Raw genomic sequence first — 57,671 nt, forward strand, 5'->3', positions numbered from 1 at the left:
CGACCAGCGGCGCGATGCCTATGCCGCCGACGTGGTCTACTGCACCAACAAGGAGCTGTTGTTCGATTACCTGCGCGACACCCAGCAGCTGGGGCGCGACCGCCACCCGCTGATGGCCCATGCCGCCAGGCTCGAAGGGCGCCTCGACCACCGTCGCCTGCTGCTGCGCGGCCTGCATTACGCCATCGTCGACGAGGCCGACAGCGTGATGCTCGACGAGGCGGGCACGCCGCTGATCCTGTCCGGTCCGGCGCCCCAGGATGCCCTCGACGTCGCGCTGCTCGATGAGCTCCTGGCGCTGGCCGGGGACTTCGAGGATGGGCGCGACTTCGTCCGCGAGCAGGGCGGTATTCACCTTACCGAAGACGGCCGTCGGCGCCTCGAGCAGCAGGCCGAGGCGCTTCTCGCCGGGCGCGGTGCCAGCAGCGGCTGGCTGGGGCAGTCACGCCGTGAATGGCTGCTGCAGCAGGCACTGGTGGCCCGCTACCATTTCCAGCGTGACCACCACTATCTGGTGCGCGAGGGCAAGGTGCAGATCATCGATGAGCATACCGGGCGGGTGATGGCCGACCGCAGCTGGGAGAAGGGGCTGCAGCAGATGATCGAGCGCCTCGAGGGCTGCGAGCCGAGTGACCCCAACGCCACCCTGGCGCGGCTTACCTACCAGCGCTTCTTTCGCCGCTACCAGCACCTCGCCGGGATGACCGGCACCGCCCACGAAGTCCGCCATGAGCTGTGGCGAACCTATCGCCTCAGGGTGGTGCCGATTCCCCCGCACCGGCCCAGCCGGCGGCGCTGGTTGGGGCACACCTGCGTCGACAGCGTAAGCGAGAAATGGCAGCGCGTCGCGGCTCACGCCCGGCGGCGTGCCGAGGCTGGACAGCCGGTGCTGATTGCCACCGTGACCCTCGGCGAGTCGGAGGCGCTGAGCAGCGAACTGCACCAGCAGGGGCTCGGGCATACCGTGCTCAACGCCCGCCAGGATGCCGAGGAGGCGGCGGTGGTGGCCAGCGCCGGCGTGTCCGGCGCGATCACCGTGGCGACCAGCATGGCGGGGCGCGGGACGGACATTGCCTTGGACGCCGCGGCCAAGGCGGCCGGCGGCCTGCACGTGATCATTGCCGGCCACCACGATGCCGCGCGGGTCGACCGCCAGATCGCCGGGCGTTGCGCTCGCCAAGGGGACCCGGGTAGCGTCGAGTTCATCGTGTGTGCTGAGGAGGCTCTGCTCGACGAGCTGGACGAGCGCTGGCAGCCGCGCTCGGGGCGGCTGGTGAGACGGCTACGACGTGCCCAGGCGCGCCGCGAAGCGCGCCACGCCAGGTCGCGGGCGCGCTTGACGCGCAATGACTGGCGCGAAGACGATCTGCTGGGATTCAGCGGAAAAGGCGAATGATGCGAGGAGCCGACCAGGTGAAAGCAACGCACAGCTATCTCAAATACTCGATCTTGTCATTGGCGGCGCTCGCCGCCGCGCCGGTGGCGCATGCCGAATCTCTGGGGGTGGAGGACGTCAGCTGCCTGGTAGAGCCCGGGCGCCTGGCCATCCTCTCCAGTCAGCTACCCGGCGTGATCGACGAGATTCAGGTCGCCCCCGGCGACAGCGTCAGCCGAGGCGATACGCTGTTCACCCTCAAGCGCGAGGTGGAACAGGCCAGCCGCAGCCTGGAAGTGGCGCGCGCCGAATATGCCGGGCGGCGCCTGCAGCGCAACCAGCGCATGATCGAGCAGGGCATGCTCAGCGACAGCGAGGCCGACGAACTCAACACCGACCTGCGCGTGGCTCGCCTGCAGGGCGAGCTGGCGGCGGCTCAGCTCGATCAGCGCACCAGCCAGGCCCCCTTCGATGGCGTCATCACCCAGCAGCACGCGGAGCAGGGGGAGTATATCGACGCCACCCCGGTGCTCGAGCTGGCACAGCTCGACCCGCTGAAGATCGAGGCAGTGCTGCCGCTGGTGGCCTACGGCTCGGTGGCGGTGGGGGACGTCTACGAGGTGGCGCTGGCAAGCCCAGTGGAGCGGCGGGTCAGCGCAGAAGTCTCGCGGGTCGACAGTATCATCGATGCGTCCAGCGGAACCTTTGTGATCGAGCTACGCCTCGACAACCCGGACGGCGAGATTCCTGCCGGCATCAACTGCCAGCTGTCGTAACCTTCTATTCAGTACTCAAGACGCCCGGGCAATGCTGATGCTTGGGGCGATGGTCCGAGCAACGGATTTCTGGGTCTAGGCGCTTGCGTGCCCGGCCTAACGCTCGATCTGGCCCAGCGTTGCGTATGTTGACCAACGCACAGAACGTCTGTTGCTTACCGTCTAGGCTCAGCCTACAAGTGGCCAGGCAATGCACCTCCCTCTATGGGAGTTTTTGCCAGGAAGAGGTCAGGCCAAGGTAAGTCATTGACGAAGGAGTTGAAAATGAAAAGGACAGCACTTTCTATTGCCATCGGTGCCCTGAGCATCGGGCTTTCCCAAGGCGTTCTGGCTCAGGATGACGACGCCAATCAGGACTCACAGGACCAGGCAGCCGAGGTTCGCGTCGAGGGCGAGCCGGCCGATGTCGAGGTCGAGCAGGCGCCGGCCGACATTCAAGTCGAGCAGCAGGCGCCGGATGTGACCGTCGAGCAGCAGGCCCCGGACGTCACCATCGAACAGGCCGATCCCGACGTAAGCGTCGAACAGGCGGATCCCAACGTCACCGTCGAGGAGACCGGCGAAGCCAACGTCGAGGTTGAGCGCGCCGAAGAGGCTGAGGCCGAAATGCGTGATCCTAATGACGAGGATCAAGCGCAGCAAGATTCCGACCAGGCTTCTCAGGATCAGGACGCTGAAAGCAGCGAGCTGATGAACAGAAGGGTCAGCGAGCTGGAAAGCTATACCGTCTATAGCCGGGAAGACGACGAAGAGATTGGTGACGTCAAGCGCGTGGTTCGCGACACCCAGAGTAACGATATCTACGTCGTGATTTCTAGGGGTGGTTTCCTGGGTTTCGGCGCCGATGAGATGGGTTACAGATTGGATGACTTAGCGCTGCGCGGCGATGAAGAACTTGAGGTTCGCTCGGCTGACGACGGTGTATCCGGCGACTATGGTAGCGACCAGTACGAGGATCTCGACGGCGACAGCACTGTCCTCGAGTCCAGGCAGCGCAATGACTGAACATGGCATTTAACGGTTCGATCCATCGCTAGATTTAGCGGTCCGGTGATGATTAACGCGGCTACGGCCGCGTTTTTTTTATGCGCTGTCGCCGATCAGCAGCGTGAAGCCGACATCCTTTTGCCGCGCCACGCGCTCGCCGGCCAGCTGCGCCAACAGTTGCTCTGCCGCCAGCTGCCCCATACGGTGCCGCGGCGAGCGGATGGTGGTGAGCCGCGGCGTGACGAACTGGCCCAGCGGCAGGCCGTTGAAGCCGACGATGGCGATGTCCTTGGGTACGCCGAGGCCGAGGCGCTGGGCATGGAGCAGAGCGCCGGTGGCCAGGTCATCGTTGGCGAAGTGGATGGCATCGGCGCGGGGATGCGACGCGAGTACCTGATCGAGGGCCGTGGCACCTACCTCCAGGTTTCCCAGACGCTCCAGGTCGAGTAGCGGCGCCGCCAGTCCCGCCTCCTCGAGCACCTCGCGGTGGCCTGAGTAGCGCATGCCGGCGCGGTAGTCCTCGGCCATTCGCCCCCCCACGTAGACGATCTCGCGATGACCGCGCGCCAGCAGGTGGTGGGCCATGCAGCGCCCGGCCGCGACGTGGTCCAGGCCGACATTGAGATCCAGCGCCTCGCCCAGCTCCATCATCTCCATGACCGGCTTGTCCCCCTGGCGCAGCAGGGCGCGGCAGGCGTCGCTGTGGCGCAGCCCGGCGGTGACCAGTGCCGAGCAGGACCAGCCCAGGAAGGTGCGCACCAGCTGGGCCTCGCGGTCGAGATCGTAGTCGGTGTTGCCGAGCAGGATCTGGTAGCCCTCGGCCTCGAAGGTCTCCTGCAGCCCCTGGATGACCTCGATGAACACCGCGTTGGACAGCGACGGCACGATCACCGCGATGAACCGCGAGCTGGCCGAGGCCAGACTGCCGGCCACCAGGTTGGGCACATAGCCGAGCCGCTCCACGGTGGCGAGGATATGCCGACGAGTCTCGGCATTGACGCGCTCCGGCGTATTCAGCGCCCTGGATACCGTGATCGCCGAGACGCCGGCCGCTGCGGCGACCTGGCTCAGGGTGGTGCGCGCCGAACCGCGTCGTCGGCGTGGGGGAGATGAGGTAGACATTGGTCGTGTCCTTGCAAACCCGTCTTGCTGATGGCGGTTGGCTCTACTAAAAAGGATGTTAGCGCTAACATGATAGCGCTAGCAGCAACGCTCGCTTGGCAGACCTAGAGCAGCAGCACCGCTCGGGACTGACCCGGCGGCAGGCCGAAGTGGAGTTGCCTCTTAGCGAGGAACGCCGGGGGCAGGTCGAAGAGGAGGTTTGCGCCATGGATGGCGCAAGGTAGCGCCCAGGGATGGGTTCACAGCGCCTCCTCGTAGGCCTGCCGACGGATAAGTTTCGAGCGGTGCTGCTATCAGCGACCTTACCGGGCATCCCAAGGAGATCAGAGTGAGCCACAGCAGCCCCCATATACATCCACACGTCGGCGTCGTCGGCGTCGTCGGCCTCGGCGCCATGGGCATGGGCACGGCGCGGGCGCTTCACGAGCGGGGCCTGACGGTGACCGGCTGCGACGTCTCGGCGGATGCCCGGGACGCCTTCGTGGCCCACGGCGGCAGCAGCGTGGCGTCACCGGCGGAGCTGGCCGGCTGTGACGTCGTGGTGCTGCTGGTGGTCAACGGCGAGCAGGTCGAGCAGGTGCTGTTCGGCGAGCAGGGTCTGGTCGGCCAACTGGCGCCGGGCAGCCTGGTCGTCCAGTGTGCCACCGTGGCGCCCAGCCAGGCCCGCGGCCTCGGCGAGCGGCTGGCCGGCGCCGGGCTTGCGATGCTTGATGCGCCGGTCAGCGGCGGGGCAGCCAAGGCGCGCAGCGGTGATCTCTCGGTGATGGCGTCTGGCGATGCCGTCGCCTTCGACAAGGCTCAGCCGGTGCTCGACGCCATGGCCGCTACCGTCTACCGGCTGGGCGACGAGCCCGGCGTCGGCTCGAGCATGAAGCTGGTCAACCAGCTGCTCGCCGGGGTGCATATCGCCACCGCCGCCGAGGCCATGGCACTGGGCATCCGCATGGGCCTCGACCCGGACACCGTATACGACGTCATCACCCACTCGGCGGGCAACTCCTGGATGTTCGAGAACCGCGTGCCGCATATTCTCGAGGGCGACTATACGCCGCTCTCCGCCGTGGACATCTTCGTCAAGGATCTCAATATCGTGCATCAGACCGGCCGCGAGCTGGCCATGCCCACCCCGGTGGCGGCCAGCGCCCTGCAGCAGTTCACCGCCGCCAAGGGCGCCGGCTTCGGCCGCGAGGATGACTCGGCGGTGATCAAGGTCTATCAGCGCCTGTCGGGCATTGACCTGCCCCAGGCGGCCAACGATGCCGACGCCGGAGGTGACCCATGAGCCTGGTACTGGGTGCCATCGCCGACGACTTCACCGGTGCCACCGATCTCGCCAACAACCTGGTGCGCGCCGGCATGCGCTGCGTGCAGCTGATCGGCGTGCCCGACGATGAGCTGGCGCTGGGCGAGGTCGATGCGGTGGTGGTAGCGCTCAAGTCGCGCTCCTGCCCGGCGCAGGACGCGGTGGCCGACTCCCTGGCGGCGCTGGAGTGGCTCGCGGCCCGCGGCGCGCGGCAGATCTTCTTCAAGTACTGTTCCACCTTCGACTCCACCGACGCCGGCAATATCGGCCCGGTGGCCGATGCACTGCTGGAGCGGTTGGGCGGTGGCCAGACCGTGATGGTGCCGGCCTTTCCCGTCAACGGCCGCAGCGTCTACCAGGGCCACCTGTTCGTCGGCGACCGGCTGCTCAACGACAGCGGCATGCAGCACCACCCGCTCAACCCCATGACCGATGCCGACCTGGTCAGGGTGCTGGGGCGCCAGACGCCTCACCCGGTGGGCCTGGCCGCCCGGCCGGTGCTGGCCCGCGGCGGTGACGCGACCCGTGCGCATCTCGACGCCCTGGCGGCGGATGGCATACGCCACGTGATCTGCGACAGCCTCGACGAGCACGACCTCGAGGTGCTGGCCGAGGCGGTGGTCGACTTGCCGCTGGTCACCGGCGGCTCCGGCCTCGGCCAGGCGCTGCCGGCCGAGTATCGGCGCCGCGGCTGGCTGGCCGAGGTGGCCGAGCCGGGTCGCCTTGCGCAGTCATCAGGCAGCGCCCTGGTGCTCTCGGGCAGCTGCTCGCGAGCGACGCTGGGCCAAGTGGCCGCGTTCCTCGCGCATCACCCCGGCATGGCCCTCGACCCGCTGCAGCTCGCCGAAGGCGGGGCGCATCTCGACGCCGCCCTGGCCTTTGCCCGTGAGCACCTCGCCAGCGGCGGCCCGGTACTGGTCTATGCCTCCGCCGACCCCGAACGGGTCAAGGCCGCCCAGCAGGCGCTGGGCGTGGCCCGCGCCGGCGAGCTGGTGGAGCAGGCCCTGGGCCAGCTGGCCGGCACCCTGGTCGAGGAAGGCGTCGGGCGCCTGGTGGTGGCCGGCGGCGAGAGCTCCGGGGCGGTGGTCTCGGCACTGGGCATTCGCCAGCTGCGCATCGGCGGCCAGATCGACCCCGGCGTGCCCTGGACCCAGGCGCCGCGTCAGGGTCAAGCGCCGCTGTCGCTGGCGCTCAAGTCGGGCAACTTCGGCGGCGAGGACTTCTTTACCCGCGCCTTCACGGTGCTGGATGAGCTGACCGGGGAGGGCAGAGCATGAGCAGTGGCAACGCCTCCCGCCAGGAAAACCAGCTGCGCGAGCAGATCGCCACCCTCGGCCAGTCGCTGTTCGACCGCGGCCTGACCATGGGTTCCAGCGGCAATATCAGCGTGCGTCTCGACGACGGCGGCTGGCTGATGACGCCGACCAACGCCTGCCTGGGACGCCTCGATCCGGCGTGTATCTCGCGCCTTGATGGCCAGGGGCAATGGCTCGACGGCGACAAGCCGACCAAGGAGCACTTCTTGCACATGGCGATGTACGCCGAACGCCCGCGCTCCGGGGCCATCGTGCACCTTCACTCGACTCACTCGGTGGCGGTCTCCTGCCTGCCGGACATCGACCCCTGCGACTGCATACCGCCGCTAACCGCCTACTATGTGATGAGGGTCGGCCGCCTGCCGCTGGTGCCCTACCACGTGCCCGGCGACCCGACCCTGGGCGACGCGGTGCGCGGCCTGGCCGGCCAGCACAGCGCGGTGCTGCTGGCCAACCACGGGCCGGTGGTGGCCGGCAAGAACCTCGAAGCGGCGGTCTACGCCACCGAGGAGCTGGAAGAGACCGCCAAGCTGTTCCTGCTGCTGCGCGGCGAAAATCCGCGGGCCCTGACGCCGGAGCAGGTCGCCGAGCTCGAGGCGCGCTTCCCGCGTGATTGATGTGAACCAAACTGGATACCCACGATGATTCGACTGGCCGCCAACCTCAGCATGCTGTTCAACGAGCACGACTTCCTCGACCGTTTTGCGGCGGCCGCCCAGGCGGGCTTCCGTGGGGTCGAGTACCTGTTCCCCTACGAGCATGCCCCCGACACTCTGCGCGGCTTGCTTGACGAGCATGGCCTCGAGCAGGTGCTGTTCAACCTGCCGCCGGGGGACTGGGCGGCCGGCGAGCGCGGCCTGGCGAGCCTGCCGGGGCGCGAAGGGGAGTTCCGCGACTCCGTTGGCGAGGCGCTGCGCTACGCCGAGGCGCTCGACTGCCCGCGGGTGCACGCCATGGCCGGGCTGCTGCCCGCCGATGCCGACGACGCGGCCCACGCCGCCCATCACGCCACCTATATCAGTAACCTGCGCTTCGCCGCCCGCGAGGCCGCCAAGTCAGGCCGCGAGCTGCTCATCGAGCCGATCAACACCCGCGACATGCCGGGCTTCTTCCTGTCCCGCCAGGCCCAGGCCATGGCGGTGCTGGAAGAGGTCGGCGAGCCCAACCTGCGACTGCAGTTCGACCTCTATCACTGCCAGATCATGGACGGCGACCTGACGCGCCATCTCGAGCGGCAGTTCGCCGCCATTGGCCACGTGCAGATCGCCGGCGTGCCGGAGCGCCATGAGCCCGACGTCGGCGAGGTGCACTACCCGTCGCTGTTCGAGCGCCTCGAGGCGCTGGGCTACGCTGGCTGGATCGGCTGCGAGTATCGTCCGGCCGGCGACACTCGCCGCGGCCTGGGCTGGGGGCGCGAGTACGGGCTGCTCCCCGGCTGAGGTAGTGCCGCGACACCACAACCACGGATTTCAAGAACAAGAGGACGCCACTCTCCATGCATATTCTGATCACCGGCGCCGCCGGCTTTCTCGGCCAGCGCCTGCTGCACCGCCTGATCGACCGCGGCGAGCTGTGCGGTCAAGCGATCAGCCGCTTCACGCTGGTCGACCAGGGTGAGGCCGCCGTGCCCCAGGCAGCGGGCATCGAATTCGACAACCGGGCGCTGGATATCACCGCCCCCGGCGCCTGGGACAGCGTGCTCGACGGCCGCCCCGACGTCATCTACCACCTGGCGGCGGTGGTGAGTTCCGCCGCCGAGGCAGATCTCGACCTCGGCATGGCGGTGAACTTCGACGCCACCCGGGCACTGCTGGAAGGCTGCCGCGCCCGTGAGCTGAGCGCCACGCGGCTGGTGATGGCAAGCTCAGTGGCCGCCTACGGCGGCGACCTGCCCGAGACCCTCGACGACATGACCGCGCTGCAGCCGCAGAACTCCTACGGCGCCCAGAAGGCGATGTGCGAGCTGCTGATCAACGACTATAGCCGCCGCGGCCTGGTCGACGGCCGCGTGCTGCGCCTGCCGACCATCGTGATCCGCCCCGGGCGGCCCAACGCCGCGGCGTCGAGCTTCGCCTCGAGCATCCTGCGCGAGCCGTTGAACGGCGAGGAGGCAATCTGCCCGGTGCCGCGCGAGCAGCCGCTGTTCGTGATGTCGCCAGGCAAGGTGATCGAGGCGCTGGTGCACGGCGCCGAGGTCGACGGCGACGCGCTGGGCAAGTTCCGCGCTTTCATGCTGCCGGGGATCACGGTCACGGTCGCCGAGATGCTCGAGGCGCTGGGCCAAGCCGCTGGCGACGAGGCCGTGGCCCGGGTGCGCCATGAGCCCGACCCGCGCATCGCGGCGATCATCGCCAGCTGGCCGGCGCGCTTCGATACCGCCAAGGCCGACCGCTTGGGCTTCGCCGGCGACGACGATTTCAAGCAGATCATCGATGCGTTCATATCGGAGCAGCAGTGAAGCAAAACTGCGAAAAATTCATGGCTGATAACGCCAGTAGAGCCATGGCACAGCGAGGAACGCCGGGGGCAGGCTTTCGAGGAGGTTTCGATGCCATGGGTGAGGAGCACTGCTCCGAACGGGTTGGCCATGGATGGCCAGCCCCGGTCCTGCAAGCGGAGCAGGATGCGAGAGCGCAGCAGGGCATCGGTAGCGCCCAGGGAGGGTTTACAGCGCCTCCTCGAGAGCCTGCCGACGGAACAGTTCCGAGCGCTGGCAGCCCAGCGCGTTAGTAGCCCAGAGCAAGCGACGCACCTGATGCGTCATCAATGGCACGGCGCCAAGCGCCGTATCGACAACAATAGAGGAATGCCACATGACAACACGCCTAGCTCGTCGTCCCCTGGTCACCGCCATCGGCGGTGCCGTTTCACTGACCCTGGCCGGCATGGCTCTGCAGGCCCAGGCCGCTACCGAGATCAGCCTCGGCCACACGCTCTCCTCCACCTCCCACTATGCGGTGGGCGCCCAGGCCTTCAAGGAGACCCTGGAGGAACTCTCCGACGGCGCCTTCACCGTCACCGAACACAGCTCCGGCTCACTGGGCGGTGAGCGCGAGATGATCGAGGGCTTGCAGATCGGCACCGTGGACATCGTCATCACCTCCACCGGGCCGCTCGGCAACTTCGTGCCCGAGACCTACGTGCTCGACCTGCCGTTCCTGTTCGAGGACTACGACCAGGCGCGCTGCGTGCTCGACAGCGAGCTCGGCGACGAGCTGCTGACCAAGATGAGCGACCATGACCTGGTCGGCCTGGCCTGGTCGGAGAACGGCTTCCGTCACATGACCAACAGCCGCCGCGAGATCAGCTCGCCGGCCGATGCCGACGGCCTGCGGGTGCGCACCATGGAGAACGAGGTCCACCAGGAAGCGTTCCGCCAGATGGGCGCCCGGCCCACCCCGATGGCCTTCCCCGAGCTGTTCACCGCCCTGCAGCAGGGCACCGTGGATGGCCAGGAGAACCCCATCACGGTGATCGTGGCCACCAACTTCTGGGAAGTGCAGGACTACCTGTCGCTGACCGGCCACGTCTATTCGCCCTCCGCGGTGCTCGGCTCGCCGATCCTGCTCGACGGCTTGAGCGACGAGGAGCGCGAGTGGTTCCACGAGGCTGCCCGCGCCTCCGCCGAGGCGACTCGCGGAGAAGTCTCGCGCCTCGAGGAGGAGGGTGTCGCGCTGCTCGAAGAGAACGGCATGACGGTCAAGACCGACATCGACATCGGCCCCTTCCAGGAAGCCGTGGCGCCGGCCTACGAGATCTTCACCGCCGAGCACGGTAGCGAGATGCTCGACCGGATCCAGGAAAAAGCTGCCAGCTGCTGATGGCCTTAGCCCCCGGCGCATGCCGGGGGTCTCTCTGCACAGGGTGACGTTATGCTCACTGCGTTTTTGCGCGTCGAGCACCAGTTGACGCGTCTGGCGATGGCCATCGCCATCGTCATGCTGGTGATCTCGGTGACGCTCAGTTTCTATCAGGTACTGACCCGCTTCGTGTTCAACGCCCCCTCGACCTGGACCGAGGTGGCCTCGCGGGCGTCGATGATCTGGTGCGTGTTCATGGCCGCCGCGGCCACTTTCCGCGGCGGCTACATGATGGCCGTGGAGGCGATCTACAAGGTCATACCCGAGCGCTTTGCGCTATGGCTGGAGACGGCCATCGTGCTGTGCTGCCTGCTGGTGCTGGGGGTGCTGATCTACTTCGGTATCCTGATGACCGGTCGCGTCGGCAACCAGACCATGTCAGGCATGAACATTCCCATGTCCTACGCCTACGCGGCGATTCCCACCGGGTCGGCGTTCGCCATCGTCGCGGTGCTGGCGCGGCTGTTCGCCCAGCTCAGCGGGCGCGAAGCGGTCGGCCCCGACAACAGCGAGGTCAGCCCCGAGGTCGAGCTGCAGCAGGTGCAGCAGGCCCAGCAGGATATCGCCAAGGATGACGCAAGCGGGGGGCCGCGCCCATGAACCTGGTCATCGGACTCTCGCTGCTGATTTTGTTCGCCTTCGGCGTGCCGATCGCCATCTCGATCATGCTGGCGTCGATCATCGGCATCGAATTCTTCACCCGGCTGCCGCTACTGCTGGTGCCGCAGCAGATGTTCATCGGCATCGACAAATTCCCGCTGATGGCCATCCCGTTCTTCATCCTGGCCGGCAACCTGATGGCCGCCGGGGGGATCTCCCAGCGTCTGGTCGACCTGGCCAAGTCGATCGTCGGCCAGGTCCAGGGCGGGCTGGCGATGTCCTGCGTGCTGACCTGCATGATGTTCGCCGCGGTGTCCGGCTCCAGCGTGGCGACCACCTTCGCCATCGGCGCGATCCTGATCCCGGCGATGGTCAAGCACGGCTACCCCAAGCCGCTGGCGGCCTCGATCCAGGCCTCCTCGGCGGAGCTCGGGGTGCTGATTCCGCCGTCGATCCCGCTGATCCTCTACGGGGTCAGCACCGATACCTCGATCGGCCAGCTGTTCCTGGCCGGCGTGGGGCCGGGCTTCCTGATCGGCGGGGCGCTGATTCTGTTCCTCTACCTGTTCTGCAAGGCGCGCGGCTTCGGCAAGGAGGATTACAAGGACAGCACCGGCTTCGTCACCTCCTTCCAGCGCGCCTGGGCGGCGATGTTGATGCCGGTGGTGGTGATCGGCGGCATCTACGGCGGCGTGTTCACGCCCACCGAGGCCTCGGCGGTGGCGGTGTTCTACGCGCTGATCGTGGGTGGCTTCTACTATCGCGAACTGAAGCTCGCCGATATGGTGCCGATCCTGCGCCAGAGCGTGATCTCCACCGCGGCGGTGATGCTGATCATCGCCGCCGCCTCGCTGTTCAGCTTCCTGCTCAGCCGCATCGGCCTGCCGGCGCAGATCGCCAATGCGGTGACCGCGGCCATCGACAACCCGCTGATGTTCCTGCTGGTGGTCAATGCGCTGCTGCTGGTGGTGGGCATGTTCATCGAGACCTCGGCGGCGATCCTGGTGCTGGCGCCGATCCTTACCCCGATCGCCATGCAGTTCGGCATCCACCCGGTGCACTTCGGGCTGGTGATGGTGGTCAACCTGGCGCTGGGCATGATCACCCCGCCGCTCGGCGTCAACCTGTTCGCCGCTTGCGCGGTGGCCAAGATCTCGATCGATCAGATGCTGCCGTGGCTGCTGCGTTTCGTGCTGGTGGTGCTGGCCTGCCTGATGCTGATCACCTACCTGCCGTGGATCTCCATGGGCCTGGTCAATCTGGTATATGGATAAAGGAGAAGAACCATGATGGAGAGCCCTGCAATGCCGCCCCAGGCGGCGCTGATCGGCGGCGAATGGCAGGCCACCGCCGCCACCCTGGATATGGAGGCCCCGGCCAGCGGCCGGGTCACCACCCGCATTGCGCGCTGCCAGGCGGCGGAAGTGGATGCGGCGGTGAGTGCCGCGCGCCGTGCCTTCGATGGGGAGCTCGGCGACTGGGCGCGCTGGAGTACCCGCGAGCGCGGCGCCTGGCTGCTGGCCATGGCCGCGGCCATCGAGGCCGACCACGCCCATCTGGCGGCGCTGGAGTGCCTCGACACCGGCAAGCCGCTGACCCAGGCGCGTGCCGACATCAGCGCCTGCGCGCGCTATTTCCGCTTCTACGGTGGCGGCGCCGACAAGCTCCACGGCGAGACCATCCCCTATGAGACCGGCTTCACGGTGATGACCCTGCGCGAGCCCTACGGCGTGTGTGCCCAGATCATCCCCTGGAACTACCCGGCGCAGATCTTCGGCCGCTGCGTAGCGGCGGCGCTGGCCACCGGCAACACGGTGGTGCTCAAGCCCGCCGAGGACGCTTGCCTGAGCGTGCTACGCCTGGCCGAGCTGGCCACCCAGCTCGGCCTGCCCGCCGGGGTGCTCAACGTGGTGCCGGGGCTGGGTCGCGAGGCCGGCGCCGCGCTGGCCGCGCATCCGGGCATCGATCATCTCTCCTTTACCGGCTCGCCGGAGACCGGCACCCAGGTGGCCCAGGCGGCGGCGGTGCACCATGTGCCGGTGACCCTGGAGCTGGGCGGCAAGTCGCCGCAGATCGTGTTCGCCGATGCCGACCTCGACGCCGCCTTCGATACCGTGGTGCGCGGCATCATCCAGAACGCCGGCCAGACCTGTTCGGCGGGTAGCCGGCTGCTGGTCCAGCGTGAGATCGCCGAGGCCTTCACCGGACGCCTGGTGGAGCGCTTCGCAGCGCTGCGCTGCGACGCCGGCGAAGCCGATGCCGACTGCGGGCCGCTGATCAACGCCCGCCAGAAGTCGCGGCTCGAGGCGCGCCTGGCCGCCGCCGAGGCCGACGGCATTCGCATCGCGGCACGTGGTAGGTTGGCCGAGGGCGCATCAGCGCAGGGCCACTTCGTGGTGCCGCAGCTGCTCACCGGGATCCCTGACGGCCACAGCGTGCTCAACGAGGAGCTGTTCGGCCCGGTGCTGGCGGTGCAGGTCTTCGACGACGAGGCTGAGGCGCTGCGCCTGGCCAACGCCACCGACTTCGGCCTGTGTGCCGGCGTCTGGACCCGCGACGGTGGGCGGCAGCTGCGCCTGGCGCGGGGCATCCGCAGCGGTCAGGTATTCGTCAACAACTACGGCGCCGGCGGCGGCATCGAGCTGCCCTTCGGCGGTGTGGGGCGCTCCGGCCACGGCCGCGAGAAGGGCTTCGAGGGCCTGCGCAGCTATACGCGCCTCAAGACGGTGGCGATCCAGCATGGCTGATATCCGTCGTTGTAATACGCCCCTTTTTATACCGTTATCTTACTGTGGAGGCCTGCAATGAACCACTCCCCTGAAGCGTCTGATCGAGTGTTGCGCATCGGCATGGTCGGCGTCGGGCTGATGGGCCACGGCATCGCCAGCAACCTGCTCAAGGCCGGGCATTCGCTGACCTTTCTCGACCACCCCGGCAACCAGCCGGTGGACGACCTGCGTGCGGCCGGCGCCGAGTCCCGCGCCAGCGCCCGCGAGGTGGCCGAAGGCGCCGAGCTGGTGCTGCTGTGCGTGACCGGCTCGCCGCAGGTCGAGGCGGTGCTGTTCGAGCCCGGCGGCGTGCTGGAGGGGCTGGCGCCCGGGGCGGTGGTGGTGGACTGCTCCACGGCGCTGCCCAGCGCCACGGCCAAGGTGGCCGAGCGGGTCGAGCAGGCCGGTGGCCGTTTCATGGACGCCGCCATGACCCGCACGCCCAAGGAGGCCGAGGAGGGCAGGCTTAACCTGATCGTCGGCGCGCCCCAGGCGCTGTTCGATGAGCTGCGTCCGGTACTGGCGTGCTTCGCCGAGAACATCGCCCACGCCGGCGACGTCAGCGCCGGTCATACGCTCAAGCTGCTGCACAACTTCGTCTCGCTGGGCTTCTCGGCGGTGCTCGCCGAGGCCGCGGCGGCCTCGCGGCGGGCCGGCATCGACGACGCGGCGCTGCTCGAGGTACTCGGCAAGGGCGGCGGCGGCGGAGTGGTGTTCGAGCGCCTGCGGCCGTTCATTGCCGACGGTGATTCCACTGGCTTTCGCTTCAGCGTCGCCAACGCCAGCAAGGATCTCGGCTACTACCACACCATGACCGACGAGCTTGGAGTCGAGCGTGGCGTTGCCGCAGCGGTGCACGCCCTCTACCAGAGCATCGACGACCCGGCGCTGACGGTGCCGGAGGTGATTGGCGAGCTCGAAAGGCGCCGCTAGTCGCCAAGACAAGCCCACAAAAGGGGAGCATGATGCAGGAAAACGTCTTCAAGACACGGCTGCTGGCCGGCGAGCCGCAGACCGGCATCTGGCTGGGCATGGCCAGCCCCTACGTCGCCGAGATGGCCGCCACCGCGGGCTTCGACTGGCTGCTGCTCGACGCCGAGCACGCGCCCAACGACGTCGCCAGCCTGCTCGCCCAGCTGCAGGCCATGGCGCCCTATACCAGCGCCCCGGTGGTACGGCCGCCGGTGGGCGACCCGGTGCTGATCAAGCGCTACCTGGATATCGGCGTTCAGAACCTGCTGGTGCCGATGGTCGAGTCGGCGGAACAGGCCGCCGCCCTGGTGGCGGCGATGCGCTACCCTCCCGAGGGCATCCGCGGCGTGGGCCACGTGCTGTCGCGGGCGGCGCGCTGGGGGCAGGTGCCCGATTACCTGTCCCAGGCCAACCGCCAGATGTGCCTGCTGGTGCAGGTCGAGACCCTGCGCGGCCTGGAGAATCTCGAGGCGATTGCCGCGGTGGAGGGCGTCGACGGCGTCTTCATCGGGCCGGCGGATCTCTCCGCAGCGATGGGGCATCTCGGCGACCTGGGCCACCCCGAGGTGGTGGCGGCGGTGGACGACGGCGTGCGGCGTATCCGCGCCGCCGGCAAAGCGGCGGGTATCGTCACCGTCGACGAAGCCGAAGCGCAGCGCTACCTCGAGGCTGGCTGCAGCTTCGTCGGCGTGGGTGTCGACAGCGTGCTGTTCGTCGACGCGCTGCGTGGCCTGGCGGGGCGCTTCAGCACCCGTTGAGCGTTGCGCTCAGCCCTTACGGCCGGGGCAGAATGCGCCCCGGGTTCAGGGCGTGTGCCGGATCGAACAGCGTCTTGATGCCGTCTGCCAGCTCGCGTTCCAGCGGCGACAGCCGTGCCAGGTAGGCGGCCTGCTTGGTGCGGCCGATGCCGTGCTCGGCGCTGATGCTGCCGCCTAGGTCATCCACCACCTCGAACAGCAGCGCCTCCAGCTCATGCAGGTGGGCGTGCTTGTCGGCGTCCGCCATAGCCCTGGGAGGCAGCACATTGACGTGCAGGTTGCCGTCGCCGATGTGGCCGTAAGCGATCACCTCACAGTCCGGCGATGCCGCCATGATCGCCGCCGAGGCGCGTTCGACGACCTCTGGAATCCGCGAAATGGGCACCGAGACATCGCTGCGCAGGTGCTCGCCGTAGCGCCGCTGGCCCTCCAGCATGCTCTCGCGGAACTGCCACAGCTGCTGGCCCTGGGCATCGCTTGCCGCCAGGGCGCCGTCCAGCACCAGCTCGCGCTCCATGCCCTGTTCGAGCAGGTGCTCGAGCATCGCGCCGAGATCCAGCGGGCCGCTGGCGGCGACCTCCATCAGCACGTACCAGGGGTAAGCGTCGTCGAGCGGGTCGCTGAGCGTCGGCGTGGCCTCCATGGCCAGCTGGATGCAGCGCCGCGGGATCAGCTCGAAGGCGCTGAGCAGGTCGCTGCAGTCGCGGCGTGCCAGCCCGTAGAGCGCAATCACCGCCTCCACCGAGGGCAGGCCGAGCAGCGCCGTGCGGCTCTGGGTCGCCCGCGGCGAGAGCTTGAGTACCGCCGCGGTGACGATGCCCAGGGTGCCCTCGCTGCCCAGCAGCAGCTGCTGCAGCGGGTAGCCGCGGTTGTCCTTGTGCAGCGCCTTGAGGCCGTGCCAGATGCGCCCGTCGGGCATTACCACCTCGAGACCCAGCACCAGCTCGCGCATCATGCCGTAGCGCAGCACGTTGAGGCCGCCGGCGTTGGTGGCGATATTGCCGCCGATCTGGCAGCTGCCCTGGGCGCCCAGCGACAGCGGGAAGTCGCAGTCGTGCTCGGCCGCCGCCTGCTTGACGTTGTCGAGGATGCAGCCGGCGTCGACGGTCATGCTGAAGTTGATCGGGTCGATCTCGCGCACCCGGTCCATGCGCTCCAGGCTGATCACCAGTTCAGCGCCGTCTTCGGCCGGCAGGGCGCCGGCCACCAGGCCGCTGTGGCCGCCCTGGGGCGTCATGGCCACGCCGTGCTCGCGACACAGCCGCACGGTGTCGGCCACCTCCTCGGTGGACGCGGGGCGCGCCACCGCCAGCGGCTGGCCGAGCCGCTCGCCGGCCCAGTCGACCGTGTAGCGGGCCATGTCGTCGCGCTCGCGCAGCAGGCCGCGCTGACCCAGTCGCTGTTGCAGGGCATCGAGTAGCGTGTCGGTGCTCATGAGTGTCGGCCTCCTTAACCCTGGCTGAGGTCACGCATCAGTTGGCGAATGCCGTAGGTCCAGGGCGGCAGCTGATCGCTGCGCCCGACCCGATTGACCAGCGCGCCCAGCGTCGGGGTGGCGATGGTCACGGTATCGCCCAGGTGGTGGGTGAAGCCCTGGCCCTGGCCGTCGCGATCCTGGATCGGCGAGAACATGGTGCCCAGGTAGAGCATCACGCCATCCGGGTACTGGTGGTGGGCGCCGATGGTCTGGCGTACCAGGTCCAGCGGGTCGCGGCTGATCTCGGCCATGTCGCTCTCGCCCTCGAGCAGGAAGTCGTCGTCCTGCCCTTCGATGCGCAGCGAGACCTTGGCGCGGCGCACGTCGTCGATGCCGAAGCCGTCGTCGAATACGCGAATGAACGGGCCGATGGCGCTGGAGGCGTTGTTGTCCTTGGCCTTGCCCAGCAGCAGGGCGCTGCGGCCCTCGACGTCGCGCAGGTTGACGTCGTTGCCCAGGGTCGCGCCCTTGACCTCGCCGCGGCTGTCCACCGCCAGCACGATCTCCGGCTCGGGGTTGTTCCACTGCGAGGCGGGGTGCAGGCCCACCGTGGTTCCGAACCCCACCGACGACAGCGGCGGCGCCTTGGAGAACACCTCGGCGTCGGGGCCGATGCCCACCTCCATGTACTGCGACCAGCCGCCGCGCTGCTGGAGTTCGTGCTTGAGCGCCATGGCTTCATCGGAGCCCGGCACGATCTGCGACAGGTCGCTGCCGATCAGCGCCTGCAGTTCGGCGCGCAGGGTGTTGGCCCGCCCCGGGTCGCCGCCGGCCTGCTCCTCGATGACCCGCTCCATCAGGCTCACCGCGAAGGTCACCCCGCACGCCTTGACCGCTTGCACGTCGCAGGGGGCGAGCAGGTAGGGGGCACGCTGGGGCTCGGCCAGCGAGTTGTCGAGCAGGGCCTGCACCGGGCCCAGCGACTCGCCCTCGGCGCTGCGCAGCGCCTCGACCAGGTCGTCGCGCTCGAGCAGGTCGGCCATGGTCGGCCCCAGGTGGCTGATATCGATCGCCTCATCGCCGCGCAGCGTGATGAGTACCGGGCGCGGCTGCGGCGCGTCGCGCCAGGCGCGGCCGACCAGCAGCGCGCGGTCGAGGTCGTGGGGCAGCAGGTCGGGGGAGCGGTGACGGGTCATGGGGCCTCCGTGGGTGGCGAGCTGGCGGCTGGCCGGGCATCGCCTATCATGTTATTGATGTCGTCTTGTATGAAAGGTATGCCATTACTATAACAGCGTAATTCACCATATCTACAGGGCGTAGCGCATCCAGAGACACGATCGCAAGGCCTGAGGAGTGATGCCATGTTCGACGAGTGGAAAGGTAAGCGTGTGCTGATCACCGGCGCCAGCCGCGGGATCGGGGCGGCGGTAGCGCTGCAGCTGGGGCGGCTGGGGGCCAGGGTCGGGGTGCACTACCACGCCAGTACCGAAGGCGCCGAGCAGGTGGTCGAGGCGATCCGTGCGGCGGGGGGCGAAGCGGTAGCCTTGAAGGGCGACCTCAGTCGCTCGGCGGATGCCAAGCGGGTGGTCGACGAGGCCGCCGAGCAGCTGGGTGGGCTCGACGTGTTGATCAACAATGCCGGCGACATGCTGGGCCGCGTGGCGCTGGAGGAGATCGACGACGCGCGCTACGACGGCGTCATGGACCTCAACGTGCGCTCGCTGGTGATGGCCTCCCAGGCGGCGCTGCCGCATCTGCGCCGCGCGGGTGGCGGCAATATCATTCATACCACCTCCATTGCCGCCCGCAACGGCGGCGGCCCGGGGGCCGGCCTGTATGCCTCGGCCAAGGGCTTCGTGAGCACCCTGACGCGCAATATGGCCAAGGAGCTCGCCGCCGAGGGTATCCGGGTCAACGCCGTGGCGCCGGGCACCATCGCCACCGACTTCCACGCCCGGCACTCCAACACCGGGCACCTGGACGCGGCGCGCGCCAGCATTCCCATGGGCCGGCTGGGCACTGCCGAGGAGTGCGTCGGCGCCTATCTGTTCCTGGGCAGCGAGGCGCTGAGCGGCTACGTCACCGGGCAAGTCATCGAGGTCAACGGAGGGCAATTGATGCCATGAGTGAATCGCATACTGAAGGGACCGCTGTGCCCCCGTTCGCCACCGCCATCACCATGGGCGACCCGGCTGGCATCGGGCCGGAGATCATCTGCCGGGCGGTGGCCGCGATGCCCGAGGAGACACGCCGCCAGACGCTGCTGGTGGGGGATCCGGCGATCTTTCGTCGCGCCGCGGCGCTGATCGAGGCGCCGCTGGCGCTTATCCCCTGGTCGCCCGGCGATGCGCTCCCCGACCAGGGCGTGGCGGTGGCCGCGGTGGAGGCGCCGGCGGGGGGCGAGATCCCCGATGGCCGGATCAGCGCCGCCGCCGGCGACATGGCCTTCCGCTGCGTCGAGCGGGCGGTGCAGCTGGTCCAGGCGCGCCACGCCGGGGTGATCGTCACCGCGCCGCTCAACAAGGCGGCGCTGCATGCCGCGGGCCACGACTACGACGGCCATACCGGCATGCTGGCCTCGCTGACCGGCGCACCGTCGTCGTTCATGCTGCTGGCGTCCGAAACGCTCTCCACGCTGCACGTCTCGACCCACGTCTCGCTGCGCGACGCCATCGAGCGGGTCACACCCGAACGCATCATCGCCACCGTCGAGGCGGGGCACGCCCATCTCAAGGCGCTGGGCCTGGCCCAGCCGCGCATCGCCGTGGCCGGCTTGAACCCGCACTGCGGCGAGGGCGGCATCTTCGGCGACGAGGATGAGCGCTGCATCGCCCCAGCGGTAGAGGCCCTGCGCGAGGCGGGCTTCGACGTGCAGGGGCCGATCTCCGCCGACACGGTCTTCTACCGCGCCAGCCGCGGCGAGTTCGACCTGGTGGTGGCGCAGTACCACGACCAGGGGCATATCCCGGTCAAGCTGATCGCCTTCGATACCACCGTCAACGTCAGCCTGGGCTTGCCGATCCAGCGTACCTCGGTAGATCACGGCACCGCCTTCGACATCGCCTGGCAGGGCCGCGCCGACGCCACCAACCTGGGCTCGGCACTGGCCTATGCCCAGCGCCTGGTAGCCGGAGGCATGGTGTGAGCCGCTGCCGGCTCGCGATCATCGCCGACGACCTCACCGGCGCCCTGGACGCCTGCGCGCCCTTTGCCGCCCGCGGTGCCGATGCGCGGGTGGTGGTGGCGCAGCAGCAGCTGCCTGAGCTGGCAGCCGAGTGGCAGGCGGCGCCGCCCGAAGTGGTGGCGATCAACACCGAGTCGCGGCATCTAACGGCCGAGGCCGCCGCTGCGCGGGTCACGGCGGCCTTCGAGGCGCTGCGCCCATTGGCGCCCGAGCGCTGGTTCAAGAAGGTCGATTCCACGCTGCGCGGCCAGGTCGTCGCCGAGTGCAAGGCGCTTAGGCAGGCCCTGGGGCTGCCGCTGCTGCTGGCACCGGCGGTGCCGGCTCAGCAGCGCGAGGTGCGCGCCGCAGAAGTGTGGGTAGACGGCGTGCGCCTGGCCGACAGCGACTATCGTCTCGATGCCCGCTCGCCGCCGCTAGCGGGGCCGATCGACGAGGCCTTCGCCGCCGCGGGCCTGCCGCTGGCCCGGGTCGTGGCGCAGCCCGGGATAACCCTCGCCGCGAGCGATGCGGTGGTCGATACCCGCAGTGAAGGCGAACTTGCCGTGCTCTACGATGCTGCGCTGCGCGCCGGTGGCGGGTTCTGCCTGGCCGGGGCGGCGGGGCTCGCCCAGGCCGTCGCCCAGCGCCTGTTCGGCCGCCTGCAGGGCGGGCGGCCGGCCATCGCCGCCGGTCAAGCGAGGCTCTACGTGGTCGGCTCGCGGGCGCCGCGCAGCGACGCCCAGTGTCACCAGCTGCTCAGCCATGCCCCCGACCTTCCTGAGCTCACCCCCGAGCAGTTGGGTGAGGCGCCAGCGCTGCCGGCTCAGCTGCTGCTGCGTCCGGCGCCCGGTGGGCAGCGCGATGCCGCGCAGGTGGCCCGAGCCCTGGCGGAGGGCGCCGCCGCATGGCGCGAGGCGCATCCGACGGGGCTGCTGTTCGCCACCGGCGGCGATACGGCATTGGCGGTTCTCACGCGGCTTGGGGTGCGCTATCTGAGCGTCGCGGCGGAGTGGTCGCCGGGCGTGGTCCTCGGCCTGTGTGACGGCGATCCCGCGCGGCCGGTGATCACCAAGGCCGGCGGCTTCGGCGACCCGCAGCTGCTGGCGGCACTGCACGGCAGCATGCCGGGGCCGCGGGGCTACGCCGTTAGTCGATAACCGCGCAGCGGAGGTTGCGTCACACCGGGTGAACGGCTAGGTTTCAAGCTGGGTGGTATGATACGTATACAGCACAACACTAACGCTATCCGAAGATAGCCACAGGAGTACGCACATGCATAACAATATTCGCCGCCAACACACCCTCGGCCGCTGGTTTTCCGTGTCGCTGCTGGCCGCCGGGGTCAGCCTGGCCGGTGCCGCCTATGGCCAGGAGAGCCTGCGCTTCGCCCACGTCTACGAGACCTCGGAGCCCTTCCATCAGTGGGCCGAGTGGGCCGCCGACGAGATCGAGGAGCGCACCGAGGGGCGCTACCGCATCAGCGTGCATCCCGCCTCGTCGCTGGGCAGCGAAGAGGATATCAACGAGGGGCTGACGCTGGGCACGGTCGACATGATCTATACCGGCACCCAGTTCGCCGGCCACGCCTACGGGCCGATGGGGATCGCCGGGGCGCCCTATATGTTCCGCGACTTCGATCACTGGCAGGCCTACGCCGAGAGCGATCTGTTCCAGGAGATCGCCGACGGCTACCGCGATGCCACCGGTAACGTACCGATCGCGCTCAACTACTACGGCGAGCGCCACGTCACCTCCAACGACCCGATCAACGTGCCCGAGGACATGGAGCGCCTGCGTATTCGTGTACCCGGCGCGCCGCTGTACATGATGTTCCCGCGGGCCGCCGGCGCCAACCCGACGCCGATCGCCTTCAGCGAGGTCTATCTGGCCCTGCAGCAGGGTGTGGTGGACGCCCAGGAGAACCCGCTGCCGGCGATCCGCGCGATGGCCTTCCACGAGGTTCAGGACTACATCAACCTCACCGGCCACGTCACCGACTCGCTGATCACCATCGTCAGCGGCACTCGCTGGAACCAGCTCTCCGAAGAGGATCAGGAAATCTTCCGCGAGGTACTGCAGGAGGCGGCGCAGAACAACACCGCCGACATCCTCCAGGCCGAGGCGGAGCTCGCCGAGTGGTTCGAGGAGCAGGGCAACACAGTCAACGAGGTGGATCGCGAGCCGTTCCGCGATATCACCGTGCCTTACCACCTCGGCGACGACGCCAACTGGGACGAGGAACTCTACGAGCGCCTGCAGGCAATCGGCCAGTAAGCGGACATCGACTAACGTGCCCACTGCCTGGCAGTGGGCATCTGGAGGAGTGTCATGCCGAAAGACAGCGAGGGCCTCGACGACGCCGTCGACCCCATGCTCGACTTCGAGTCGGCGTTCGAGGATGACGAGTTCCACTTCAGCGACTACGCCATCGAGGACTACTTCACCCTGGTGGTGTTCTGGGCGCTGATCCTGGTCGTCTCACTGCAGTTCTTCACCCGCTATGTGCTGGGTGACTCGACCACCTGGACCGAGGAGATCGCACGCTACCTGCTGATTATTGTCGGCTTCGCGGGTAGCGCCATGGCGGTGCGCAAGGGCACCCATATCATGGTCGAGTTCTTCTACCGCTATATGCCCAACTGGCTTGGCAAGCTGGTGGCCGGCGTTGCCGAAGGCGTCAGCGTAGGGTTCTATTTCGCCATGGCCTGGGTCACCTACAAGCTCGCCGATCGCACCGGCAGCATGATGATCTCCGTCGACCTGCCGAAGAACATTATCTATTACACCGTCTTTGCCGCCTTCGTGGTGATGGCGCTACGCGGTATTCAGCGAATCGTCCTGCGCCTGCGCGCGGCACGTCAGTAAGGGTGCGTCTACATGTCTCGACTTTCCATGCTGCGCTGGCGAGCACCGCTCCTCACGCCGCTGCTCTCGGCCCTGGCCGTACTTGGCTGCGTGGTGCTGGCGGTGACCGGCTACTACCTGTCATTTCTATTCTTCACGCTGTTCACACTGCTGGTGCTGGGGGTGCCGATTGCCATCAGCCTGGCGGGGGCCTGCCTGCTGTTCGTGGTGATCTCCGGCCAGGTGCCGGACATCGTGGTCGCACACCGCATGATCAACGGCATCGACAGCTTTCCGCTGCTGGCCATCCCGTTCTTCATCTTCGCCGGCAGCCTGATGAACAATGCCGGTATCACCGAACGCATCTTCAACTTCGCCAAGGCCTTGATGGGCTGGATGCGCGGCGGCCTTGGGCATGTCAACGTTGGCGCCAGTATCGTCTTCTCGGGCATGTCGGGGGCGGCGGTGGCCGATGCCGGCGGTCTGGGTACCATCGAGATCAAGGCGATGAAGGACGCCGGCTATGACGAGGAGTTCGCGGTGGGTATCACCGCCGCCTCGTCGACCATCGGGCCGATCATCCCGCCCAGCCTGCCGATGGTGATCTACGGCGTGATGGCTTCGGCCTCGGTGGGCCAGCTGTTCGCCGCCGGCCTGATTCCCGGGCTGCTGATGGGGGCGATGCTGATGGGCATGATCTTCATCATCTCGCGTCGCCGCGGCTATACCGCCGATGCGCGCTTCTCGATGGGGGTGCTGGGCAAGACCTTCAGCCGCGCGGTGCTGTCGCTGATGACGCCGGTGATCATCGTCGGCGGCATCATCACCGGGGTCTTCACGCCCACCGAGTCGGCGGTAGCCGCGGTGGTCTATGCGCTGTTCCTGGGGGTGATGGTCTACCGTACCCTTAGCTGGCGCAAGCTGCTCAAGGTCAGCATGGAGACCATCGAGACCACCGCGATCATTCTGTTCATCGTCGCCTCGGCGTCGATCTTCGCCTGGATCCTATCGAGCAACCAGGTCACCCAGCACCTGGTGGCGGTGCTGGGGCCCTTTGCCGACAGCAAGATCGCGGTGCTGCTGTTCTCCAACGCCGTGCTGATCATCATCGGCTGCTTCATGGAAACCATCGCCGCCATCACCATCCTGGTACCGGTGCTGCTGCCCATGGCCATCGCGGTGGGCGTCGATCCGGTGCACTTCGGCGTGATCATGGTGCTCAACCTGATGATCGGCCTGCTGACGCCGCCGGTGGGCATGGTGCTCTACGTGCTGTCGCGGGTCTCCAACGTCAGCTTCGAGCGCTGCATGCGCGGCACCATCCCGTTCCTGATTCCGCTGGTGGTGTGCCTGCTGCTGGTGACCTTCATTCCGGCCATCTCCATGTGGCTGCCGACCCTGATCTACCGCTGATCGACCCACAGGAGAGCAACCGAGCCCATGAGCGACGCCTATACCGCCATTCGCGTAGCCCGCCACGACCTGGAGCGTTTCATGGACGCGGCGCTGGCGCGCCGCGGCGCCGATGCCGCCAGTCGTGAGGCGGTGATCCGCGCGCTGGTCACCGCCTCGCGCTGGGGCACCGACAGCCACGGCCTGCGCCTGCTGCCACACTATCTCGAGGCGCTCGCCGGCGGCCGCATCAACCCGCGGCCGCAGCTGCAGTTCACGCAGCGCCTGCCGGCTACCGGCCACCTCGATGCCGACCACGCCATGGGCCATCTGGCCGGCTACACCGCCATGCAGCACGCCGTGGCGATGGCCCGCGAGATGGGCATGGGCGCGGTGGCGGTGGCCAACTCCTCGCACTACGGTGCCGCCGGCTGCTACGCGCTGGCGGCCGCCGAGCAGGGCATGCTGGGGCTGACGGTGAGCAACTCCGACCCCTTCGTGCTATTGCATCACAGCGAGCGAGCCTTCCACGGCACCAACCCGATCGCCTTCGCCGCACCGCTGGCGGGCGGCAACCCCTACGTGTTCGATATGGCGACCAGCGCGATTCCCTGGAACCGCGTCCAGCAGTACGGCGCCATCGGCCGCCAGCTGCCCGACCAGGTGGCGGCCACCGCCGCCGGCGGGGTGACCCGCACGCCCGCCGAGGTGAGCGCGCTGCTGCCGCTGGGGGGCAGCGAGTTCGGCTTCAAGGGAGCGGCGCTGGGCGGCTTCGCCGAGGTCTTGAGCTCGACCCTGTCGGGCATGCTCAACGGCTTTCGGCTGCTGCCTATGGTCGGCGACGACATGGCCACGCCGCGCGGTGTCAGCCACTTCTTCCTGGCCATCAATCCAGCCGGCTTCATCGATCTCGAACAGTTCCAGCAGCGCCTGGGCGACTACCTCGCCGACCTGCGCAGTCAGCCCGCCGTGGCCGGCGGCGAGGTGCTGGCGCCGGGCGACCGCGAGTGGCGCTGCATGGCCCAGCGCGACGCAGAGGGCATTCCCCTCGACACGGCCAATCGTGAGGCCTATGCCGAGCTTGCCGAGCGACTCGATATTGCACCGCTAACGGCGCTTTAGGATCACCGGCGCGCGCTGTCGGCGCGGGGATAATGCAGTAACATGGTCGGCATGTCGGCGTCGCAGCGCGTGGCGGGCGCCCAAGCAGAGCAAGAGGGACGTAGATGAGCAAGTACCGCGTAGAGCGCAAGACGCTGTCCGAACAGGTCGCCGAGCAGCTCGAGGCCGAGATCCTCGAGGGGCGGCTGAGCGAGAACGACCAGCTACCCTCCGAGCGCGAACTGATGGAGCAGTTCGGGGTCGGTCGGCCGGCGGTACGCGAAGCGCTGTTCCACCTTCAGCAGCTGGGGCTGATCGCCATCAACAGCGGCACCCGGGCGCGGGTCATCCGGCCCACCGCCGAGGCGGTGATGGCACGGCTCTCCGGCGTCACCCGGCAGTTGCTCTCCAAGCCCGACGGGCAACAGTATTTTCAGGAAGCGCGGGCCATGTTCGAGATCTCGCTGGCGCGCTACGCCGCCCAGCATGCCAGCGACGAGGACCTGGCCCGGCTGCGCGCCGCGCTCGACGACAACCGCGCCGCGGTGGGTGACGAAGCGCGCTTCAAGCGCTCCGACAACGCCTTCCACGGGGTGCTGGCGAATATTGCCCGCAACCCGATCTTCGACGCCATCCACGAGTCGCTCTCCGAGTGGCTCGACGACCGCCGCGCCCAGGTGCTGCAGCAGAAAGACGAGGACAAGGCCGCCATGGCCGCGCATATCGAGATCGTCGAAGCCATCGAATCCCGTGACCCGGACGCCGCCGAAGCCGCCATGCGTCGCCACCTCGACCGCCACTACGGCACCTACATGCAGCTCAAGAAGCGGCTTATCGACAGCGAGGACAACTCAGCCTAGCCCTGCCTGGGATCCTTAACGCAACGAGCCCGCCCGTGTTGAGGCGGGCTCGTTGCGTTTTGGGCTGCTACAACGACACACCGCGCTTCCAGGGGATGAAGTCGTACTGGGCGAGGCGCACCGCCTGGGGCTGGTAGCGGCCCGAGGCGGTGTCGATGCACAGCCGGAGCAGGTCGTCGGCGAGCTCGTCGATCTGCGCCTCGCCGCGGATGATCGGCCCCGCATCGAAGTCGATCACGTCGCTCATGCGCGCCGCCAGTTCGCTATTGCTGGAGATCTTCATCACCGGGGTGACCGGGTTGCCGGTGGGGGTGCCGAGCCCGGTGGTGAACAGGATCAGGTTGGCGCCGGAGCCGGCCAGGGCGGTGGTCGACTCGACGTCGTTGCCCGGTGAGCAGAGCAGGCTCAGCCCGGCGCGGGTGCGCGGCTCGGTGTAGTCGAGCACGTCGACGATGGGGCTGTCGCCGCCTTTCTTGGCGGCGCCGGCGGACTTCATGGCGTCGGTGATCAGGCCGTCGCGGATATTGCCCGGCGAGGGGTTCATCGAGAAATCGGCGCCGACCCGGGAGGCGTGACGCTGGTAGGCGCTCATCAAGGCCTGGAAGCGCTCGGCCACCCGGTCATCGCTGCAGCGCGCCACCAGCTCATGCTCGACGCCGCACAGCTCGGGAAACTCGCTGAGCATGCCGCTGCCGCCCAGCGCCACCAGGCGGTCCATCACCGCGCCCACCAGCGGGTTGGCGGAGAGCCCCGAGAAACCGTCCGAGCCGCCGCACTCGGCGCCCAGGCTCAGCGCCGAGAGCGGGGCCGGGGTGCGCGGGGTGCGATTGGCCTCGGCCAGGCCGTCGAAGATGGTGGTCAGCGCATCGCGGATCAGCGCCTCCTCGCTCTGGCTGGCCTGCTGCTCCAGGTAGTGCACCGGCCGTAGCCCCTGAGGGTCGCGGCTGGCCACGGCCTGCTGAATCATCTCGATCTGCGCTTTCTGGCAGCCCAGGCTGAGCACCGTGGCGCCGGCCACGTTGGGGTGGCAGATATAGCCGGCCAGCAGCTGGCACAGCGCCTGGGCGTCGTCGTCGGTGCCGCCGCAACCCAGCGTATGGGTCAGGAAGCGCACGCCGTCGACGTTGGGGAACAGCCGCTCGGCGGCAGCCTGGGGCGAGGGTGCGGCGGCGTCGCCGTGCAGCAGCTCGCGCGCCATGCGCTTGTAGTCGCGGTAGGGGTCTTCGCCGAGGGCGTCGGCCACGCACTGGCGCAGCACCTCGATATTGCGGTTCTCGCAGAACACCAGCGGCACCACCAGCCACACGTTGGCGGTACCTACGCTGCCATCGGCGCGCTGGTAGCCGTCGAATGTCATGCCCTGGAAGGCGCTGACGTCCGGCGCCTGCCATTCGCCGCGGCGCGCCTGCACGCTGCTGGAGTCGGTGCTATGGGCAGTGTTGTCGGTGGTGATGGCGGCCCCGGCGGCGATCGCTTGGGTGGCACGCCCTACGGTCACGCCATACATGATCACGCTGTCGCCCACGGCGAGATCCGCCAGGGCGAACTTGTGCTTGTGACGGATCGGCTCGACGAGCTGCAGCGTCCGGCCGCCGTCGTCGATCTGGCTGCCTGCCGCCAGGTCCTTGAGCGCCACCCGAACGTTGTCGGCGGCGTGCACGCGCAGGCTGGTCAGGCGGCCGGCGTCGCTGGCAATGGGTGTGGTCATGGTCGTGCTCCTGCTCATCGCGCGTCGCTTTCGGCGACCAGGCGCTGCTGCTGTTCACCGAGGCCGTCGATACCCAGGCGCATGGTCTGGCCGGGGCGCAGGTAGACCTGCGGCTGCTGGCCCATGCCCACGCCGGGCGGGGTGCCGGTGGAGATCACGTCGCCGGGCTGCAGGCTCATGAAGCGGCTCAGGTAGCTGATCAGGTAGGGCACCTGGTAGACCATGGTGCTGGTGCTGCCATCCTGGTAGCGCTTGCCGTCGACCTCCAGCCACATGGCCAGGCGATGCGGGTCGTCGATCTCATCGGGCGTCACCAGCCACGGGCCCAGCGGGCCGAAGGTGTCGCAGCCCTTGCCCTTGTCCCAGCTGCCGCTGCGCTCGAGCTGGAATTCGCGCTCGGAGATGTCGTTGATCACGCAGAACCCGGCCACGTGCTGCATGGCGTCGGCCTCGTCGACGTAGCGCGCGGCCTTGCCGATCACTACGCCGAGCTCGACCTCCCAATCGGTCTTTTGCGAGTCGCGGGGAATGATCACGTCGTCGTTGGGGCCGCAGATGGCGCTGGTCCACTTGTTGAAGACCACCGGCTCCGGCGGCACCTCGGCGCCGGTCTCGGCGGCGTGGTCGGAGTAGTTGAGGCCGATGCAGATGAACTTGCCGACTCCGCCCACGCAGGGGCCGAGGCGGGTGCCGTCGGCCACCTCGGGCAACTGCGCGAGATCCAGTTCGGCGAGCGCGGCCAGCGCGTTGCGGTCGAGATGAGCACCGCTGAGGTCGGTGACGTGGGCCGACAGGTCGCGAATCCTGCCCTGGGCATCCAGGGCGCCGGGTTTTTCCTGCCCGGCGGGGCCGAAGCGCAGCAGTTTCATGAGCGTTTCCTCACTGTGTAAGGGCGACTGGGTCAGGTCAGCCAGCCACCGTCGATGGTGTGGGTGGTGCCGGTGGTATAGCCGGACTCGTCGGCGGCCAGGTAGCAGGCCAGGGCGGCGATCTCATCGGCCTGCCCCAACCGGCCGAGCGGCTGGCGGGCCTCGAACTCGGCGAACACCGCGGCCTCGTCGCGGCCCTGCTGTGCCGCCTGTTGGCGAATGCGCTGGCGCAGCGACGGCGACTCGACGGTGCCCGGGCAGATCGCGTTGCAGCGAATGCCCTGGCCGACATAGTCGGCGGCGATCGACTTGGTCAACCCGATCACCGCGGCCTTGCTGGCGCCGTAGGCGCAGCGGTTGGGCACGCCCTTGAGGCTCGAAGCCACCGAGGCCATGTTGATCACGCTGCCCCCGCCAGCCTCGATCATACCCGGCAACAGCGCGCGGGTGAGCCGAAACATGGCGGTGACGTTGAGCTCGAAGGAGCGCAGCCAGTCGCTTGCCTCGCAGCTGAGCAGGCTGCCGTCGGCCACGTAGCCGGCACAGTTGAACAGCACATCGAGGCCGTCGAGTTCGGCGGCGAGCTGGGTAATCTGCTCGTCGTCGGTGACGTCGAGGCGTCGGGTTTCGATTCCCGGCGTGCCGTGAAGCGTGGCCAGCGCCTCGGCATCGATATCGGTGGCGATCACGCGGGCCCCTTCGGCGGCGAAGCGCAGTGCGGCGGCGCGGCCGATGCCGTTGGCGGCGGCGGTGATCAGGGCGGTCTTGTTCTCCAGTCGTCGCATCGGCGTGTCCCAGGCGTGGGTTATTGGTATGACAGGATACTAGCCTGATGGTTAGCCAGTATGGAACATCTCGCCGGGCTTGCCAACTGATGGGATCGGTCGACCGAGGAGGGTGTAATTGTCTCTCAGCGAGGGACGCCGGGGACAAGCCGAAGAGGGGGTTTGCGCCATGGATGGCGCAAGGTAGCGCCCAGGGACGGGTTCACAGCGCCTCCTCGTAGGCTTGTCGACGGATCAGTTCCGAGCGCTGCTGTCTGTCTGCGACAATCCCGCTCAGTGGCCGTTCACGCACAAGAAAGGCGGCCCGCAGGCCGCCTGATGTGATGCTACCGGGTGCTGGGCGAGGTCACGCCTCGCGCTTGCCGTCCAGCAGCCGGCTGACCGCATAGGGGTTGCCGTCGTGGAGCGCCTCGGGCAGCAGCCCCTGGGGCAGGTTCTGGTAGCACACCGGACGCAGGAAGCGCTGGATCGCCGCGGCGCCCACCGAGGTGGTGCGAGCGTCCGAGGTGGCCGGGTAGGGGCCGCCGTGGACCATGGCATGGCACACCTCGACGCCGGTCGGCCAGCCGTTGACCAGAATGCGTCCGGCGCGACGCTCGAGGGTCGGCAGCAGGACGCGGGCGGCGTCGAGATCGCTGTCATCCATCTGCAGTGTTGCGGTGAGCTGGCCCTCCAGCGACTCGGCGACCGCCTGCATCTCGCTGATGTCGGTGCAGGCCACCACCAGCGCGGTAGCGCCGAAGACCTCGGCCTGCAGCGCCTCATCGGCGAGGAAATCGGCGGCCTGGGTGACGTAAAGGCCGGGCTGGCACTGGTTCTGGCCGTCACCGGCCTGTCCGCGGGCAACTTCGCGCACCTTGGGATGTGCGGCCAGCGTCTCGACGCCTTGTTGGTAGGCGGCATGAATGCCCGGCGTCAGCATGGTCTGGGCCGCGCTCTGCTCGAGGGCCTGGCCCGCCGCGGCAACGAAGTTGTCCAGCGGCGTACCGGCGAGGCCCAGCAGCAGCCCCGGGTTGGTGCAGAACTGGCCGGCGCCCATGTTGAGCGAGGCGACGAAGCCCTCGGCGATGGCCTCGGCGCGTTCACTCAGCGCCGCCGGCATCAGCAGCACCGGGTTGATGGAACTCATCTCGGCGTAGACCGGAATCGGCTCCGGGCGCGCCTGGGCGATGGCCGCCAGGGCCTGGCCGCCGCGGCGCGAGCCGGTAAAGCCCACTGCCTTGATGCGCGCGTCCTTGACCAGGGCCTGGCCCAGCGCGTTACCGGCGCCGAATAGCAGCGAGAACACCCCCTCGGGCAGCCGGCAGTGGGCGACGGCGGCCTGGATGGCGCGGCCCACCAGCTCCGAGGTGCCGGGGTGTGCGGGGTGCGCCTTGACCACCACCGGGCAGCCGGCGGCCAGTGCCGAGGCCGTGTCGCCCCCGGCCACCGAGAACGCCAGCGGGAAGTTGCTGGCACCGAACACCGCCACCGGGCCCAGGGCGATATGCCGCTGGCGCAGGTCGGGGCGCGGCATCGGCGCGCGCTCGGGCAGCGCCGGGTCGATGCGCACGTCCAGCCACTCGCCGCGGCGGACTTCGCTGGCGAACAGCCGCAGCTGGCCGCAGGTGCGGCCGCGCTCACCCTCGAGGCGGGCCTGGTGCAAGCCGGACTCGGCCATGCCACGCTCGATCAGCGCGTCGCCGAGGGCTTCGATCTCCTCGGCGATGCGCTCGAGAAAGCGCGCGCGGGTCTCCAGGTCGGTATCGCGGTAAGCGTCGAAGGCCTCGGCGGCTAGCGCGCAGGCCTGTTCGATCTGGCGATCGTCGACGCCGGGGTAGTCCGGCGACAGGCGCTCACCGCTGTTCGGGTCTACCGCGTGCAGACGCTCGCCGCTGCCGGCGACGGCTTGCTGTCCAATTAGCGACTTGCCTTGCAGTGTCATGGTCACTCCTGGCTGGTGGTGTATCGACATGTTCGGCCATCGACAAGGCGATGGGCCGGATAGGGTTCATTGAACGCACTATAGTGCTGTCATACAAGGCTACCACAGGAAATGTTCAACATTGAGTGACCCAGGAGGTCATGGCGCGGGTGATCTGGCGTAGCTGGTCGGGTGACGTGATATAGGCCGGCATGGTGTACAGCCAGCGGCCGAACGGGCGTAGCCACACGCCCTGGCGGCGGGCATGGGCCTGGGCACCGATCAGGCTGGCAGGATGCTTGAACTCGATGGCGGCGCAGGCGCCGAGCACGCGGACATCGCTGACCGCCGGGTGGGCCAACAGGGTGCCATTCAGCAGCTCCTCGCGCAGTATTGTGTTGAGCCGGGCGATCTTGCCCAGGTAATCCTCTTCCTCGAACACCGCGATACTCTCGAGTGCCACGCGGCAGGCCAGCGGATTGCCCATGAAGGTCGGGCCGTGCATAAAGGCGTGGCCCTCGTCATCGCTAAGGAAGGTGTTATAGACCTGGCCGGTGGCCAGGGTCGCGGCGTGCCCCAGGTAGCCGCCGGTGAGGCCCTTGGAGAGCACCATGATGTCCGGCGTGACGCCGGCATGCTCGGCGGCGAACAGTTTGCCGGTGCGGCCGAAGCCGGTGGCCACCTCGTCGAAGATCAGCAGCACGTCGAATTTGTCGCACAGCTCGCGGGCGGCGCGCACATAGTGGGGCGAGGTCATGTTGAGCCCGCCGGCGGCCTGCAGCAGCGGCTCCATCAGCAGCGCGGCGACCTGGTGGTGGCAGGCCTCGAGGGCCGCGCGCAGGGCAGCGATATCGGCCTCGACCTCCTCGGCCGGGGCATCGAAGGGCGCCGTGGGCGCCGGGGCAAAGTGGTGGCGGGGCAGCAGGCCACTAAACAGCGAGTGCATGCCCTCTTCGGGATCGCAGACCGCCATGCAGCCGCTGGTATCGCCGTGGTAGGCGCGCATCAACGAGAGCATGCGGTGCTTTTCGGGACGGCCGCGTAGTACTTGATACTGCACGGCCATCTTCATTGCGACTTCCATACCCACCGACCCGCTGTCGGAAAAGAACACGTGCTCGAGGCCCGGCGGGGTGATCCGCACCAGCGTCTCGGCGAGCTCGACCGCGGGAGCATGGGACATGCCGCCGAGCATCACGTGGCACAGGGTGTCGGCCTGCTGCTGAATCGCCGCCACCAGGCGCGGGTGCCCATAGCCATGAATCATGCACCACCAGGAGCAGGTGGCGTCCAGCAGCCGCTCGCCGCCGGCGAGCTCGAGAACGGCGCCCTGGCCGCCGACCACCTCGAGGGGAGGGGGTTGGGTTTGCATCTGGGCGTAGGGATGCCAAAGGGAGGATGACGACATGCGAGGCACCTTGTGGAAGTCCTGTAAACCTGTGTTTTTTTGTAGGTTAACAAAGCATCGGGGGTTTAAACAATAAACACTGCTATTACGCGGCTGATTAATTCGTGGACTATTACGTTGAGATGCTGCAACAATGTCGCTACGATATTGAAACTCCACGTCGATTGCGGTGATAATGCATCGGCATCCCGCACACTGGCATCCGTTAAAGAAAGGAATTGCAATGTCTCTGCTTAGCGCCTACATGCAGAAAGAGCAGCTTCTCAAGCAGCTCACCGAAGAACTGCACAACATGGAAAGCGATCAGCGCCTCAAGGCCGAACTCGAATTCAAGGAAAAGCTCGAAGCGCTGATGAAGGAGTTCAACAAGTCGGCCGCTGACGTGATCGACCTGCTGGATCCGAAGCCGGCCAACAAGGCCGCTGCCAAGTCGCCCTCTGCCTCAGCCGGCGGCCGTCGCAAGCGCAAGCTGAAGATCTACAAGAACCCCAACACCGGTGAAGTCGTCGAGACTCGCGGGGGTAATCAGAAGACCCTCAAGGCGTGGAAGGACGAGTTCGGTAACGACACCGTCGAGTCCTGGCTGGTACGCATCGAAGAGTGATGCCGCAGCACCCAGTTTAGACACCTGCAAAAAGGCCGCGCGTAAAGCGCGGCCTTTTTGTGGGGAGGCACCTCACCGGCGTTATTGCGGGCCGATCAGGTGTTTGACTTCGAGATAGGCCGCGAGTCCCCAGGGGCCGAGTTCCCGGCCGATACCGCTACGCTTGAAACCTCCCCAGCCGGTTTGTGGCAGTACCAACTGCTCGCTGTTGTACCAGATACAGCCGGCACGCAGTTGGCGACCCACGCGCTTGGCGCGTGCCGGATCATCGCTGATGACCGTGGCGGCGAGCCCGAAGTCGCTGGCATTGGCGAGTTCGATTGCCTCGGCCTCGCTGGCTGCCGAGCGGCCGCACAGCACCGGCCCGAAGATCTCCTCCTGCCACAGCCGGCTGGTGGTCGGCACGTCGCGATACAGCGTTGGCGCCAGGAAGTAGCCCTGCTCGGGAAGCGTGCGGTGGCGCCCGTCGCGTACCGCTGTGAGACCCTCCTGCTCGGCGATCGCCAGATAGGCCTGGACGGCCTCGCGCTGGCGGGCGCTGGTCAGCGGCCCCATGTCACTGGCTTCGTCGAGCGGGTCGCCGAGCTGCAGCGCGTCGATACGGCTGGCCAGGGCGGCGTAGACCGCGTCGGCCAATGGCTCGGCGACGATCAGCCGTGAGGTGGCCGAGCAGATCTGGCCGGCATTGAAATAGATGCCTGCCATGATCCAGTCCGCGGCCTGCTCGGGGTCGGCATCGTCGAGTACCACCACCGGCGACTTGCCGCCGAGCTCCAGCGATACGCCACGCGAGCCCTCGCTAGCGGCGCGCATCACCGCCTCACCCACCCGATTGCTGCCGGTGAACGAGAGCTTGTCGACGTCGCGGTGGGCGGTGAGCGGCGCGCCGATGCCGTCGCCGTCGCCGTGCAGCAGGTTGAACACGCCGGCGGGCAGCCCGATCTCGCTGGCGATCTCGGCCAGCGCCTGCTCCGGCAGCGGCGTGACCTCGGAGGGCTTGAGCACCGCGGTGCAGCCGGCGGCCAGTGCCGGGGCCAGCTTCCAGGCGCTGGTCACCAGCGGGAAGTTCCACGGCGTGATCAGGCCCACCACGCCGGCCGGGTCGAAGTAGCAGCGCGCCTCGACGCCTTCCATCTCCAGGGCGACGGGCTGGCCCTGGCGGGCATCCAGGGCCCGCGCCTGGCCGGCGTAGTAGCGGTAGCAGGCGATGGCGTCGTCGAGGTCGATACCGGCCTCGGCCAGCACCTTGCCGTTATTGGTGCATGACAGCCGTATCAGCGCCTCGCGGCGCGTGGTCAGGGCGTCGGCGAAGGCATCCAGATAGTCACCGCGCGCGGCGCCGCTCAGCGCCTGCCAGCCGGGCAGGGCGCGCCGCGCGGCGGCCACGGCGTCGTCGACATCGGCCGGGTCGCCGGCGGTCACCTCGGCGATCAGCTGCTCGCGGTAGGGGTCATGCACCGGCAGCCAGCGCGTACCGCGGCTGGCCACCCAGCGGCCGTCGATATAGTGATGATCGAGTCGTTGCACCTGGGAACTCCTATGTGTGTCGTGGCGCCATGCCTAGATTGGCGTTGGCGCCAGCCCTCTTTGTGGGAGCGAATTCATTCGCGATGGGCATGCCATGATGCGGCGCCGATCTCGATCAGGAAGGGGCCGTCCAGCGGGCGCGAGGCCAGCGCCTCGGCGAGGCTCTCCGGGTCGTCGACATGGGTAGCCACGCAGCCGAAGCCACGCGCCAGGGCCAGGAAGTCCGGCGGCAGGATATCCACCCCGAGCCGTGCGACGCCGTGGGCATCCATGTAGCGCCTGATCTCCTCGTAGCCGGCGTTGTGCCACAGCAGGATCACCACCGGCAGGCGCTCCTCCACCGCGGTGGCCAGCTCCGACAAGGTAAACATCACCCCGCCGTCGCCGACCAGCGCCACCACCGGCAGGTCGGGCCGCGCCAGCTGGGCACCGAGTGCTGCCGGCAGGCCGTAGCCGAGGGTGCCGTAGCCGGTCGAGGCGTTGAAGTAGCGCCGCGGCGCCGGCTGCGAGACCAGATGATTGCCGGCGTAGACCGGCGCGGTGGAGTCGCCGACCAGGATCGCTTCGGGCAGCTGCTCGGCCAGGGTGGCGTAGAGCGGCACGAAATCGGCGAAGGCCGGATCGTGGGCCAGGTCTAGCGCGGCCAGGGCGGCTGCGGTGCGCGGCGCACCGTCGCGGGGTGTTGCCACCGGAAAGTGCTCGAGCAGCAGTGCCAGGCTGCGCCCGGCATCGGCCACCAGGCCCAGCGACAGGCGCTGGTTGCGCACCAGCTGCTCGGGGTCGAGGTCGATGCGGATCAGCGTGCCGGCCAGCGCGAAACCGTCGTCGAACACCACGTCGTAGTCGGTCTCGCCGAGCTCGGTGCCCACGGCAAGGATCACGTCGGCGTCGCGGGCCAGCGCGCGGACCGCCGGCAGGGCGGCATTGGCGCCCAGATCGAGGGGGTGGTCACGGCCCAGCAGGCCCTTGGCGTTGATGGTGGTGACCGTCGGCGCATCGAGGCGTTCGACCAGTGTGCGTGCCGCCTCGGGGGCGTCCACGCAGCCGCCGCCGAGCAGCACCAGCGGGCGCTCGGCGCTGCGCAGCCAGCTGGCCGCCTGGGCCAGCCCCTCGGGATCCGGTGCGGGGCGGTAGATCGCCGCTGCCTGCCAGCTGAGCGGCGCCGTGACCGGCACATTGAACAGGTCGATGGGGATCTCGATATGCACCGGCCCCGGGCGCGCGCCGCGGAACACCGCGAAGGCCCGCGCCAGCACCTCGGGCAGCGCCTCGGCATCGAGCAGGGTGTGGCTGAAACGCGCCACGCCGCTGATCATCTGCTGTTGGCTGGGTAGCTCATGCAGCCGGCCCTGGCCGCGGCCCAGGGTGTCGCGGCGGTTGACGCTGGAGATCACCAGCATCGGCACCGAGTCGGCCAGCGCCTGACCCATGGCGGTGGCGATATTGGTCATGCCCGGCCCGGTGATGATCAGGCACACCCCCGGCTTGCCGCTGGCGCGGGCGTAGCCGTCGGCCATGAAGCCGGCGCCCTGTTCGTGGCGCGGAGTGACGTGCTGCACGCCGCTGTCCTCGAGGCCGCGGTAGAGCTCCACGGTATGCACCCCAGGGATGCCGAACAGGGTGTCAACCCCGTAGGCATCGCGCAGCAGGCGTATCAGCAGCTCGGCGCAGGTCATGGTGGTGTCGGTCATCGCGAGTGCCTCAGAAGAAGAAGGTGTGTGCCATGAAGGCGATGATCGGCAGCGTGATCGCGGTGCGCAGCAGGAAGATCACCAGCAGCTCCCACAGCTTGAGAGGAATCTTCGACTTGAGGATCAGCGCACCGATCTCCGACATGTAGATCAACTGGGTCAGCGACAGGCAGGCGATCACGAAGCGGGTCAGCTCGCTCTCGATATTGGTCGCCAGCACCGCCGGCAGGAACATGTCGGCGAAGCCCACCAGGGTCGCCGGTGCGGCGGCCTCGGCCTCGGGAATGCGTAGCAGCTCGAGTATCGGGACCATCGGGTAGGAGAGCCAGGTGAACAGCGGCGTGAACTCGGCGAGGATCAGCGCCACGGTACCGATCGCCATCACCAGCGGCAGTAGCGCCAGGAAGATGTCGGCGACATTGAACAGCGCGTTGCGAGCCAGTTCGCGGGGGCCGGGGGCGGTCTCGGCGCGCTTCACCGCCATGGTCAGGCTGTAGCGGAACACGCCCATGTCCTCGGTGCGCTTCTCCTTTAGCTGGCAGCCCACCGGCTCGTAGTAGGTATCCGGCTTGCGCGACAGCGGCGGCAGGCGCGGCACGATGATGGCGGCGATCAGCCCCGATACCACCACCGTGAAGTAGAACTGCACGAACATGTGATTGAGATCGACGAAGCTGGTGATCAGCAGGCTGAAGGCGATCGACACGATCGAGAAGTTGGTGGCGATCACCGCCGCCTCGCGGCGGTTGTAGAAGCCCTTCTCGTACTGCTGGGTGGTGATCAGTACGCCCACCGTGCCGGAGCCCATCCACGAGGCGGTGGCGTCGATGGCGCTGCGGCCCGGCAGGCGGAAGATCACCCGGAACGGCTTGCGCACCAGGCTGCCGATGAACTCCATGAAGCCGAAGTCGACCAGGAACGGCAGCAGGATGGCGGCGAAGAAGAAGAACGTCAGCAGCACCGGCGCCAGGTCGTTGAGCATCACCCCGCCGGTGAAGGAGGCGGTGACGAACTCGGGGCCGAACTGGAACAGCACCATCAGCGCAAAGGCCGCGCCGAGGATACGCATGCCGAACCACACCGGGCCGACGTCGAACATCTCCTTGAACACGCCCTCCGCGGCGAAGGCCGGCTTGCTGACCTTGACCCAGGTGGTGATGACCACCGACAGGCACAGCACCACGGTGGCGATGGCCGGTAGCGACCCGCCGAGCAGTGTCTGCAGGCCGTCGGCCATCAGGCCCATGCCGATGTTGATGGTGTCGCCGACCTGAAACGGGATCAGGAACAGGCTCACACCGATCAGCGAAGGAATCAGGAATTTCAGCAGGTTGCCACGGTCTAGCGGCGCTCGCGGCACCGTCTCTTGGGTGGTCTCGGAAGAGGGCATGAGGTCATCCTCGTTGTTGTCGTGAACGTTGTCGTCAGTCAGTGGGGGTATCGGCTCGATCAATCCTGGTGTTTTACGCCGGGCAGGACGCACAGCATTTCATACAGCAGCGTGGCGCCCATCAGCGCGGTGTTGCCGCTCGGGTCGTAGGGCGGCGAGACCTCGACCAGGTCGCCGCCGACGATATTGAGGCCGGCAGCACCGCGCACCAGCTCCAGGCCCTGGGAAGAGGTCAGGCCGCCCATCTCGACGGTGCCGGTGCCAGGGGCCACCGAGGGGTCGAGACCGTCGATGTCGAAGGTGATATAGACCGGCGTGTCGCCCATCTGCTCGCGCACCTCGGCCATCAGCGGCGCCAGCGACTTGTACCAGCACTCCTCGGCGGTCACCACGCGGAAGCCCTGGTCGCGGCACCAGTCGAAGTCCTCGGCGGCATAGCCGGTGCCGCGCAGGCCGATCTGCACCACCTTGCCGTGGGCCAGCAGGCCTTCTTCCTGGGCGCGGCGGAACGGCGTGCCGTGGGCGAGGGGCTCGCCAAACATGTGCTCGTTGACGTCGGCATGGGCGTCGATATGGATCAGGCCCACTGGGCCATGCTTGTTGGCCATGGCGCGCAGGATGGGCAGGGTGATCAGGTGGTCGCCGCCCATGGTCAGCGGCTTGCAGTCGTGGCGCAGCACCTCGTCGTAGAAGGCGCTGATGATGTCGACGCTCTTGGGCAGGTGAAAGGTGTTGATCGGCACGTCGCCGATATCCGCCACCTGCAGGCTGTCGAAGGGCGCGGCGCGGGTGGCCATGTTGTAGGGGCGCAGCATGCGCGACTCGTCGCGGATCTGACGCGGCCCGAGGCGCGTACCCGGCCGGTTGGAGGTGGCGATATCCATCGGCACGCCGATAAAGGCCACGTCCAGGCCCGCGGCGCTGTCCTGGGTGGGCAGGCGCATCATCGTCGCCGGGCCGGCGAAGCGCGGCATCTCGTTGCCGCCCAGCGGCTGATTGAAGTCGCTCATGCTGTTCTCCTTATAGAATTATCTCTTTGGCGAACCCATCGCGGCTAAAGCCGCTCCTACTTTTGCCTTGGCGCCAGCGCATCACTCTTACTCCTGCACATTGCGTGCCAAGTTTACGCGACTGTTTTATGGGCAGTTTCCGGCAGGGTGATACGTTTTTACATCATTGCGCCGCCGAATTGATTTAAAAATGCATCAATGATGCGTTAACGTATCGTTTTCGCCCTGCTCGAGACCCGCCATGCGCGACATCGATAGCCAAGTGTTGGCCACCATCGTCGAGACGGCCAGCGACCATTTCTTCATCGTCGACGGCGAGGGCCGGGTGCTGGACGTCAGCCCCGGCGCGGCGGCGGTATACGGCATGAGCCGCGAGGCGCTGTGCCGCACCACGGTGCAGGCGCTGGAAGCCAAGGAGATTCTCAAGCCCTCGGTAAGCCTGGAGGTGATGCGCAGCGGCGAGCCCGCCCAGCTGATGCAGCAGACCGCCACCGGGCGGCGGGTGATCGCCCAGGCGCATCCGGTGTATATCGGCGGCAAGCTCGAGCGGGTGGTCAGTCGCTCGATGGATCTCACCGACCTGCAGCTGCTGCAGGACGAGTACGCGCTGCTCCAGCAGCGCTTCAGCGACCACCTCAAGCGCAGCGGCGGCGGCTCGATCGGTGACGACCTGGAACTCGACAGCCTCGAGGTGCGCAGCGGCGTGATGCGCGAGATCGCCATGCTGCTCAAGCGCGTGGCGCCCACCGATGCCACCGTGCTGCTGCTCGGCGAGTCGGGGGTCGGCAAGACCGCCTTCGCCCGTCAGCTGCACCGCTGGAGCCGGCGTGGCGACGGCCCCTTCATCGACATCAACTGCGCCTCGATCCCCGAGAGCCTGTTCGAGTCCGAGATGTTCGGCTACCAGCCCGGTGCCTTCAGCGGCGCCACCCGCCAGGGGCGTGCCGGGCTGCTCGAGCAGGCAGACGGCGGCACCCTGTTCCTCGACGAGATCGGCGAGCTGCCGCTGGCCATGCAGACCAAGCTGCTCAAGGTGATCCAGGACGGCAGCCTGACGCGGCTGGGCGATACCCGGCCGCGGCGGGTAGACTTCCGGCTGGTGGTGGCCACCAACCAGGACCTCGCCGCACGGGTGGAGGCGGGCGCCTTTCGCCTCGACCTCTACTACCGGGTCAACGTGATTCCGGTCACGCTGCCGCCGCTTCGCGAGCGCCGTGAAGACATCCCGGTGCTGGCCGAGCTGCAGCTGGCGCGACTCAACCAGCGCTATGGTGGCAACAAGCTGCTGCATGCCAGCCTGTGGTCGCAGTTGATGGCCCGCGACTGGCCGGGTAACGTACGTGAGCTCGAGAATACCCTGGAGCGGGCCTGGCTCTCGTCGCCGGGCGACCTGATCGAGGCCGATGCCGGCCAGGAGAGGTTCGCCGCCGGTCGCGAACCCGGTATACTGGTTGGCGACCGCTCACCCGATACGCCTACGCCCGGCGCCATGCCGCTGCCCGAGGGGCAAACCCTCAAGCAGGCGATGGCGCACGTCGAGCGCGATATTCTCGCATCACTGTGCCGCCACTATCCGAGTACCTATGCCATGGCGCGGCGCCTGGGCATCAGTCAGCCCAGCGTGGTGCGCAAGCTCAACAAATACGGTTTGACGATCAACAACGCGAGATAAGTCACTCAAGAATGCGATACGAAAAACGCCAAAAACCCATGGACGAGCGCGAAAAACTGCGCAAATTCCGCGAACTCGACGACGCCTTTGCCGACGCCCTGGCCGCGCTGGATAGTGGCGAAGCGTCCCGCGACATGCCCCGGGTGATGAGCGCCGACGCCCGCCGCGAGGCCGACGAACGCGACCGTCAAGCCGACTTCGAGCGCCGCGTCACCGCGCTGATGCAGGAGTACCGGCAGCCCAGCGAATCGGTCAGCCTGCTGATGCGCACGCTGTTGTCGCTAGGCAAGATCGGCTGATTGCCAGGTCACCCATAGTTACATAACAACACACTGCCCGGTTCCCAACCTGGGGGGTAACGCGTTAGGGTCGCTATATCATTGTATTGAAACGGAGATAATATGACCTTTGCTAAGCGCCTCGCCGCCCCGATGTTTGCCGCCCTGGTGGCAACGCCGGCTATTGCCATCGCCCAGGATATGGGTCAGGAGATGGCTCCGCAGCAGGCGGCCCCCAGCCCCGAGGAGCAGGTGGCTCAACTGGATGAGATGGTGGGCCTCGACCAGGCGCAGCAGGACCAGATCGTCGGCTACCTCACCGAGCTTCAGCAGGGTGTGGGCGAGCGTCAGAGCGAAGTCCAGGCCCTCGAGCAGCAGCTGCTCGACCACTCCGGCCCCGACTACGACGAGAACGCCATTCGCCAGACCGCCAATCAGCTGGGCGACCTGACCGGCGAAATCGCCGCCGACAGCGTCATTCTCCAGTCGCGCATCGAAGCCGCCATGACCCAGGAGCAGCGCGACGCACTCGATGAGGCGGCGCGCCAGCAGGAAGAGCAGATGCGCCAGATGCAGGAGCAGATGCAGCAGCAACAGCAGCAGCAAGCGCCGCAGTAATAGCGGCCATGCCCGTGCCGTGAGCGCTCACGGCAACGCAGACGAGGCGGCTTCCCAGCGGGGAGCCGCCTCGTTGGGTTCTGGACCCTGCGTCGATGGCCTGGTGATGGGCCGGGCCATCGGGTAGGCTGACAAAAAAGATAAGTGTGCAAAGGACGTGGGGACATGGACGACTACCCTCAGATCCGCCATCACGGCGGTGCCGAAGGGGTCACCGGCAGCTGCCATCGGCTGCAACTGGCAAATGATCGCGCGCTGCTGGTCGACTGCGGCCTCTTCCAGGGCCAGGACGCCGACGGCGACAGCGCCTTCGCGCAGCATCAGGTGGCGTTCAGCGTCGACGACGTGCTGGCGCTGCTGGTCACCCACGTGCATATCGACCATATCGGCCGGCTGCCCTACCTGCTGGCGGCGGGCTACCGCGGGCCAATCCTCTGCTCGGTGCCCTCGGCGCGGCTGCTGCCGCTGGTGATCGAAGACGCCCTGCGCATTGGCTTCACCCGCGACGCCCAACTGATCGAGCGCTTTCTGGCCAAGGTGGACGAGCACCTGGTGGCGCTGGAGTACAACACCTGGCACACCCTGCTCGACGATGACCGGCACTGCATCAAGGTCCGCCTGCAGCGCGCCGGGCATATTCTCGGCTCCGCCTACATCGAGGTCGACAGCCTCGAACGTGCCAGCGGCAAGCAGCAGCGCACGCTGTTTTCCGGCGACCTCGGCGCGCCCTACACGCCGCTGCTGCCGGCCCCCAAGCCGCCCTACGGCTGCGACGTGCTGGTGCTCGAGTCGACCTACGGCGACCGGGTGCATGAACAGCGCCGCACGCGGCGAGGGCGCCTCAAGGCCGCCATCGAGAGGGCGCTGGAGAATGGCGGCACGGTGATCATCCCCGCCTTCAGCATCGGCCGCACCCAGGAGCTGCTCTACGAACTGGAGGGGCTGACCCACGCCGCCAAGGATAGCCGCTGGCGCGAGCTCGAGATCATCATCGATTCACCGTTGGCGGCACGCTTCAATCGTCTCTACCGCGAACTCAAACCCTACTGGGACGCCGAGGCCCATCGCCTGATGGGCAGCGGGCGTCACCCGCTGAGCTTCGACAACCTCACCAGCGTGGAGGGCCACGACGCCCATGAGCGCACGGTAGCCTATCTCGCCCGCAGCGGCCGGCCCGCGGTGGTGATCGCCGCCAGCGGCATGGCCAGCGGCGGGCGGGTGGTCGAGTATCTTCGCCAGATGCTCGGCGACCCGCGCCACGCCGTGCTGTTCGTCGGCTACCAGGCCCCCGGCACCCTGGGCAACGACATCCGTCGCTACGGCCCCGGCGGCGGCTGGGTCGAGATCGACGGCCAGCGCATCGATATTCGCGCCCACGTCGAGAGTATCAGTGGCTACTCGGCCCACGCCGACCAGCACGACCTGCTCAACTTCATCCGCCGCATGCGCAAGCCGCCCCGCGAAATCCGCCTGGTACACGGCGACGCCGCCGCCAAGGCGGCACTCAAGGCCGAAATCGACGCCTGGGCGCAGCAGGCAGGGCACCGCGTCGAGGTAATCGCCAACCCCATGATAAGATGAATTGAGTGGCAGACATGGCAGAGAAGGAGAGTGGCGCGATGCGCGAGCAAGATTCCGTCCTTGCCAAGATCGTCGAACTCGCTTGCGCCGATGCCCAACTCGACGTGGTGTGGTTGTACGGGTCGCGGGCCAAGGGCACGCATGCTGAATCCAGCGATTACGACCTGGCGGTGGCATTTCGCGACGTTGTCGAATCGCCGCTCGAGCGCCGCTTGCGACCGGAAACACTGGCACAGCAATGGGCAGATTCGCTAGGGTTGCCCGACGATATGCTCTCCATCGTCGATATCAACCAAGCGCCGTTGCCGCTGGCCATGGCGGTGATTCGAACCGGGCGCGCTATCTGGGTACATAGTCCACTGCGCCTCGCCAGGGAAGAGAACCGGATCACCTCGATGTGGGAACTCGACTATCTCTATCATCAGCGCCACTACGGCGTGTCGTGACATTGCGGAAGGCTGCCATGGAACCCGAGTACGTTGCTTCGAGGCGTGAGCACTTGGCGCGATTACGAGAAGAGCTTCAGCAGCTGCATGATCTCCTGGTGGCCGATCGAGTGCTTCCACCGCTGGTGTATCGTGCCGCCGAGCGCAACCTTCAGCTGCTCACGGAAGCCTGTATCGGTATTGCCAAGCAAACACTCAAAGCCCAGGGTGTCGTCGCACCAAGTGACGCCAGGCAGGCTTTTGCCAAGCTGCGGAGCATGGGGCTGGACGCCACCGAGGCCGAATGGCCCAAGATCATCGGCTTGCGCAATGCGCTGGTTCACGATTACCTCAACCTCGATGAGCGCATCGTTCTCGATATCATCCGTGAACAGCGCTACCGGCTGCTGCTCGACTTTGCCGAACAGCGACTCGCTGACCCACACCCTCAACGAGACTAACGTATCTCCCACATTACCTTGGCGCCGCCCCTTACTCCTTACGCTGGGCGAGGCTCATCAGGTAGAGCGCGGCGGCAAGTGCCAATACCGAGAGCGCCAGGTAGATGGCATCCAGTGGGGTCTGGAAGCGGATATCCACCACGGCGCGGAAGAACTCGATGATCACCGCCAGGATCACCACCCGGGCGATCTTGTCCTTGAGCTGGTCGAACGACTGCACGTTGAACGGGTGATGGGGCGTATGATCCTCGGCCTGTTCGATGGGTGACACGAACAGCCGATAGACGCCGAGCCCGAAGATCAGCAGCACGATGGCGATCAGGTAGATATCGATGGCCATGATGATGCTGGGCACCACGCTATCGTGAATGTCCTCCACGCCGCCAAACAGGTAATACGCCACGGTGTCGATCAACACCTTGATGATGTCGATGGTGCCGATGGTGAACAGCACGACCGCGCCGAGCAGGCTGGGTACCACCGCCATCATCACCAGGAAGCGTGAATTCCACAGGTAGCGCTCCAGGCGCTGCTCGGTGCGGCTCTGAGCAGTGGGCGCTGGGGCGGCCGGCGGCGTTGGCCGCGAGTCGTCGTGTGAACCAGGGTCGTTGTGCATAGTGGCGGTTTCTCGAGACGGTGGCGCGCCAGGCTCAGCGCGGCGATGCATTGTGTTTCAGGCGCTTTAACCAGCGCTGTTTGGCGTACTGACGCAGATTGTGCACGTCATCGGTTTCATCGACGATGTCCTGGCCGAGTATGGTTTCGATGATGTCTTCCAGCGTGATCAACCCTACCCAGGTGCCGTTCTCGTCGTGCACCACGCGCAGGTGGTGGTGATCGCGCAGCATATCGGAAAACACCTGCTCGATGCTGGTGGTGTCGGCAATGCTTATGATGGGCCGCTTGATCTCGCCCATGGTCTGCGTATCTGCGGCATGGTAGGTATCGGTACGATGCACATAGCCGAAGGCGTGTTCGCTCTGGTCCATGACCGGGAGTCGGGTATAGGGCGCCTTGCCATACTGCGCATCAAACTCCACCACCGTCATCTCCGGCGATACCGTTTCGCATACCGTACGCGGCGTCATGGCATCCTTCACCGCCATCTCATGCAAGTTGAGAATATTGATGATGGTGCGTGACTCGTCCTGGTCAAGCACGCGCTCCTCGAGGCCGATGTTGGACAGCGCCTTGATCTCGGCGCGCAGGTCGACGTCGTGCTCGGATTTTCCCAGCCGCCGGGTGATCCTTTCCGACAGCCAGATGAACGGCATCAGTAGCACGATCATGATGCGCAGCAGCGGGGGCAGGAAGGGTGCCAGCTGGCGCCAATAGGTCGCACCCAAGGTCTTGGGGATGATCTCCGAGAGCACCAGGATCAGCAGCGTCATCACCGCCGAGGCCACGGCAATGTAGGTCTCGCCGAAGATCACCGCCACCTGGGCGCCAACGCCGGTGGCACCGGCGGTATGCGCGATGGTGTTGAGGGTCAGGATGGCGGCCAGCGGCCGGTCGATATTGGCCTTGAGCGCCGCCAGTGCGGCGTGAGCGGCAGGGCGCTCCTCCTTGAGCCGAGCAATGTAGCTTGGCGTGAGCGAAAGCAGTGCGGCTTCGAGGACGGAACACAAGAACGATACGGCAAGTGACGCAACGATGATCGTCGCCAGGAGAATCATGGAGGCTCGCGGTGAGGAGTGTCAGCGCTATATACGCAATGGCCGAGACGCTGTCAACGACGGCGCGCTGAGGTGCTGACCTTACTGCTGAGTGCGCTTCAACTGCTGCCGGCGAAGCTGCAACAAACCCGCCATCACCAGCCAGGTGCAGAGTGCTGCCAGCGCATCGTCGGCCACGATCCCCAGGCCGCCGGGCCAGCCTTCCACCAGGTGTATCGGTGGTGGTTTGAGAATATCGAAGAGGCGGAATAACAGGAACGCAGAGGCCATCACCCAGGGGTTACGCGCGGCCTGCAGGCCGAGCACCGCAAGTGGGAACAGCAGGTACTCATCGGCAACGATCTGCGCCGGGTCACCGCCGCCAACCGCCAGCGCCGCATAGTGGCAAAGCGGGATGGCTACTGCGACAAGCAGGGCAGCAAGGGTTGCCTGAATCGCCAGCGGATAGCGCAGCAGCCACCAGGCCAGTGGCAGCCCCAGCAGGCTGCCAAACGTCCCCGGTGCGAGTGGCAGAGTCCCCAGGCCAAAACCGGTTCCCACCGCGATGAGTATGCCTTCCAGCACGCGCTTGCCTCCCGGGGCATCGTTCAAGAGCGCAATAGCGTAGCACTGGCGGTGTGTTTAACCCCATCGAGACTGACGTCTCTCCTACCTTTACCTTGGCGCTGTCCCCCCAGTGAAGGAGCGACGTCAGCCGCGATGCGGCGCGCAGCGCTGCCTTTCTGGTACTGCTGGCTGATGATGCTGGTACGCCTCGGCAGGCTGTGTGTTTAACAAAACACCCATCCATCCGCGAACGTATAATGCTTTTAAAATCGCCACTTTGCCTGCTTGCGGCCAGCCTGTATCCTTGCCCGCACAACTAAAATTAGGGGCGCAACAAAACACTACCCCGGGTGGCTAGAGCCTGCCCCGCGCTCCCCATAAAATAGACGCAAACCGCATCGCATCGCCGCTGGCGAGGTGTATGCTGGTTTTACATTGCGTAAAGATCGGACTGGCAGCAGGGATAGCAAGGCGCACCATCGGCGGGGTCTTGCCTGTTCAACTTACTATGGGGAGCGCTCGCTTCCTTCCTCTGCGCATTGCCTTGCCAGCCACGGTCGTCATCAGGGCCCGGGAATGCGTCCGTTCACAATCCCCGGGCGGTAGCGTGCCCGCGCGCAGCAGCGGCATCCTCATGGACTCAGTCAACTCTCAAGGAACGTAATGAACGTCACGGTTTTCGGCACCGGCTACGTCGGGCTGGTACAGGGCGCCATTCTGGCAGATGTAGGCCACGATGTGGTGTGTGTGGATATCGATGCCGAAAAGGTCGCGCGGCTCGAGCAGGGCATCATCCCCATCTATGAGCCTGGCCTGGAGCCGCTGGTGAAAGACAACGTCGATGCCGGTCGGCTCAGCTTCACCACCGATGCCGCGGCCGGCGTCAAGCACGGCCAGGTGCAGTTCATCGCCGTGGGCACGCCGCCCGACGAAGACGGCAGCGCCGACCTGCAGTACGTGCTCAAGGTCGCCGAGACCATCGCCACCCACATGACCCGCGACCAGATCATCATCGACAAGTCCACCGTGCCGGTGGGCACCGCCGACAAGGTCCATGCCAAGGTGGCCGAGGTGCTGGCAGCGAATGGCAAGCGCGAGCTCGGCTTCGATGTGGTCTCCAATCCGGAGTTCCTCAAAGAGGGCAGTGCGGTGGCCGACTGCCAGAAGCCCGATCGCATCATCATCGGCACCCAGAACGCCGAGACCATCGAGGTGATGCGCGAGCTCTACGCGCCGTTCAACCGCAACCACGACCGCCTGATCGTGATGGACGTACGCAGCGCCGAGCTGACCAAGTACGCCGCCAACTGCATGCTGGCCACCAAGATCAGCTTCATGAACGAGATCGCCAACCTCGCCGAACGCCTGGGCGCTGACATCGAAGCGGTGCGCCAGGGCATTGGCTCCGACCCGCGCATCGGCTACCACTTCATCTACCCCGGCGTGGGCTACGGCGGCTCGTGCTTCCCCAAGGACGTGCAGGCGCTGATCCGCACCGCCGACGGCATCGACTTCGACGCCAAGGTGCTCAAGGCAGTGGAAGCCCGCAACATGGAGCAGAAGACCACCCTGTTCCACAAGATCCACAAGCACTACGCCGGCGACCTGGCCGGCAAGACCTTTGCCGTGTGGGGGCTCGCCTTCAAGCCCAACACCGACGACATGCGCGAGGCCCCCAGCCGCGTGCTGATGGAAGCACTGTGGCAGGCCGGCGCCAAGGTCCAGGCCTATGACCCCGAAGCCATGGAAGAAGCCCAGCGCGTCTACGGCAGCCGCGACGACCTGGCCCTGTGCGGCACCAAGGAAGCCGCCCTCAAGGGCGCCGACGCCCTGGTCATCGTCACCGAGTGGCAGAGCTTCCGAGCCCCGGACTTTGAGCTGATCAAGCAGCAGCTGGGCCAGCCCACCGTGTTCGACGGCCGCAACATGTTCGAGCCCGCGCGCATGCAGCGCAAAGGCTTCACCTACTACTCCGTTGGACGGCAGTAGGGCGCCACACCCAATGTGGGAGCGAATTCATTCGCGATTGCAGTGCGCAGCGCTGCCACTACGTAAGGCCACGCCAAGGTAGCCAACATCGCCTTATGCGCCTCACAGATGCCCAGCGCCAAACCATTCGGCAGATCGTTACCGAAGAGCTAGGCCCCAGCGCCAGTGTGCGGCTGTTCGGCTCGCGGCTGGACGACAACGCCCGCGGTGGTGACATTGACCTGCACGTTGAGCTTAGCGAGCAAGCAGTAAACAGGCTGGCCTGAGAGCAGGGTGTACGGTTATCACAGGAGGCATGCCATGAGGCTAAGTGAAAAAGAAATCCAAGTGATCAAATCTGCATCGAAAGACGTTTTCGGTACGGGCGTTGAAGTTTCACTTTTTGGATCTCGTACTGATGATGCTGCTAGGGGCGGCGATATAGATTTACTGGTGAAAGTAGACACATTTGTTGAGCATCCAGCCTGGGATGTTGCAAGGCTTCAAGCTAAAATCATCAAACAGCTCGGAGACAGAAAAATAGACGTTCTCCTCGATGCACCCAATACGCCTAAAGCTGCAATTCATCACATTGCCAAAACACAGGGAATTACTCTGTGAAATCATCTGCTCAGCGAGAGCGCCTGACATTCCTTCTCCGAGTTGTAGAGAGAGAAATCAAGCACCTGGACTATGCTTCAGGTCAGGTTTTCGATGGTTATTTTAATTACGAAGCAGTGGTAAGGCTAGATGCAACCCCTGAGCTGGCAATGCGCGTGGAAGCCTTCACCAGTCGTTTTTGCCGGTTGCAAGACACATTGGGCGATAAGCTGTTGCCGGCCTTGCTCAAGGCCCTTGGGGAGCCCGATAGAGCTCTACTCATCAACTTGGAAAAAGCTGAGAAATACGGTTGGCTTGATTCGTCAGAGAACTGGATAGCGCTCAGGCAATTGCGGAATCAGATGATTCATGAATACATTGAAGATCCTAAAGTACTCTTTGATGCACTAACTGCTGCTCATGATAATATGAGCGCTCTGAAAAAATTCGCTAAGAGCCTTGAAGCTCAGGCGGAAAAGCTTCAGGCGTAAAAGGCTTCACCTACTTTTCCGTCGGCCGTCAGTAAGGAATTATTTTGCCTAACTTCATCACCAACCCGCTCCGCGCCCGCCTGATCGAGGGCGTCCACGCCGCCGGGCGCGAGGTGCTGGCGATCTACCAGCGCGGCTTCACGGTCGAGACCAAAGACGATGACAGCCCGCTGACCGAGGCCGACATGGCCTCGCACCACGCCCTGGTCGCGCTGCTCGAGGACCTCACCCCCGAGGTGCCGGTGCTCTCCGAGGAGTCCACTGAGGTGCCCTACGCCACGCGCCAGGCCTGGCAGCGCTACTGGCTAATCGACCCGCTCGACGGCACCAAGGAGTTCGTCAACAAGAACGGCGAGTTCACCCTCAACGTGGCGCTGATCGAAGACGGCGTGCCGGTTTTTGGCATCGTTTATGCGCCGGTGCTACAAACCACCTGGGTAGGTCAGGTCGGCGGTGAAGTGTTCAAGATCGCCCAGGGCATCTACGCCAATATCCAGGTTCGTGAGCTGCCCGACCCCGAGGCCGAGCCCTGGAAGGTGGTGGGCAGCCGCCGCCACGGCGCCGACGCGTTCGAGGCCTTCCGTGCCGCCTTGCCCGCCCACGAGTGCGTCTCCATCGGCAGCTCGCTCAAGCTCTGCCTGGTCGCCGAAGGCCGCGCCGACCTCTACCCCCGGCTCGCGCCCACCAGCGAATGGGACACCGCCGCCGCCCAGGCCGTGGTCACCGCCGCCGGCGGCGAGGTACTCAACGCCGAGACCCTCGAACCGCTGCGCTGTAACCAGCAGGAGAGCGTGCTCAACCCGTTCTTCATCGTCTGCGGCCAGCGCGACGAGCGCTGGGAAAGCGCGCTTCGCACATCGCTCGTGTAGGAGCGACTTCAGTCGCGATAATGTTCTATGGACCCGCGTAAATGAAAGTACTGGTCACCGGCAACGCCGGCTTCATTGGCTTCCATGTCGCCAAGCGCCTGCTCGAGCGCGGCGACGAGGTGGTCGGCTTCGACAACGTCAACGACTACTACGACGTCTCGCTCAAGGAGGCCCGCCTGGCGCTGCTCGACGAGACTGCCGCGCGCACCGGCAGCCGCTACACCTTCTACCGTGAAGACCTCGCCAACCGTCAGGCGGTCGAGGCCTGCTTTGCCGACCACCGCTTCGACAGGGTGATCCACCTGGCCGCCCAGGCCGGCGTGCGCTACTCGCTGGAGAACCCCCACAGCTACGTGCAGAGCAACCTGGTGGGTTTCACGCATATCATCGAAGGCTGCCGCCACGCTCAAGTGCCACACCTCACCTACGCCAGCACCAGCAGCGTCTACGGCGCCAATACCACGATGCCGTTCTCCGAGCAGCACGGCGTGGACCACCCGCTGCAGTTCTACGCCGCCACCAAGAAGGCCAACGAGCTGATGGCGCACAGCTACAGCCACCTGTACCAGCTGCCTACCACCGGCCTGCGCTTCTTCACCGTCTACGGCCCCTGGGGCCGGCCGGACATGGCGCTGTTCAAGTTCACCCAGAAGATCCTGGCCGGCGAGCCGATCCCGGTGTTCAACCACGGCAACCACAGCCGCGACTTCACCTACATCGACGACATCGTCGAAGGTGTGATCCGCGCCAGCGACGACATCGCCACGCCGGACCCAAGCTGGCGCAGTGACGCCCCAAGCCCCGCCACCAGCAATGCGCCGTACCGGCTCTTCAACATCGGCAATAACAGCCCGATCAAGCTCAGCGCTTACATCGAAGCGCTGGAAGCCGCGCTTGATAAGCCGGCGATCAAGGACCTGCTGCCGCTCCAGCCCGGCGACGTACCCGATACCTACGCCGACTCGAGTGCTCTGCAGCAAGCGGTGGGCTACGCCCCCAGCACACCGGTGGATGAGGGGGTGGGGGAGTTTGTGAGGTGGTATCGAGAGTTATATTCAGGATCGTCTGTCTGAGTAGAGACGGTACTCGGTGTTGGCGTTGAATCAACAAGGCGACGTCCACCCCCTAAGCAAACTGGCTCACCAACCCCAGTTGTTACATAATTTACGAGTCTATCAAGCAATATTGGAGCGGCAGCATGACTTTTTCTAGGCGGCAATGGCCTACCTTTACCATTCAGAGCTATTTTGCCACTAGATGATGTCATTCGTATGACATGCACTGCTTCAAATTAATTAAAGGAATTGTAATGAAAGTTATTGGGTATACAACGGGTGTATACGATCTTTTTCATATTGGCCATTTGAATGTGCTCAAGCGAGCAAAGCTTGAATGTGACTACCTGATTGTAGGTGTAACGACCGATGAATTGTCGGAATCCAGAAAAGGTAAGCGCCCGATTATTCCGTTTACTGAAAGGATGGAAATCGTAGAGCATATCAAGTTCGTTGATGAAGTCGTGCCTCAAACCAATATGGATAAATTTGAGGCATGGAATAATCTGAAGTTTGATAAAATGTTCGTCGGTGATGACTGGAAAGGCTCAGATAAATGGAATGAGCTTGAACGGCAGTTTGGCGAAATAGGTGTTGAAATCTGTTACTTTCCATATACTGCTCATACGTCAAGCACTAAGCTACGAGAAGTCCTGGAGAAATTATGAGTTCGGAAATATTGCTAGAAGAATTCCGTGATACATTTCGTCTGGATGAACTCACCATCATTCAGGGTGAACACTGGATATTGTCGGTTCGTCCTGAGCAGATTACCTTGGGTTCAATGGTCCTTAGTTCTAGCCTAGGAAAGACCACTCTCAGTCAGCTTACCGCAGAAGAAGGTGCAGAAATGGCTGTCCTTTTAGGTGAAGCCGAAAATCTTGCAAAAGACAAATTCGGCTCTATGCGCATCAATGTACTTTGTTTGATGATGAAAGACCCTATTGTCCATTTTCACATTTTTCCACGTTATGATAAAGAAGTTGAAGTTAGAGGGGTGCACTGGCGTGACGAGGATTACCCGGCACCTCCTTCAATGAGGAAGGTTGAGACTAGTAAAGATATACTTGAGTATTTGGCAAATACTCTTCAGGGCAAAATATAAAGTGATGTTAATATCGGCTGTACACTAGTTTTATAATAATAATTTAACATGACTAATATGTATATGCTGCACTAAATAGTTGCGGCCGCCCTAGGCAAAAAAGAGCGTCAGCTATAAGTTTTTCCGTTCCTTGACCCATCTGCTACCACTTATCAAAAGTCACTACTTTACATTATATATTTGATTATGAAAAAAACCATTATTACATATGGAACATTTGATATGTTTCATGTTGGCCATTTAAACCTTCTCAAAAAAATCCATTCAATTGCAGAAAATGTGATTGTTGGTGTCTCCACTGATGAGTTTAATCTGGAGAAAGGAAAAAGGGTGATGATTCCTTTTGAAAACAGAGTTAGTATTGTTCAGTCAATAAAGTATGTAGATCGCGTTATCCCTGAATGTTCTTGGGATCAAAAGCATGAGGATATTAGAAAGTTCAATGTGGACGTTTTTGCTATTGGAGATGATTGGAAAGGCAAGTTTGATCATCTCGCAGATCTTTGTGAAGTTATATATTTACCAAGGACTGAAAATGTGTCTACAACAGAGATAAAAAAATCCTTAAGAAATTTTTTATCAATTTCTCAAGAAGATTTACGTCAAGCTTTTGAGGTGCTAGAAATCCTTAAGAACGACCTAGAGTAACGGTGAGATTCATATGAATTTAATTCCAGAAAAGCTTTATAAGAAATGGATTTCAATGAGCAAAGGCTATGGGGTCAAAAAAAGAATAGAAAGAATAAGTTGTCTAGACACTGCCAACCTTGTTAAAACTTTATTAGAAAATAAAAAGTATAAAGATTCAGCTCTTATTTATGACATGTGCCAAGGTCACACCGGGCAGGTGAGAAAAAACAAGGAGGTATGGAAGATATTAAGTAGGAATTCAAAACTTTTAGCAGACATTTTAAGCGATGTTGAAAATAAATATTATGACCCTATCTTTTTCATCAGTTTTGATAAAAAAAGAATGCAGGGAGATGATTGTATATCTAAAGGGTGCAGCTTTGAAATAAAGAAGCAATGGAACGGACTCAGGCTGACGTTTTCGATTTCTGATCCCAAAGTGAAAACTATTTATTTAATGCTTGATGATGTTTTATTGAAAAAAATAAATGTTGCCATAGAAGGCGAGAACAGGCCTGATTGGAAGTTTTCTTATATAATAAAAAGAGATTCCTTAAAACATTTTAATGAAAGGTCGAGCCTGGTAGTCGTGTCAAATAATAATGATGTTTTATCATACCATGGTGCAAAGGAAGTTGAAATAAACATCCCGACAGGAAAAGGGAATATTAGTGAGATCCTTTCATCTAGAGGGGAATTGTCTAAAAAAGGTAATATACAGCCTAGCAGTGAAGAAATTAGAGTTTTTCAAGAGGAATATCTGAGTCTATATGATGAATTAAACAAAGTATTTGAGACTTCTGTTGGTAAACCTCTCTTTTTGATGTATGGCACCCTTTTAGGACTTTATAGAAATGGGGACTACATAGATGGAGATGATGATTTTGATGTTGGTTACGTTTCTGATCAAAACGATCCAATAAATGTTAAGATTGAGACAACAAAAATCATGTCTATTTTAGTAAAAAATGGCTTTGATGTGCTTCTAACTAGACGAGGGCGCCCTTTTAGGATCAGTAAAGGTAATGCTAAAATTCACTTGGACGTAAGACCCTTATGGGAGCAGGGTGGTAATGTTTGGGCGCATATCCGTGCTAAACTTAATATGAATATACAGGAGTTCCGTGAGGTAGAGGAAAGGGATTTCAGAGGGCGAAAGGTGTACATTCCAACAGGCACTGAAAGCTTTCTAGAAAGCTACTATGGTAAAAATTGGAGAATACCTGATCCTGGTTTCTCTAATGGAAGCACCTTCATTTCTGATCATATAATAGAAAATCTCCTGTTATGCACGTATAGTTTAGAAGAGCAAGATGACATAAGAAAATCTTTTGAGAATATGTATGATAAAAGTCGAGGTGAATTTGTTTCAACGTCTCTGTATCCACTTTATCCATTGGATAGGTACAATATTAAATGTGGATTTTAAGTTTTTTATAAATTGAGGTCCTGTTATGTTTTCTTTTTTCAAAAAGCATTTGAAAAGTATAGCTAGAAGATTTTTTACCTCTATATTCGGTGATATTGGCGGCGAAAAGTCAGATAATTTGAATATATTAAAGTATAAACCGCTAATGGATATTAACCCAGTAGAGGAAAAATTGATAGTTTTTGAGGCTTTTAAAGGGTGGCGCTACGGTTGTAATCCCAAAGCAATATATGAAGAAATGCTATCTGACTCGAGGTTCAAAGACTATACTTTCGTATGGGCGTTTAAAAACCCTGCATTATTTATACCTGACGAAATTGAAGCCTTGAGATCTGCTACTATAGTAAAGAGGTATTCAGTAGACCATTTGGATTATTTGAGCCGAGCGAAATATTGGATAAGGAATTGTAGAATTGATCCAAATATATCTAAAAAGGCTGATCAAATTTACATGCAAACTTGGCATGGTGCTCCGCTAAAACGCTTGGGGCTTGATGTTGATTTGAATGGTAAAAATACCAACCTCAATTTCTATAAGTCTAAGATTCTTTTAGATGCTAAAAAATCGTCTATAATACTATCTTCTTCTCGATACTGTACAGAAAAGCTATCCAGCGCATTTGGTCTTGATGTTTTAGAGAAAGAAAATAGTATTTTTGAAACAGGCTATCCTAGGAATGACATCCTCGTCAACCACACCGATGAAGATATAAGAAAAGTAAAGAGATTTTATTCAATTCCCAGTGGAAAGAAAATTATACTGTATGCTCCTACTTGGCGGGATGATAAAGATAAGGAAAATGGAATTAGAGAATTTGACTTGGCGATAGATTTTGCTAGCTTATATTCTCAATTGGGCAATGATTATGTAGTAATTTATCGGCCGCATTATTTCATTAAAAACTCTTTTGATTTTTCTTCATATAAGAACTTCGTATTTGATGGGAATCTTGTCAATGATATTAATTTATTATATATAATAAGCGATATCCTTGTTACCGATTATTCGTCAGTATTTTTTGATTATGGGATTTTGCAAAGAAAAATTATTTTCTTTATGTATGATTATGATTTATATGCCAATGATCTCAGGGGATTGTATCTGGATCTGAGTGAACTTCCAGGGGAAGTAGTTTACAATCAAGAGGATTTAATTAAATCTATCTCTAAATCTGAATTAGACAAGGAGAGATTGAGAATATTTAAAAACAAGTACTGTACTTATGAAGACGGTCACTCATCCAAGAGGGCTATAGAGACCCTTTTAAGTCAAGAAAATAAATCCTGATGATGAGTTGTAGTAATGCACGCTGGTCCGCTGCAAACCCTACGTGCTGATACTGGGCGATTTTGGGGCTCTATAATAGCTATAAGGCAGCTTTAGCTGTACTAAGCTGTACTAAGTTGTAGTGAAGTGACCCATGGCAAGGCAAGCAACGTTCATGAAGAATGCCCGTACCCATTAAACCTAAGCCTACACAAGCCTTAAGGTCGAAGCCATTCACGGCGAGGGGGCCGCGTCGGAAGCCATGCGGCACCAGGTATTTGAGTATTATATTGAATGGGACTACAACTGGCAACTCCGGGACAGTACAATTGAGATGATTAGCCCAGAGGCTCTATGAGGCCCGAATGATCGCTTAGATCAGTCCCGCCAATCTGAGTAAGGTCAAACATTATCTGCTACGGTGTAAGTTAGACGGCCCGTTTCTCAGAAGTATATTCAAATGTTTGTGATAGTAAAAGATAGCTAGGTTGGCAGATAGGACTGCAACTGAAAACTCATCAAGAGCATTAAGCTCTGTCTTTTACTCTCTTGGCAGATCAACCAAGAAATAAAATGGAAATTTATGCCTTATTTCTATCAACTATTTAGGAAACTTTTTAGAGTATTTTATAAATTTGGGGGCGTCACTGGGGGAAGGTTGTTAATGGTGGGTGGTTACTATTATTCAAAGGGGCGTTATAAAAAATCTTTAAAATGTTATAAGAAGCTTTTTTCATATTTGGTTGAAGGTAATTATAAATCACTTTATGAGAGTTATCAAAGTTGCCAATTTTTATTAGAGCAGTCTCGTCACTATTCAGATGAAGAACACCCTAATACATTGGATCCATTGTTTAAATGTCGTTCGACGTTAGAGCCCTCTACTTGTCGTACTTCGCGTTTTCCTATAATGAGTGGTGGGGTTTTTGAGCTTGAGTGGACATATTTGGGGCTTAAGATAGAAGGCTGCGTTAGTGGTAAGAAAACCAATAATATCGATATCATATTAAACGACAAAGTAGTGCGGAAAATAAAAATAAAAAAAAGAAAGTTGATTCCTGCTAGATTTACCTACTATTTCAAAAGAGGAGTATTAGATGCCTTTCCCCAACACTCGACCATTGCGCTAAGATCAGGCAATGGTAGGTACCTGCTATGGAAGGGCTGTTATAGAGCAAGCGTTTTTGTGCCACATGGCAATGATCAGCTTTTCAATTTGTTGGATCAGGGGGCCAGCTTGAACAAGAAAGGTTATTTGGCACCCACCTCTGATGAAATAGCTGATCGGCAGCAGCGTTATTTGAAAATTTACGATAGTGCGAAAAATACGTTTGATACGTTGTTTGGTAATCCGCTTTTTCTAATGTATGGCACATTACTTGGACATTGCCGCGAAGGAGATTTTATTCCCGGCGACGATGATTTTGATGTGGGTTATGCCTCTGCACTAGGCGACCCTATATCGGTAAAAGAAGAAACAAAAAAAATTGT

At 63.8% G+C, this 57,671-nt stretch carries 53 protein-coding genes (2 of these 53 cut by a window edge); 38 read left to right on the top strand and 15 right to left on the bottom strand.

Going from position 1 to position 57,671, the window contains the following annotated elements:
* The 3 genes from BWR19_08145 to BWR19_08155 form a co-directional block, all read left to right on the top strand.
* Positions 1 to 1,396, top strand: partial view of a preprotein translocase subunit SecA gene (locus tag BWR19_08145; protein APX92902.1) — the 3' portion only. 563 nt of this gene lie to the left of the window's left edge; the window shows 1,396 of its 1,959 coding nt (coding positions 564-1,959); its start codon lies off the left edge, out of view; its stop codon occupies positions 1,394 to 1,396.
* A complete protein-coding gene (locus BWR19_08150; GenBank protein ID APX92903.1) occupies positions 1,396 to 2,151 on the top strand; it encodes an efflux transporter periplasmic adaptor subunit in 756 nt (251 codons plus the stop codon). The genes BWR19_08145 and BWR19_08150 overlap by 1 nt, the downstream gene beginning before the upstream one ends.
* 264 nt (positions 2,152 to 2,415) lie before the next feature.
* Positions 2,416 to 3,156, top strand: a complete 741-nt coding sequence (locus BWR19_08155; protein ID APX92904.1) for a hypothetical protein — start codon at positions 2,416 to 2,418, stop codon at positions 3,154 to 3,156.
* A 78-nt stretch (positions 3,157 to 3,234) separates the two neighbouring features.
* Here the strand turns inward: BWR19_08155 and BWR19_08160 are convergent, their stop codons facing one another.
* The gene (locus tag BWR19_08160) at positions 3,235 to 4,260 is read right to left on the bottom strand and encodes a GntR family transcriptional regulator (protein ID APX92905.1); all 1,026 of its coding nucleotides are present in this window, start codon (positions 4,258 to 4,260) and stop codon (positions 3,235 to 3,237) included.
* A 394-nt stretch (positions 4,261 to 4,654) separates the two neighbouring features.
* Here BWR19_08160 and BWR19_08165 point away from each other — a divergent pair, with 394 nt between their 5' ends.
* The 11 genes from BWR19_08165 to BWR19_08215 all read left to right on the top strand — a co-directional run bounded on the left by BWR19_08165 (position 4,655) and on the right by BWR19_08215 (position 15,837).
* Positions 4,655 to 5,542, top strand: a complete 888-nt coding sequence (locus tag BWR19_08165; GenBank protein ID APX94952.1) for a 3-hydroxyisobutyrate dehydrogenase — start codon at positions 4,655 to 4,657, stop codon at positions 5,540 to 5,542.
* Entirely contained in the window at positions 5,539 to 6,840 is a 1,302-nt protein-coding gene (locus BWR19_08170; protein ID APX92906.1) for a hypothetical protein, read from the top strand. Before BWR19_08165 ends, BWR19_08170 begins: the two co-directional genes overlap by 4 nt.
* Positions 6,837 to 7,496, top strand: coding sequence for an aldolase (locus tag BWR19_08175; GenBank protein APX92907.1), 660 nt, complete (start codon positions 6,837 to 6,839; stop codon positions 7,494 to 7,496). The genes BWR19_08170 and BWR19_08175 overlap by 4 nt, the downstream gene beginning before the upstream one ends.
* A gap of 24 nt (positions 7,497 to 7,520) precedes the next feature.
* Positions 7,521 to 8,318: a hydroxypyruvate isomerase gene (locus BWR19_08180; GenBank protein ID APX92908.1), complete on the top strand. Its 798-nt coding sequence runs from the start codon at positions 7,521 to 7,523 to the stop codon at positions 8,316 to 8,318.
* A gap of 56 nt (positions 8,319 to 8,374) precedes the next feature.
* A complete protein-coding gene (locus BWR19_08185) occupies positions 8,375 to 9,337 on the top strand; it encodes an NAD-dependent epimerase (protein APX92909.1) in 963 nt (320 codons plus the stop codon).
* 355 nt (positions 9,338 to 9,692) lie between these two features.
* A complete protein-coding gene (locus BWR19_08190) occupies positions 9,693 to 10,700 on the top strand; it encodes a C4-dicarboxylate ABC transporter substrate-binding protein (GenBank protein APX92910.1) in 1,008 nt (335 codons plus the stop codon).
* Positions 10,701 to 10,751: 51 nt separating this feature from the next.
* On the top strand, positions 10,752 to 11,339 hold the full coding sequence (locus BWR19_08195) for a TRAP transporter small permease protein (GenBank protein APX92911.1): 588 nt from the start codon (positions 10,752 to 10,754) through the stop codon (positions 11,337 to 11,339).
* The gene (locus tag BWR19_08200; GenBank protein APX92912.1) at positions 11,336 to 12,613 is read left to right on the top strand and encodes a C4-dicarboxylate ABC transporter permease; all 1,278 of its coding nucleotides are present in this window, start codon (positions 11,336 to 11,338) and stop codon (positions 12,611 to 12,613) included. The genes BWR19_08195 and BWR19_08200 overlap by 4 nt, the downstream gene beginning before the upstream one ends.
* 30 nt (positions 12,614 to 12,643) lie before the next feature.
* The gene (locus BWR19_08205; GenBank protein APX92913.1) at positions 12,644 to 14,086 is read left to right on the top strand and encodes an aldehyde dehydrogenase; all 1,443 of its coding nucleotides are present in this window, start codon (positions 12,644 to 12,646) and stop codon (positions 14,084 to 14,086) included.
* 87 nt (positions 14,087 to 14,173) lie between these two features.
* Positions 14,174 to 15,040: a 2-hydroxy-3-oxopropionate reductase gene (locus tag BWR19_08210; GenBank protein APX92914.1), complete on the top strand. Its 867-nt coding sequence runs from the start codon at positions 14,174 to 14,176 to the stop codon at positions 15,038 to 15,040.
* A gap of 29 nt (positions 15,041 to 15,069) precedes the next feature.
* Positions 15,070 to 15,837 carry a 2,4-dihydroxyhept-2-ene-1,7-dioic acid aldolase gene (locus BWR19_08215; protein APX92915.1) on the top strand — a complete coding sequence of 256 codons (768 nt, stop codon included), beginning with the start codon at positions 15,070 to 15,072 and terminating at the stop codon, positions 15,835 to 15,837.
* Between the two features lie 16 nt (positions 15,838 to 15,853).
* Here the strand turns inward: BWR19_08215 and BWR19_08220 are convergent, their stop codons facing one another.
* Positions 15,854 to 17,272 (bottom strand): FAD-binding oxidoreductase, encoded by a 1,419-nt coding sequence (locus BWR19_08220; protein APX92916.1) that lies wholly within the window; start codon positions 17,270 to 17,272, stop codon positions 15,854 to 15,856.
* Between the two features lie 14 nt (positions 17,273 to 17,286).
* Positions 17,287 to 18,450, bottom strand: a complete 1,164-nt coding sequence (locus BWR19_08225; GenBank protein ID APX92917.1) for a fumarylacetoacetate hydrolase — start codon at positions 18,448 to 18,450, stop codon at positions 17,287 to 17,289.
* 165 nt (positions 18,451 to 18,615) lie between these two features.
* Here BWR19_08225 and BWR19_08230 point away from each other — a divergent pair, with 165 nt between their 5' ends.
* The 8 genes from BWR19_08230 (at position 18,616) to BWR19_08265 (ending at position 26,614) form a co-directional block, all read left to right on the top strand.
* Entirely contained in the window at positions 18,616 to 19,380 is a 765-nt protein-coding gene (locus tag BWR19_08230; GenBank protein APX92918.1) for an oxidoreductase, read from the top strand.
* Positions 19,377 to 20,399, top strand: a complete 1,023-nt coding sequence (locus BWR19_08235; GenBank protein ID APX92919.1) for a 4-hydroxythreonine-4-phosphate dehydrogenase PdxA — start codon at positions 19,377 to 19,379, stop codon at positions 20,397 to 20,399. The genes BWR19_08230 and BWR19_08235 overlap by 4 nt, the downstream gene beginning before the upstream one ends.
* Entirely contained in the window at positions 20,396 to 21,574 is a 1,179-nt protein-coding gene (locus BWR19_08240; GenBank protein ID APX92920.1) for a hypothetical protein, read from the top strand. The genes BWR19_08235 and BWR19_08240 overlap by 4 nt, the downstream gene beginning before the upstream one ends.
* A 115-nt stretch (positions 21,575 to 21,689) precedes the next feature.
* Positions 21,690 to 22,691 (top strand): ABC transporter substrate-binding protein, encoded by a 1,002-nt coding sequence (locus BWR19_08245; protein ID APX92921.1) that lies wholly within the window; start codon positions 21,690 to 21,692, stop codon positions 22,689 to 22,691.
* A 54-nt stretch (positions 22,692 to 22,745) separates the two neighbouring features.
* Positions 22,746 to 23,282 carry a C4-dicarboxylate ABC transporter permease gene (locus BWR19_08250; protein ID APX92922.1) on the top strand — a complete coding sequence of 179 codons (537 nt, stop codon included), beginning with the start codon at positions 22,746 to 22,748 and terminating at the stop codon, positions 23,280 to 23,282.
* A 12-nt stretch (positions 23,283 to 23,294) separates the two neighbouring features.
* Positions 23,295 to 24,674 (top strand): ABC transporter permease, encoded by a 1,380-nt coding sequence (locus BWR19_08255; protein APX92923.1) that lies wholly within the window; start codon positions 23,295 to 23,297, stop codon positions 24,672 to 24,674.
* A 27-nt stretch (positions 24,675 to 24,701) separates the two neighbouring features.
* Positions 24,702 to 25,775, top strand: a complete 1,074-nt coding sequence (locus BWR19_08260; protein ID APX92924.1) for an oxidoreductase — start codon at positions 24,702 to 24,704, stop codon at positions 25,773 to 25,775.
* 104 nt (positions 25,776 to 25,879) lie between these two features.
* On the top strand, positions 25,880 to 26,614 hold the full coding sequence (locus BWR19_08265; GenBank protein ID APX92925.1) for a GntR family transcriptional regulator: 735 nt from the start codon (positions 25,880 to 25,882) through the stop codon (positions 26,612 to 26,614).
* Positions 26,615 to 26,681: 67 nt separating this feature from the next.
* Here BWR19_08265 and BWR19_08270 read toward each other — a convergent pair whose 3' ends face one another.
* The 5 genes from BWR19_08270 to BWR19_08290 all read right to left on the bottom strand — a co-directional run bounded on the left by BWR19_08270 (position 26,682) and on the right by BWR19_08290 (position 33,287).
* Entirely contained in the window at positions 26,682 to 28,322 is a 1,641-nt protein-coding gene (locus BWR19_08270; GenBank protein APX92926.1) for an altronate hydrolase, read from the bottom strand.
* Between the two features lie 14 nt (positions 28,323 to 28,336).
* Positions 28,337 to 29,191, bottom strand: a complete 855-nt coding sequence (locus BWR19_08275) for an ureidoglycolate lyase (protein ID APX92927.1) — start codon at positions 29,189 to 29,191, stop codon at positions 28,337 to 28,339.
* A gap of 32 nt (positions 29,192 to 29,223) precedes the next feature.
* The gene (locus BWR19_08280; GenBank protein ID APX92928.1) at positions 29,224 to 29,976 is read right to left on the bottom strand and encodes an NAD(P)-dependent oxidoreductase; all 753 of its coding nucleotides are present in this window, start codon (positions 29,974 to 29,976) and stop codon (positions 29,224 to 29,226) included.
* A 346-nt stretch (positions 29,977 to 30,322) separates the two neighbouring features.
* Positions 30,323 to 31,900 carry an aldehyde dehydrogenase (NADP(+)) gene (locus BWR19_08285; protein ID APX92929.1) on the bottom strand — a complete coding sequence of 526 codons (1,578 nt, stop codon included), beginning with the start codon at positions 31,898 to 31,900 and terminating at the stop codon, positions 30,323 to 30,325.
* Between the two features lie 115 nt (positions 31,901 to 32,015).
* Positions 32,016 to 33,287 carry an adenosylmethionine--8-amino-7-oxononanoate transaminase gene (locus BWR19_08290; GenBank protein APX92930.1) on the bottom strand — a complete coding sequence of 424 codons (1,272 nt, stop codon included), beginning with the start codon at positions 33,285 to 33,287 and terminating at the stop codon, positions 32,016 to 32,018.
* A gap of 223 nt (positions 33,288 to 33,510) precedes the next feature.
* Between BWR19_08290 and BWR19_08295 the strand changes: the two genes are divergently transcribed.
* Positions 33,511 to 33,891, top strand: a complete 381-nt coding sequence (locus BWR19_08295) for an H-NS histone (protein ID APX92931.1) — start codon at positions 33,511 to 33,513, stop codon at positions 33,889 to 33,891.
* 81 nt (positions 33,892 to 33,972) lie between these two features.
* On the opposite strand, the gene BWR19_08300 is transcribed toward BWR19_08295, so the two are convergent.
* The 4 genes from BWR19_08300 to BWR19_08315 form a co-directional block, all read right to left on the bottom strand.
* Positions 33,973 to 35,418 carry an aldehyde dehydrogenase gene (locus tag BWR19_08300; protein ID APX92932.1) on the bottom strand — a complete coding sequence of 482 codons (1,446 nt, stop codon included), beginning with the start codon at positions 35,416 to 35,418 and terminating at the stop codon, positions 33,973 to 33,975.
* Positions 35,419 to 35,492: 74 nt separating this feature from the next.
* Positions 35,493 to 37,094, bottom strand: coding sequence for a hypothetical protein (locus BWR19_08305; protein APX94953.1), 1,602 nt, complete (start codon positions 37,092 to 37,094; stop codon positions 35,493 to 35,495).
* 25 nt (positions 37,095 to 37,119) lie between these two features.
* A complete protein-coding gene (locus BWR19_08310) occupies positions 37,120 to 38,499 on the bottom strand; it encodes a hypothetical protein (protein APX92933.1) in 1,380 nt (459 codons plus the stop codon).
* Between the two features lie 59 nt (positions 38,500 to 38,558).
* Positions 38,559 to 39,509, bottom strand: coding sequence for an agmatinase (locus BWR19_08315; GenBank protein APX92934.1), 951 nt, complete (start codon positions 39,507 to 39,509; stop codon positions 38,559 to 38,561).
* A gap of 241 nt (positions 39,510 to 39,750) precedes the next feature.
* On the opposite strand from BWR19_08315, the gene BWR19_08320 reads away from it, so the two are divergent.
* The 6 genes from BWR19_08320 to BWR19_08345 all read left to right on the top strand — a co-directional run bounded on the left by BWR19_08320 (position 39,751) and on the right by BWR19_08345 (position 44,544).
* Positions 39,751 to 41,181, top strand: coding sequence for a histidine kinase (locus BWR19_08320; protein ID APX92935.1), 1,431 nt, complete (start codon positions 39,751 to 39,753; stop codon positions 41,179 to 41,181).
* An 11-nt stretch (positions 41,182 to 41,192) separates the two neighbouring features.
* On the top strand, positions 41,193 to 41,480 hold the full coding sequence (locus BWR19_08325; protein APX92936.1) for a hypothetical protein: 288 nt from the start codon (positions 41,193 to 41,195) through the stop codon (positions 41,478 to 41,480).
* Between the two features lie 102 nt (positions 41,481 to 41,582).
* A complete protein-coding gene (locus BWR19_08330; protein APX92937.1) occupies positions 41,583 to 42,077 on the top strand; it encodes a hypothetical protein in 495 nt (164 codons plus the stop codon).
* 165 nt (positions 42,078 to 42,242) lie between these two features.
* On the top strand, positions 42,243 to 43,658 hold the full coding sequence (locus BWR19_08335) for an MBL fold hydrolase (GenBank protein ID APX92938.1): 1,416 nt from the start codon (positions 42,243 to 42,245) through the stop codon (positions 43,656 to 43,658).
* A 38-nt stretch (positions 43,659 to 43,696) separates the two neighbouring features.
* Positions 43,697 to 44,104, top strand: coding sequence for a hypothetical protein (locus BWR19_08340; GenBank protein ID APX94954.1), 408 nt, complete (start codon positions 43,697 to 43,699; stop codon positions 44,102 to 44,104).
* 17 nt (positions 44,105 to 44,121) lie between these two features.
* Entirely contained in the window at positions 44,122 to 44,544 is a 423-nt protein-coding gene (locus BWR19_08345; protein APX92939.1) for a hypothetical protein, read from the top strand.
* Between the two features lie 31 nt (positions 44,545 to 44,575).
* Here the strand turns inward: BWR19_08345 and BWR19_08350 are convergent, their stop codons facing one another.
* From BWR19_08350 to BWR19_08360, 3 genes are all read right to left on the bottom strand, one after another.
* Positions 44,576 to 45,160, bottom strand: coding sequence for a hypothetical protein (locus tag BWR19_08350; GenBank protein APX92940.1), 585 nt, complete (start codon positions 45,158 to 45,160; stop codon positions 44,576 to 44,578).
* A gap of 34 nt (positions 45,161 to 45,194) precedes the next feature.
* Positions 45,195 to 46,220 carry a hemolysin gene (locus BWR19_08355; GenBank protein ID APX92941.1) on the bottom strand — a complete coding sequence of 342 codons (1,026 nt, stop codon included), beginning with the start codon at positions 46,218 to 46,220 and terminating at the stop codon, positions 45,195 to 45,197.
* Positions 46,221 to 46,301: 81 nt separating this feature from the next.
* Positions 46,302 to 46,784 carry a phosphatidylglycerophosphatase A gene (locus BWR19_08360; protein ID APX92942.1) on the bottom strand — a complete coding sequence of 161 codons (483 nt, stop codon included), beginning with the start codon at positions 46,782 to 46,784 and terminating at the stop codon, positions 46,302 to 46,304.
* Positions 46,785 to 47,429: 645 nt separating this feature from the next.
* Between BWR19_08360 and BWR19_08365 the strand changes: the two genes are divergently transcribed.
* The 9 genes from BWR19_08365 to BWR19_08405 all read left to right on the top strand — a co-directional run.
* Positions 47,430 to 48,755, top strand: a complete 1,326-nt coding sequence (locus BWR19_08365; GenBank protein APX92943.1) for a UDP-glucose 6-dehydrogenase — start codon at positions 47,430 to 47,432, stop codon at positions 48,753 to 48,755.
* A 300-nt stretch (positions 48,756 to 49,055) separates the two neighbouring features.
* Positions 49,056 to 49,355, top strand: a complete 300-nt coding sequence (locus BWR19_08370; GenBank protein ID APX92944.1) for a DNA polymerase III subunit beta — start codon at positions 49,056 to 49,058, stop codon at positions 49,353 to 49,355.
* Positions 49,352 to 49,825, top strand: coding sequence for a hypothetical protein (locus BWR19_08375; GenBank protein APX92945.1), 474 nt, complete (start codon positions 49,352 to 49,354; stop codon positions 49,823 to 49,825). The genes BWR19_08370 and BWR19_08375 overlap by 4 nt, the downstream gene beginning before the upstream one ends.
* 44 nt (positions 49,826 to 49,869) lie before the next feature.
* A complete protein-coding gene (locus BWR19_08380) occupies positions 49,870 to 50,694 on the top strand; it encodes a 3'(2'),5'-bisphosphate nucleotidase (protein APX92946.1) in 825 nt (274 codons plus the stop codon).
* Between the two features lie 41 nt (positions 50,695 to 50,735).
* A complete protein-coding gene (locus BWR19_08385) occupies positions 50,736 to 51,767 on the top strand; it encodes a capsular biosynthesis protein CpsI (protein APX92947.1) in 1,032 nt (343 codons plus the stop codon).
* Positions 51,768 to 52,003: 236 nt separating this feature from the next.
* On the top strand, positions 52,004 to 52,417 hold the full coding sequence (locus BWR19_08390; GenBank protein APX92948.1) for a glycerol-3-phosphate cytidylyltransferase: 414 nt from the start codon (positions 52,004 to 52,006) through the stop codon (positions 52,415 to 52,417).
* A 623-nt stretch (positions 52,418 to 53,040) separates the two neighbouring features.
* Entirely contained in the window at positions 53,041 to 53,502 is a 462-nt protein-coding gene (locus BWR19_08395) for a glycerol-3-phosphate cytidylyltransferase (protein ID APX92949.1), read from the top strand.
* 1,493 nt (positions 53,503 to 54,995) lie between these two features.
* Entirely contained in the window at positions 54,996 to 56,201 is a 1,206-nt protein-coding gene (locus BWR19_08400; GenBank protein ID APX94955.1) for a hypothetical protein, read from the top strand.
* Positions 56,202 to 57,210: 1,009 nt separating this feature from the next.
* A protein-coding gene (locus tag BWR19_08405) for a hypothetical protein (protein APX94956.1) crosses the window boundary here: on the top strand, positions 57,211 to 57,671 show its beginning. Its footprint extends 490 nt past the window's final position; the window shows 461 of its 951 coding nt (coding positions 1-461); it begins with the start codon at positions 57,211 to 57,213; its stop codon lies beyond the right edge, outside the window.

Origin of the sequence: Halomonas sp. 1513 (assembly GCA_001971685.1) — a bacterium.
Classification (GTDB): Bacteria; Pseudomonadota; Gammaproteobacteria; order Pseudomonadales; family Halomonadaceae; genus Franzmannia.

Coding starts and splice junctions, on each gene's coding strand:
- BWR19_08280 (APX92928.1), bottom strand. CDS start 29,976: ATGCGACGACTGGAGAACAAGACCGCCCTGATCACCGCCGCCGCCAAC.
- BWR19_08395 (APX92949.1), top strand. CDS start 53,041: ATGAAAAAAACCATTATTACATATGGAACATTTGATATGTTTCATGTT.
- BWR19_08220 (APX92916.1), bottom strand. CDS start 17,272: ATGAGCACCGACACGCTACTCGATGCCCTGCAACAGCGACTGGGTCAG.
- BWR19_08195 (APX92911.1), top strand. CDS start 10,752: ATGCTCACTGCGTTTTTGCGCGTCGAGCACCAGTTGACGCGTCTGGCG.
- BWR19_08295 (APX92931.1), top strand. CDS start 33,511: ATGTCTCTGCTTAGCGCCTACATGCAGAAAGAGCAGCTTCTCAAGCAG.
- BWR19_08170 (APX92906.1), top strand. CDS start 5,539: ATGAGCCTGGTACTGGGTGCCATCGCCGACGACTTCACCGGTGCCACC.
- BWR19_08355 (APX92941.1), bottom strand. CDS start 46,220: ATGATTCTCCTGGCGACGATCATCGTTGCGTCACTTGCCGTATCGTTC.
- BWR19_08325 (APX92936.1), top strand. CDS start 41,193: ATGCGATACGAAAAACGCCAAAAACCCATGGACGAGCGCGAAAAACTG.
- BWR19_08270 (APX92926.1), bottom strand. CDS start 28,322: ATGACCACACCCATTGCCAGCGACGCCGGCCGCCTGACCAGCCTGCGC.
- BWR19_08265 (APX92925.1), top strand. CDS start 25,880: ATGAGCAAGTACCGCGTAGAGCGCAAGACGCTGTCCGAACAGGTCGCC.
- BWR19_08250 (APX92922.1), top strand. CDS start 22,746: ATGCCGAAAGACAGCGAGGGCCTCGACGACGCCGTCGACCCCATGCTC.
- BWR19_08315 (APX92934.1), bottom strand. CDS start 39,509: ATGAGCGACTTCAATCAGCCGCTGGGCGGCAACGAGATGCCGCGCTTC.
- BWR19_08215 (APX92915.1), top strand. CDS start 15,070: ATGATGCAGGAAAACGTCTTCAAGACACGGCTGCTGGCCGGCGAGCCG.
- BWR19_08370 (APX92944.1), top strand. CDS start 49,056: ATGAGGCTAAGTGAAAAAGAAATCCAAGTGATCAAATCTGCATCGAAA.
- BWR19_08175 (APX92907.1), top strand. CDS start 6,837: ATGAGCAGTGGCAACGCCTCCCGCCAGGAAAACCAGCTGCGCGAGCAG.
- BWR19_08235 (APX92919.1), top strand. CDS start 19,377: ATGAGTGAATCGCATACTGAAGGGACCGCTGTGCCCCCGTTCGCCACC.
- BWR19_08200 (APX92912.1), top strand. CDS start 11,336: ATGAACCTGGTCATCGGACTCTCGCTGCTGATTTTGTTCGCCTTCGGC.
- BWR19_08225 (APX92917.1), bottom strand. CDS start 18,450: ATGACCCGTCACCGCTCCCCCGACCTGCTGCCCCACGACCTCGACCGC.
- BWR19_08275 (APX92927.1), bottom strand. CDS start 29,191: ATGAAACTGCTGCGCTTCGGCCCCGCCGGGCAGGAAAAACCCGGCGCC.
- BWR19_08260 (APX92924.1), top strand. CDS start 24,702: ATGAGCGACGCCTATACCGCCATTCGCGTAGCCCGCCACGACCTGGAG.
- BWR19_08150 (APX92903.1), top strand. CDS start 1,396: ATGCGAGGAGCCGACCAGGTGAAAGCAACGCACAGCTATCTCAAATAC.
- BWR19_08385 (APX92947.1), top strand. CDS start 50,736: ATGAAAGTACTGGTCACCGGCAACGCCGGCTTCATTGGCTTCCATGTC.
- BWR19_08305 (APX94953.1), bottom strand. CDS start 37,094: ATGACCTGCGCCGAGCTGCTGATACGCCTGCTGCGCGATGCCTACGGG.
- BWR19_08190 (APX92910.1), top strand. CDS start 9,693: ATGACAACACGCCTAGCTCGTCGTCCCCTGGTCACCGCCATCGGCGGT.
- BWR19_08230 (APX92918.1), top strand. CDS start 18,616: ATGTTCGACGAGTGGAAAGGTAAGCGTGTGCTGATCACCGGCGCCAGC.
- BWR19_08165 (APX94952.1), top strand. CDS start 4,655: ATGGGCATGGGCACGGCGCGGGCGCTTCACGAGCGGGGCCTGACGGTG.
- BWR19_08160 (APX92905.1), bottom strand. CDS start 4,260: ATGTCTACCTCATCTCCCCCACGCCGACGACGCGGTTCGGCGCGCACC.
- BWR19_08365 (APX92943.1), top strand. CDS start 47,430: ATGAACGTCACGGTTTTCGGCACCGGCTACGTCGGGCTGGTACAGGGC.
- BWR19_08390 (APX92948.1), top strand. CDS start 52,004: ATGAAAGTTATTGGGTATACAACGGGTGTATACGATCTTTTTCATATT.
- BWR19_08180 (APX92908.1), top strand. CDS start 7,521: ATGATTCGACTGGCCGCCAACCTCAGCATGCTGTTCAACGAGCACGAC.
- BWR19_08245 (APX92921.1), top strand. CDS start 21,690: ATGCATAACAATATTCGCCGCCAACACACCCTCGGCCGCTGGTTTTCC.
- BWR19_08205 (APX92913.1), top strand. CDS start 12,644: ATGCCGCCCCAGGCGGCGCTGATCGGCGGCGAATGGCAGGCCACCGCC.
- BWR19_08340 (APX94954.1), top strand. CDS start 43,697: ATGCGCGAGCAAGATTCCGTCCTTGCCAAGATCGTCGAACTCGCTTGC.
- BWR19_08185 (APX92909.1), top strand. CDS start 8,375: ATGCATATTCTGATCACCGGCGCCGCCGGCTTTCTCGGCCAGCGCCTG.
- BWR19_08155 (APX92904.1), top strand. CDS start 2,416: ATGAAAAGGACAGCACTTTCTATTGCCATCGGTGCCCTGAGCATCGGG.
- BWR19_08320 (APX92935.1), top strand. CDS start 39,751: ATGCGCGACATCGATAGCCAAGTGTTGGCCACCATCGTCGAGACGGCC.
- BWR19_08310 (APX92933.1), bottom strand. CDS start 38,499: ATGCCCTCTTCCGAGACCACCCAAGAGACGGTGCCGCGAGCGCCGCTA.
- BWR19_08330 (APX92937.1), top strand. CDS start 41,583: ATGACCTTTGCTAAGCGCCTCGCCGCCCCGATGTTTGCCGCCCTGGTG.
- BWR19_08285 (APX92929.1), bottom strand. CDS start 31,900: ATGACACTGCAAGGCAAGTCGCTAATTGGACAGCAAGCCGTCGCCGGC.
- BWR19_08290 (APX92930.1), bottom strand. CDS start 33,287: ATGTCGTCATCCTCCCTTTGGCATCCCTACGCCCAGATGCAAACCCAA.
- BWR19_08345 (APX92939.1), top strand. CDS start 44,122: ATGGAACCCGAGTACGTTGCTTCGAGGCGTGAGCACTTGGCGCGATTA.
- BWR19_08350 (APX92940.1), bottom strand. CDS start 45,160: ATGCACAACGACCCTGGTTCACACGACGACTCGCGGCCAACGCCGCCG.
- BWR19_08255 (APX92923.1), top strand. CDS start 23,295: ATGTCTCGACTTTCCATGCTGCGCTGGCGAGCACCGCTCCTCACGCCG.
- BWR19_08335 (APX92938.1), top strand. CDS start 42,243: ATGGACGACTACCCTCAGATCCGCCATCACGGCGGTGCCGAAGGGGTC.